The 53,166-nt window shown below is 36.2% G+C and carries 49 protein-coding genes and 2 riboswitches (1 of these 51 cut by a window edge); of the genes, 17 read left to right on the top strand and 32 right to left on the bottom strand.

Annotated features, from left to right (window positions below):
- Positions 1–145 precede the first annotated feature (145 nt).
- The 5 genes from C1726_RS22340 to C1726_RS22320 all read right to left on the bottom strand — a co-directional run bounded on the left by C1726_RS22340 (position 146) and on the right by C1726_RS22320 (position 4,577).
- On the bottom strand, positions 146–541 hold the full coding sequence (locus C1726_RS22340) for a hypothetical protein (protein ID WP_102275165.1): 396 nt from the start codon (positions 539–541) through the stop codon (positions 146–148).
- A 97-nt stretch (positions 542–638) separates the two neighbouring features.
- The gene (locus C1726_RS22335) at positions 639–1,145 is read right to left on the bottom strand and encodes a VOC family protein (RefSeq protein ID WP_102275164.1); all 507 of its coding nucleotides are present in this window, start codon (positions 1,143–1,145) and stop codon (positions 639–641) included.
- Between the two features lie 55 nt (positions 1,146–1,200).
- Complete coding sequence (locus C1726_RS22330) at positions 1,201–2,709, bottom strand: protein adenylyltransferase SelO (protein WP_407642059.1); 1,509 nt, start codon at positions 2,707–2,709, stop codon at positions 1,201–1,203.
- Between the two features lie 96 nt (positions 2,710–2,805).
- On the bottom strand, positions 2,806–3,579 hold the full coding sequence (locus C1726_RS22325) for an N-acetyltransferase (RefSeq protein ID WP_102275162.1): 774 nt from the start codon (positions 3,577–3,579) through the stop codon (positions 2,806–2,808).
- 200 nt (positions 3,580–3,779) lie between these two features.
- The gene (locus C1726_RS22320; protein WP_102275161.1) at positions 3,780–4,577 is read right to left on the bottom strand and encodes a class II aldolase/adducin family protein; all 798 of its coding nucleotides are present in this window, start codon (positions 4,575–4,577) and stop codon (positions 3,780–3,782) included.
- Between the two features lie 335 nt (positions 4,578–4,912).
- Here C1726_RS22320 and C1726_RS22315 point away from each other — a divergent pair, with 335 nt between their 5' ends.
- The gene (locus C1726_RS22315) at positions 4,913–5,674 is read left to right on the top strand and encodes a DeoR/GlpR family DNA-binding transcription regulator (RefSeq protein WP_102275160.1); all 762 of its coding nucleotides are present in this window, start codon (positions 4,913–4,915) and stop codon (positions 5,672–5,674) included.
- Between the two features lie 56 nt (positions 5,675–5,730).
- Here C1726_RS22315 and mtnA read toward each other — a convergent pair whose 3' ends face one another.
- From mtnA to C1726_RS22280, 7 genes are all read right to left on the bottom strand, one after another.
- Entirely contained in the window at positions 5,731–6,801 is a 1,071-nt protein-coding gene (gene mtnA, locus C1726_RS22310) for an S-methyl-5-thioribose-1-phosphate isomerase (protein WP_102275159.1), read from the bottom strand.
- Position 6,802: 1 nt separating this feature from the next.
- A complete protein-coding gene (gene mtnK / locus C1726_RS22305; RefSeq protein WP_102275158.1) occupies positions 6,803–8,041 on the bottom strand; it encodes an S-methyl-5-thioribose kinase in 1,239 nt (412 codons plus the stop codon).
- Positions 8,042–8,057: 16 nt separating this feature from the next.
- Entirely contained in the window at positions 8,058–9,059 is a 1,002-nt protein-coding gene (locus tag C1726_RS22300; RefSeq protein ID WP_102275157.1) for an ABC transporter permease, read from the bottom strand.
- A gap of 2 nt (positions 9,060–9,061) precedes the next feature.
- On the bottom strand, positions 9,062–10,564 hold the full coding sequence (locus C1726_RS22295; RefSeq protein WP_102275156.1) for a sugar ABC transporter ATP-binding protein: 1,503 nt from the start codon (positions 10,562–10,564) through the stop codon (positions 9,062–9,064).
- A 111-nt stretch (positions 10,565–10,675) separates the two neighbouring features.
- Positions 10,676–11,788: a sugar ABC transporter substrate-binding protein gene (locus C1726_RS22290; protein ID WP_102275155.1), complete on the bottom strand. Its 1,113-nt coding sequence runs from the start codon at positions 11,786–11,788 to the stop codon at positions 10,676–10,678.
- Positions 11,789–12,173: 385 nt separating this feature from the next.
- On the bottom strand, positions 12,174–13,301 hold the full coding sequence (locus C1726_RS22285) for a sugar ABC transporter substrate-binding protein (protein WP_102275154.1): 1,128 nt from the start codon (positions 13,299–13,301) through the stop codon (positions 12,174–12,176).
- Positions 13,302–13,336: 35 nt separating this feature from the next.
- Positions 13,337–15,043: a HAMP domain-containing methyl-accepting chemotaxis protein gene (locus C1726_RS22280; RefSeq protein ID WP_102275153.1), complete on the bottom strand. Its 1,707-nt coding sequence runs from the start codon at positions 15,041–15,043 to the stop codon at positions 13,337–13,339.
- Positions 15,044–15,288: 245 nt separating this feature from the next.
- Between C1726_RS22280 and C1726_RS22275 the strand changes: the two genes are divergently transcribed.
- The gene (locus C1726_RS22275) at positions 15,289–15,915 is read left to right on the top strand and encodes a TetR/AcrR family transcriptional regulator (RefSeq protein ID WP_102275152.1); all 627 of its coding nucleotides are present in this window, start codon (positions 15,289–15,291) and stop codon (positions 15,913–15,915) included.
- A 34-nt stretch (positions 15,916–15,949) separates the two neighbouring features.
- On the opposite strand, the gene C1726_RS22270 is transcribed toward C1726_RS22275, so the two are convergent.
- On the bottom strand, positions 15,950–16,402 hold the full coding sequence (locus C1726_RS22270; RefSeq protein WP_102275151.1) for a CoxG family protein: 453 nt from the start codon (positions 16,400–16,402) through the stop codon (positions 15,950–15,952).
- Between the two features lie 32 nt (positions 16,403–16,434).
- On the bottom strand, positions 16,435–18,063 hold the full coding sequence (locus tag C1726_RS22265; RefSeq protein WP_180968271.1) for an FAD-dependent oxidoreductase: 1,629 nt from the start codon (positions 18,061–18,063) through the stop codon (positions 16,435–16,437).
- A 292-nt stretch (positions 18,064–18,355) separates the two neighbouring features.
- Here C1726_RS22265 and C1726_RS22260 point away from each other — a divergent pair, with 292 nt between their 5' ends.
- The 6 genes from C1726_RS22260 (at position 18,356) to C1726_RS22240 (ending at position 21,912) form a co-directional block, all read left to right on the top strand.
- A complete protein-coding gene (locus C1726_RS22260; protein ID WP_102275149.1) occupies positions 18,356–18,985 on the top strand; it encodes a biotin transporter BioY in 630 nt (209 codons plus the stop codon).
- Positions 18,969–19,949, top strand: coding sequence for a biotin synthase BioB (gene bioB, locus C1726_RS22255; protein ID WP_102275148.1), 981 nt, complete (start codon positions 18,969–18,971; stop codon positions 19,947–19,949). Before C1726_RS22260 ends, bioB begins: the two co-directional genes overlap by 17 nt.
- Positions 19,950–20,201: 252 nt before the next feature.
- Entirely contained in the window at positions 20,202–20,690 is a 489-nt protein-coding gene (locus C1726_RS22250; protein WP_102275147.1) for a hypothetical protein, read from the top strand.
- A 114-nt stretch (positions 20,691–20,804) separates the two neighbouring features.
- Complete coding sequence (locus tag C1726_RS26350) at positions 20,805–20,945, top strand: hypothetical protein (RefSeq protein ID WP_180968270.1); 141 nt, start codon at positions 20,805–20,807, stop codon at positions 20,943–20,945.
- Positions 20,942–21,523, top strand: a complete 582-nt coding sequence (locus tag C1726_RS22245) for a toast rack family protein (protein WP_102275146.1) — start codon at positions 20,942–20,944, stop codon at positions 21,521–21,523. Before C1726_RS26350 ends, C1726_RS22245 begins: the two co-directional genes overlap by 4 nt.
- 86 nt (positions 21,524–21,609) lie before the next feature.
- On the top strand, positions 21,610–21,912 hold the full coding sequence (locus C1726_RS22240; RefSeq protein WP_102275145.1) for a DUF5634 family protein: 303 nt from the start codon (positions 21,610–21,612) through the stop codon (positions 21,910–21,912).
- 132 nt (positions 21,913–22,044) lie between these two features.
- On the opposite strand, the gene C1726_RS22235 is transcribed toward C1726_RS22240, so the two are convergent.
- Positions 22,045–22,386 carry a zinc ribbon domain-containing protein YjdM gene (locus C1726_RS22235; RefSeq protein ID WP_102275144.1) on the bottom strand — a complete coding sequence of 114 codons (342 nt, stop codon included), beginning with the start codon at positions 22,384–22,386 and terminating at the stop codon, positions 22,045–22,047.
- Between the two features lie 237 nt (positions 22,387–22,623).
- On the bottom strand, positions 22,624–22,845 hold the full coding sequence (locus C1726_RS22230) for a DUF2187 family protein (RefSeq protein WP_407642058.1): 222 nt from the start codon (positions 22,843–22,845) through the stop codon (positions 22,624–22,626).
- 159 nt (positions 22,846–23,004) lie between these two features.
- A riboswitch (cyclic di-GMP riboswitch) is annotated at positions 23,005–23,089 on the top strand.
- A 41-nt stretch (positions 23,090–23,130) separates the two neighbouring features.
- Here C1726_RS22230 and C1726_RS22225 point away from each other — a divergent pair.
- Positions 23,131–23,958, top strand: a complete 828-nt coding sequence (locus C1726_RS22225) for an endo alpha-1,4 polygalactosaminidase (RefSeq protein ID WP_102275143.1) — start codon at positions 23,131–23,133, stop codon at positions 23,956–23,958.
- 55 nt (positions 23,959–24,013) lie between these two features.
- On the opposite strand, the gene C1726_RS22220 is transcribed toward C1726_RS22225, so the two are convergent.
- From C1726_RS22220 to C1726_RS22180, 9 genes are all read right to left on the bottom strand, one after another.
- Positions 24,014–24,694, bottom strand: a complete 681-nt coding sequence (locus C1726_RS22220; protein WP_102275142.1) for a DUF4956 domain-containing protein — start codon at positions 24,692–24,694, stop codon at positions 24,014–24,016.
- Between the two features lie 20 nt (positions 24,695–24,714).
- A complete protein-coding gene (locus C1726_RS22215) occupies positions 24,715–25,413 on the bottom strand; it encodes a polyphosphate polymerase domain-containing protein (RefSeq protein WP_102275141.1) in 699 nt (232 codons plus the stop codon).
- 22 nt (positions 25,414–25,435) lie between these two features.
- A complete protein-coding gene (locus C1726_RS22210; protein WP_102275140.1) occupies positions 25,436–27,124 on the bottom strand; it encodes a CotH kinase family protein in 1,689 nt (562 codons plus the stop codon).
- A 35-nt stretch (positions 27,125–27,159) separates the two neighbouring features.
- Positions 27,160–28,560, bottom strand: a complete 1,401-nt coding sequence (gene pelG / locus C1726_RS22205; RefSeq protein ID WP_102275139.1) for an exopolysaccharide Pel transporter PelG — start codon at positions 28,558–28,560, stop codon at positions 27,160–27,162.
- Entirely contained in the window at positions 28,548–29,975 is a 1,428-nt protein-coding gene (gene pelF / locus C1726_RS22200) for a GT4 family glycosyltransferase PelF (RefSeq protein WP_102275138.1), read from the bottom strand. Before pelF ends, pelG begins: the two co-directional genes overlap by 13 nt.
- A gap of 1 nt (position 29,976) precedes the next feature.
- Positions 29,977–31,812, bottom strand: coding sequence for a DUF2194 domain-containing protein (locus C1726_RS22195; RefSeq protein ID WP_180968269.1), 1,836 nt, complete (start codon positions 31,810–31,812; stop codon positions 29,977–29,979).
- Complete coding sequence (locus C1726_RS22190; RefSeq protein WP_102275136.1) at positions 31,802–32,689, bottom strand: PLD nuclease N-terminal domain-containing protein; 888 nt, start codon at positions 32,687–32,689, stop codon at positions 31,802–31,804. Before C1726_RS22190 ends, C1726_RS22195 begins: the two co-directional genes overlap by 11 nt.
- Positions 32,682–34,871, bottom strand: a complete 2,190-nt coding sequence (locus C1726_RS22185; RefSeq protein ID WP_102275135.1) for an NAD-dependent epimerase/dehydratase family protein — start codon at positions 34,869–34,871, stop codon at positions 32,682–32,684. The genes C1726_RS22190 and C1726_RS22185 overlap by 8 nt, the downstream gene beginning before the upstream one ends.
- Positions 34,872–35,128: 257 nt before the next feature.
- Positions 35,129–36,130 (bottom strand): LLM class flavin-dependent oxidoreductase, encoded by a 1,002-nt coding sequence (locus C1726_RS22180; RefSeq protein WP_102275896.1) that lies wholly within the window; start codon positions 36,128–36,130, stop codon positions 35,129–35,131.
- 280 nt (positions 36,131–36,410) lie between these two features.
- On the opposite strand from C1726_RS22180, the gene C1726_RS22175 reads away from it, so the two are divergent.
- Entirely contained in the window at positions 36,411–37,181 is a 771-nt protein-coding gene (locus tag C1726_RS22175) for a S1C family serine protease (protein ID WP_102275134.1), read from the top strand.
- Positions 37,182–37,215: 34 nt separating this feature from the next.
- Here C1726_RS22175 and C1726_RS22170 read toward each other — a convergent pair whose 3' ends face one another.
- Entirely contained in the window at positions 37,216–38,322 is a 1,107-nt protein-coding gene (locus C1726_RS22170; protein WP_102275133.1) for an HD-GYP domain-containing protein, read from the bottom strand.
- A 241-nt stretch (positions 38,323–38,563) separates the two neighbouring features.
- Here C1726_RS22170 and hmpA point away from each other — a divergent pair, with 241 nt between their 5' ends.
- The 3 genes from hmpA (at position 38,564) to C1726_RS22155 (ending at position 42,539) form a co-directional block, all read left to right on the top strand.
- Positions 38,564–39,841, top strand: coding sequence for an NO-inducible flavohemoprotein (gene hmpA, locus C1726_RS22165; protein WP_102275132.1), 1,278 nt, complete (start codon positions 38,564–38,566; stop codon positions 39,839–39,841).
- A gap of 192 nt (positions 39,842–40,033) precedes the next feature.
- The gene (locus tag C1726_RS22160) at positions 40,034–42,061 is read left to right on the top strand and encodes a bifunctional diguanylate cyclase/phosphodiesterase (RefSeq protein ID WP_102275131.1); all 2,028 of its coding nucleotides are present in this window, start codon (positions 40,034–40,036) and stop codon (positions 42,059–42,061) included.
- A 253-nt stretch (positions 42,062–42,314) separates the two neighbouring features.
- A complete protein-coding gene (locus tag C1726_RS22155) occupies positions 42,315–42,539 on the top strand; it encodes a hypothetical protein (RefSeq protein WP_235822826.1) in 225 nt (74 codons plus the stop codon).
- A gap of 433 nt (positions 42,540–42,972) precedes the next feature.
- Here the strand turns inward: C1726_RS22155 and C1726_RS22145 are convergent, their stop codons facing one another.
- On the bottom strand, positions 42,973–43,926 hold the full coding sequence (locus C1726_RS22145; RefSeq protein ID WP_235822825.1) for a TRM11 family SAM-dependent methyltransferase: 954 nt from the start codon (positions 43,924–43,926) through the stop codon (positions 42,973–42,975).
- 234 nt (positions 43,927–44,160) lie between these two features.
- On the opposite strand from C1726_RS22145, the gene C1726_RS22140 reads away from it, so the two are divergent.
- Both C1726_RS22140 and rluF read left to right on the top strand, forming a co-directional pair.
- Positions 44,161–45,000 (top strand): formate/nitrite transporter family protein, encoded by an 840-nt coding sequence (locus C1726_RS22140; protein WP_102275129.1) that lies wholly within the window; start codon positions 44,161–44,163, stop codon positions 44,998–45,000.
- A gap of 130 nt (positions 45,001–45,130) precedes the next feature.
- The gene (rluF, locus tag C1726_RS22135) at positions 45,131–45,838 is read left to right on the top strand and encodes a 23S rRNA pseudouridine(2604) synthase RluF (protein WP_102275128.1); all 708 of its coding nucleotides are present in this window, start codon (positions 45,131–45,133) and stop codon (positions 45,836–45,838) included.
- 57 nt (positions 45,839–45,895) lie between these two features.
- On the opposite strand, the gene C1726_RS22130 is transcribed toward rluF, so the two are convergent.
- From C1726_RS22130 to C1726_RS22120, 3 genes are all read right to left on the bottom strand, one after another.
- Positions 45,896–46,714: a squalene/phytoene synthase family protein gene (locus C1726_RS22130; protein WP_235822823.1), complete on the bottom strand. Its 819-nt coding sequence runs from the start codon at positions 46,712–46,714 to the stop codon at positions 45,896–45,898.
- Positions 46,715–46,836: 122 nt separating this feature from the next.
- Entirely contained in the window at positions 46,837–47,541 is a 705-nt protein-coding gene (locus C1726_RS22125) for a TerC family protein (protein WP_407642079.1), read from the bottom strand.
- 322 nt (positions 47,542–47,863) lie between these two features.
- The gene (locus C1726_RS22120; protein ID WP_102275126.1) at positions 47,864–48,403 is read right to left on the bottom strand and encodes an NADPH-dependent FMN reductase; all 540 of its coding nucleotides are present in this window, start codon (positions 48,401–48,403) and stop codon (positions 47,864–47,866) included.
- A 189-nt stretch (positions 48,404–48,592) separates the two neighbouring features.
- Here C1726_RS22120 and C1726_RS22115 point away from each other — a divergent pair, with 189 nt between their 5' ends.
- Positions 48,593–48,802 (top strand): methionine aminopeptidase, encoded by a 210-nt coding sequence (locus C1726_RS22115; protein WP_075209163.1) that lies wholly within the window; start codon positions 48,593–48,595, stop codon positions 48,800–48,802.
- 32 nt (positions 48,803–48,834) lie between these two features.
- Here the strand turns inward: C1726_RS22115 and C1726_RS22110 are convergent, their stop codons facing one another.
- A complete protein-coding gene (locus C1726_RS22110; RefSeq protein WP_102275125.1) occupies positions 48,835–50,016 on the bottom strand; it encodes a sensor domain-containing diguanylate cyclase in 1,182 nt (393 codons plus the stop codon).
- 80 nt (positions 50,017–50,096) lie between these two features.
- A riboswitch (cyclic di-GMP riboswitch) is annotated at positions 50,097–50,181 on the bottom strand.
- A 222-nt stretch (positions 50,182–50,403) separates the two neighbouring features.
- A complete protein-coding gene (locus C1726_RS22105) occupies positions 50,404–51,765 on the bottom strand; it encodes an MATE family efflux transporter (protein WP_102275124.1) in 1,362 nt (453 codons plus the stop codon).
- Between the two features lie 242 nt (positions 51,766–52,007).
- On the opposite strand from C1726_RS22105, the gene C1726_RS22100 reads away from it, so the two are divergent.
- Positions 52,008–53,166, top strand: the 5' portion of a protein-coding gene (locus C1726_RS22100; protein ID WP_102275123.1) for a molybdopterin oxidoreductase family protein. 881 nt of this gene lie beyond the right edge of the window; 1,159 of the gene's 2,040 nt are visible here — the first part of the coding sequence; its start codon is at positions 52,008–52,010; the stop codon falls past the right edge of the window.

Below are 53,166 nucleotides of genomic sequence, written 5' to 3'. Positions count from 1 at the left end.
GGGGTCCATGAACTCCTCATGGCTACCATTTTTCGGCTTGCTTCATTTTTCGGGATCCATGAGCGCCTCATGGCTACCATTTTTCGATTTGCTTCGTTTTTTGGGGTCCATGAACACCCTCATGTCTACCATTTTTCGATTTGCTTCATTTTTCGGGATCCATGAGCGCCTCATGGCTACCATTTTTCGATTTGCTTCGTTTTTTGGGGTCCATGAACACCTCATGGCTACCATTTTTCGATTTGCCTCGTTTTTCGGGATCCATGAGCGCCTCATGGCTACCATTTTTCGATTTGCTTCGTTTTTTGGGGTCCATGAACACCCTCATGTCTACCATTTTTCGATTTGCCTCATTTTTCGGGATCCATGAACTCCTCATTGCTACCATTTTTCGATTTGCTTCGTTTTTCGGGATCCATGAACGCATCATGGCTACCATTTTTCGATTTGCCTCGTTTTTCGGGATCCATAAACGCCACATGGCTACCATTTTTCGGCTCGCTCCGTTTTTTGGTAGCCATGAACCCTTCATCTCTACCATTTTTTAAACTCACCATAACTTCCGGGCTTTACTAACGTGCTATCATTCCCATTAATATTCACTTCAAATTATAGATTTGTTTCTAAGCTATTCTCAATCATTCCTCTTCGTATGCCCGCATTAAAGCGTCCATATCAATTTTTTTCTCCGTTTGAAGGAGTGCTTTCATCACTCTGTCTGTTTTTCTAGGATTTGGATCACTTAACAAGATATTCAGGTTGGATGGAACGATTTGCCACGAGACACCATATTTATCTTTCAGCCAGCCGCATACTTGCGCTTTTTCGTCTCCGCCTTCAGAGAGCTTGCCCCAATAATAGTCAATTTCTGTTTGCGTTTCACAGTTAACAATAAAAGAGATTGCTTCATTGAATTTAAATTGCGGTCCGCCATTTAAGGCGACAAAGGTTTGCCCCTCTAATTCAAATTCTACTGTCATGGCGGTTCCCTCTGTTATTCCATCTATTTTATGCCTTTCTTTTCCATAACGGATGATTCTCCTTATTTTGGAATGATGAAATATAGTTGTGTAAAATTCTGCCGCTTCTTCAGCTTGTTTATCAAACCATAGATTCGCAGAGATTTTCTGGATTTTATTTTCCACAAGTCGCCCTCCATTTTAAAAACAATAATCATATTATCAATAAATAAGCAATTGATTAAGTTCCGCAAAAAGTACGGTATGGGCGATCAGACGGTACCGGCAGTGTGCAATACTCAGCTTGCTTTTCTGTGTGCGCATATGGGTTTGATACAACTTCAAGAAGCCTTTCCATGACACCAAAATCTCCCTCATTCACCGCAGCATCCAGAGCTTCCTCCACCCTGTGATTTCGCGGAATTACTGCTGGATTAGATTCCCGCATCAATTGTCCGGAGGCTTCTTTTGATTCCTGCTGCCTTTGCAGTCTTGCCTGCCATAACTCTGCCCATTGATTAAATTCATCCTTGCCAAAAAAAACTAAATCCTCTTTCCTATCAAATGTTAAGGAGCGGAATGTATTAGTAAAGTCTGCTTGATATTTCTCCATCATTTTAAGAAGGTCTTTAACAAGATCTTCATCTTGCTCTTCCACGTTAAAAATCCCTAGTTTTGTTCGCATCCCTGCTAGCCAGTTGGCTTGGTACAAATCAGTAAATTGTGCAATCGCATCTTGAGCCAATACAAGTGCCTTTTCCTCATTTTCATGCAATAGCGGCAATAAGGTTTCAGCAAAACGCGCAAGATTCCATGAAGCGATATACGGCTGGTTGCCATATGCATAGCGTCCTCTTGTATCGATTGAACTAAATACCGTTGCCGGATTATAAGTATCCATGAAAGCACATGGACCGTAATCAATTGTTTCCCCGCTAATGCTCATATTATCAGTGTTCATTACCCCATGAATAAAACCTACTAACTGCCACTTAGCAATTAGCTTCGCTTGCCGGTTGATCACTTCCAGAAGAAGTGATAGATAACGATTTTCACTTAAGCCGATTTCTGGAAAATGGCGATTAATTGTGTAATCTGCGAGAATCTTGAGATTTTCCTCCGTACTAAGTTTCGATGCGTATTGAAAAGTTCCAACCCGAATATGGCTATTTGCCACTCTCGTTAGAATTGCACCTGGCAAGTACGTTTCACGGATAATGGACTCACCTGTTGTTACTACTGCTAGACTGCGTGTAGTTGGAATTCCCAGCGCGTACATAGCCTCACTAATAATATATTCTCTAAGCATAGGACCTAGCGCAGCCCTTCCATCCCCGCCTCGGGAATATGGTGTTCTGCCTGAACCCTTGAGCTGAATATCGTACCGTACACCTTCAGGCGTAATCTGCTCTCCTATAAGTAAAGCTCGCCCATCCCCTAACATGGTAAAATGCCCAAATTGATGACCGGCATATGCTTGCGCAAGTGGTGAAGCATTGTCAGGAAACTGATTTCCGGCAAACACAGAAACATTTTTTTCTGATTGCAGTTCCTGTAAATCAAGTCCCAATGATGCTGCTAGTGAACCATTAAGAATAACGAGCTTTGGGTCACGAACAGGATTTGGACTCATCCTAGAGAAAAATGAATTGGGCAGCCTATTATAACTATTATCAAAATTCCAGCCAGCTTCTTCTAATTTGTATTGTTCTTCCATTAGAACGAACTCACATCCTCTTACAATTTTCATTTCTATTTATTATATCCTTCTATATAAAAGATGACCCTATCAATAGTATAAATAAAGGACTTCAATTGACTAAAAGCCCCAAACCCATTTCCTTTTCTATATTTGAATAGGATCTTCTTCTATAAGTTTTGTTAGTAATTTCTCAAATTTGTTTGCGCTGATTATTTCGTGTGTGATAAACTCCCCATTATAAAACAACCCAAATGTTGTCCATACGATTGGTGAGTTTTGCGCTTCATCTTTTGTAGTAATTTGAAAAGATTTATAAGATACATCTTTACTCTCCGCTACTTTTTTCAACTCATCTATGATGCCCACTGCAAATGGGCATTGAGCAGTGTAATAAATAGTTACCCCTTTATCATCTGATAATTTCTTTACTTGATTGTTAAAAGAAGGGATAACGCCATGCTCATTCCACTTCAGTGCCATTAATTGAAAATAAGGCGCCGCTTGGTCTACTGTCTCAAATCCCATATGTTCAAAGAACTGTTTATCACTTAAATACGGAAATTTTTTCTGGCCAACGATATGTACAATCCCATCCATTCCACGATTCATTGCATCTTCTTTACAATCACTTAATAATTGCTTTGCAAACCCGTTATTTTTATATCTGCCCGAAACCCACAAACAATTAATATACATATAATTTGGTGCTTTTATAGGGACCCAGGCCATTTCAGCTGGCAAATATTCTATAAATACTTTTGCACGTTCATCTAGCCGACTAAATACCAGCCCTTCATCCATACGTTCTCGGAGCCACTTTTTCTTTTCCCTCACCGCATTTTCATATTGTTTTGCCCCTAAAGCACAGCAGATGTGTTCAGATTCAATTGTATTTTTAGTTAATTGTACGATTCTCATGTTCTTCCCTCCTAAATCAAAAAAGATTCTCAAGTTATTATATTATCAAATAAAATTTCCTTAAAGAAAGTTACATTCGGATAACCGGAGACTACAATAAAAACAAACCTTAAATTAAAAAAAGACCTTCATGACTGAATATTAACATGAAGATCTCTTCTAACCTTTCCCATAGCTTTATCAAATGGATCGGTCGATATTTAGTTATTCTCTTTCATTAATTGATTCACTACTTCTTCTGTTACTTTTCGAACAATATGCTCAATCATTTCTTCTTTATTATTTAATATCTTGCTTCTTTGCGCATCAAGTGAACTTTGAGGTACCCCGCCAGTTTGTATGCCCATCGATTTCCGAATATTAATTAGATCCGATATTTGTGTGGGGTTTAGTTCATTCGCTTTATTGATGATGTTATTTGAATACATTAACATTAGTGCATAATGTTCAAGTGACTCCATTCTAAAATAAGCTTGAATAATATCTGAGCCCCAAGTTAGAGCCCCATGATTAGCTAACAGCACGGCATTATAATCCTTACAAAAAGGTGCAATCGAATCGGGAACCTCTTGAGTACCTGGTGTTGCATATGGTGCTACTGGAACCGTTCCTAGAAGAACGACAGCTTCCGGTGAAATTGGCTTATCGAGACTCACCCCTGCAATTGCAAAAGATGTTGCTACAGGCGGATGTGCATGAACGACTGCATTTACTTCAGGGTTTTCATTATAAACCCTTAAATGCATTTTTACTTCTGATGAAGGTTTCATCTCCCCAGAAATAACATTGCCTTCAAGGTCCATTTTCACCATCATATCAGGTGTCATAAATCCTTTACTTACTCCTGTAGGTGTAGCCCAAATGGTATTTGGACCCACTTTAATAGAAATATTCCCGTCATTGGCGGCTACAAAATTTTTATTATATACTCTTCTGCCAATTTCACAGATTAAATTTTTGGCTTCGTTATCCGTATAATATTGTTGTTTATTTCTCATAAGTGACAACTCCTTAATCATCCAAAATACACTCTATTCATTCCTGCGTTCTATATTTATATTACTTAGGCAGAAAGTAAAATGCACATTTTAACGATACTTTTACTGCTTATAATTTTCTTACTAATTTGTGGTTTTGTCAATTATTATTTTGGTTTTATAACCATTTCTTGTTGAATTGTACTGTTATTTAACAAGAAACCAAAATTAGTATGTGTTATATTCCCTTTAACTTAGTTAAAATCAAATCTTTTTATTTCTTGGATGTTACTTATTAAAACCCACACAACATGGTATAATTCTCTTAACAAACAATTAAAAATGAGGAGATTGACATGCTTCCTATCGCACGTAAGAAAAAAATCAAAGAAATAATACTAGAAAAAAAGAGTATAACCGTTGCCGATCTTACAAATCAATTTAATGTAACAGAGGAAACGATCCGCAGAGATTTAAAACAGCTAGAGGAAGAAGGAGTTTTAAATCGAACATATGGTGGAGCATATATTTCTGAAGGTGTTCAAAACGATGTAAATGTCAATTTACGAGAACATATTCACGTGGAAGGTAAAAAGAAAATTGCTGCAGAATGTATTGCCGCTATCAAAAACGGTGATTCCATTTTCTTGGATGCCTCCACAACCTCTTTAGTTATTGCCAGTATGCTTGAGGATAAGAAATTAACGGTTGTGACAAATTCGCTTAAAGTCATTAATTCTCTAGTAGAAAAACCAAATATTAATATTGTTGTAATCGGAGGGACATTGTCACCAACATCCCTATCAAATACAGGAAGAAGTGCTGAGTATACACTAAAGCATTATTTCTTTGATACCGCCTTCATTTCATGCCGCTCTGTCAGCATGCAGCATGGCATAACAGATTCGAATGAACAACAAGCAGGAATCCGAAAACTAGCTGCTGAACACGCAAATAATGTCTACCTAATTGCGGACTACACGAAATTTGATAAAACATCGTTTGCAAGAATTTGTGATTTTGACAAAATTAATCATGTTGTTGTGGACAAAACACTTTCTTCAGAATGGAAGCAATTCTTAAAAGAACAAAATGTGGCTCTTCATGAATGTGAATAGCTTAATAAAACTTGTCAGAAAAGAGCTGAAGTAGTAACCTCAGCTCTTTTCCTTTTTTATTTTGTACTTTTGAACATTTTTGGAAGGGTTTCATTAAATGGCGCATATGCAATGCCATTTTCGGTAATGATTCCTGTAATTAAAGAATGATCTGTCACATCAAAACAAGGATTATACGTCTTCACATCTTTTGGTGCCATTGGTTTTTCATACCATTTATCTGTAATTTCTTCTGAAGGTCTTAGTTCGATGTGAATATCGTCCCCTGTCTTACATGCTAAATCAACTGTAGACAGCGGTGCACAAACATAGAAAGGTATATTGTAGTGCTTTGCCAAAATCGCTACACCAGATGTCCCGATTTTATTCGCTGTATCACCATTTTCAGCTACCCGGTCACACCCGACAAGAACGGCCTGAATTTTCCCTTCCTTCATTACGATGGATGACATATTATCGCAGATTAATGTTACATCTACTCCAGCCTGCTGCAGTTCCCAAGCAGTTAATCGGGCACCTTGAAGCAACGGTCTTGTTTCATCTGCATAAACTTTAAAGTCATAGCCTTTTTCCTGCCCTAAATAAATCGGGGCCAGCGCAGTACCATATTTGGCAGTTGCAATTGTTCCAGCATTACAGTGAGTAAGAATTCCCCAGCCAGGCTCTAACAATGAAAGTGCATATTGTCCGATTGATTCACAAATTTTTTCATCTTCTGCTCTGATTAGTTCCGCTTCTTCCTTAAGAGCAGCCTTTACTTCAGAAACAGTTTTGCCTTCCTCTTTCTTAAATCTTTCATCCATTCGATTAAGTGCCCAGAAAAGGTTAACTGCAGTTGGTCTTGAGGAAGCTAAGTATTCTTTTACCTTTGTAAAATCACAATATAATTCTTCATATGTTTCAGCAGTTGATTTTTTCGTACCTAGATAGACACCATATCCTGCTGCAATTCCGATTGCAGGTGCTCCTCTTACTTTTAATTGATAGATCGCCTCCCATACATCTTCCATTTCTTTCAATTCAAGAAATACTGTTTCATTTGGCAATACTGTTTGGTCTAAAAGTATTAGTGTACTGTTTTCATCATCTAATTTGACTGATTGTATTACTTCAACTGGATTTCCCATCTTATTCTGCCTCCTTTAGAAGCTGTTCTTCTGCTGATTGGATGACATCTATAAAGTCAGCACCCGTTTTCATATTGTTTCTATTAAGTATAAAGGTTTTTCCGATAGTCAGACAAATTTTCTCTGCTCGCACACGAGCTTCTGCATTCGTAATGGAGGTAATGTCCTTTACATGAGCTAAACCTATTATTCTTCTAATCAGTTCATGTCCAGCAATAGCCGCAGTATCTCTTATAACCGTACCAAGATAATATTCCTTAAAACCTGCATATTTCGCAACTGGTTCTGTTGCTTGACCATCCCAAGTTTTTATAAATTTCTCATTGAATAAATCAATTATATCCTTGATCGTGTTCCCCAAATAATTTAGATAATCTTTTTGCTTCATTTCGTCATCAATTGTAAAACTTGCATTTGCATAGGCAAATATCAGATTGGCTACTACGTTACCGATATCATAGCCTGCCGGACCGTAAAAAGCGAACTCCGGATCAAAGACTTTAGTAGAATCTTCTTTAATAAAAATAGAACCAGTATGCAAATCTCCATGTACAAGTGATTGTGCATTTGACATAAATTCAAATTTTAGTTTAGCCGTCTCGAGCAGCAATGCCTTATCATTCCAAATTGCAGTTTGTACGAACTCTCTTGTTTCAGGAAAGACATCATTGCGAGGGCAATCATAAAATGGTTCTGTGTATACAAGGTCCTCAGAAATTTCGCAAAGCTCAGGATTGATAAAACTCTTCACTAATGCCTTCTTTTCCTTATGTTCCATTACAACATCAGAAGTTAATAATAAAGTATTTACTAGAAAAGTAGAAATATGGTCTGCAAAAAGCGGAAACTTTTTGTGTTCAATTAACGCCGCCCGCATCATTTCATGATCAGACAAATCTTCCATTGCACAGCAATTCATAATCGGATCATATTTATAAACTTCTGGCACATAGCCTGGAGCTAATTTATATTGCAATTGCAAGATTTCACTTTCAATTCTATTCCGATCTGGAGATAATTTAAATTCATCAGAAATACGAGCAACTGGACCAGCCTGTTTAATGATCACCGACTGGTTCGTTACTGAATCAACGACTTTAAATACATAGTTCAAGTTCCCGTCTCCGATTTCCTTACATTGAAGCTTTGCTTCTGGATTGAAGAGATCAAGGTTTGTTTTTGCATAATCAATCGCATCTTCTTCAGTCATCGTGAAATATTCCTTCGTAAAATCTTTCATTATAAATCCCTCCACCCTATTTTTGTCGATAGTAAGTTAATGCTAGTGCAAGCGCTAAGACTGTTCCCTTAACAATATCCATTGCATAGTAAGGTACGGACATCATGACCAAGCCATTAGATAAGATTCCGATCAATACTGCACCAATAAAAGTTCCAAAAGCATTCGGCTTTCCAGCCCCTAAAACCGATAGACCAATAAATGCTGCAGCTACAGCATCCATTAAGTATGGAGCACCAGAATTAATCTCTGCTGTCATTACACGAGAGGCAAGGACAATTCCTCCAATTGCTGCGAAGGTCGCGGAAAGCAAGTAAGCAAGCACCTTGTATTTATTAACAGGAATACCAGAAAGTCTGGCAGCTTCCTTATTTCCACCAATTACATACATATAACGGCCATGTTTTGTATAATTTAAGAAAATATGAACGAGAGCTACTACTACAACCATAATGATAATAATCCATGGCACTTGACCAATTTTTGCAAAAAACGGCGGAATTACACCTGTTGAGAAGCTTCCATCAGGCATAATCATGTTCTGTGAAACGGTTGCTCCTTTTGTATATGTGAGAGCAATCCCTTGAATAATAAACATAGTGGCAAGCGTCATAAGCATGTCTGGAATTTTCACTTTAACAATCATAAACGAGTTAAAGGCTCCAACTAGAAGCGCCGCTCCAATAGCTGCTAAAATAGCAATGAAAATATTCTGCGAAAACCACACAAACATAGAAACAACAACTGCGTTTGATAGAGAAACAGTTGATCCAACCGATAAGTCAAAACCATCTACCGAAAGTGAAATTGTAATTCCTATAGCTATAATGGTAACGATGGAAATAGACCTCAAAATATTAACAATATTTGACCCTTGAATAAAACTTGGATTAGCGATTGCAAAGATGGCAATCAAAACAAAAATTGTGATAATCGTTCCATATTTATATAAAAACTCAAATAGTTCAAACCCTTTTTTGGCGGGCTTTGTGTTTGGAACAGGATTTGCCGTGTTCATCCTTATTTACCCCCTGTTGAATAGAATAACAATTCTTCTTCATTTGTTGTTTTTGTTTCAAGTTCTTTCGCCACTTCTCCGTCATATACAACATACACGCGGTCTGTTATCCCGAGAATTTCTGAAAGCTCACAAGATGCATAGATGACTGACTTTCCACGCTTGGCTAAACCCGAAATCAGTTCGAAAATATCTTTTTTAGCACCAACGTCTACTCCCTTTGTAGGTTCATCAAAAATGTATACCTCAGCATCAGAAATCAGCCATTTTCCAATGGCAACTTTTTGCTGATTTCCACCGGAAAGATTTTGTACTTTGGCTTCTTCTGACGGCGTCTTTATCCCAAGATCTTTTATCATTTCAATTGAGATCTTCTTTTCTTCCTTTGTATTGACAAAGCTGAGAAACTTCGAAAATTTCCCTAGGCTTGCTGATGTTAGATTTGTAGAAACAGATTCTTGAACAAGAATCCCTTCTTTTCTTCGCTCCTCTGGTACGAGAGCAATCCCTTTTCTAACTGCATCACTAGGATCCTTAACCTTCACACTGGTTCCTCTAATTTTAATTTCACCTCTAGTTATCTTAGAAGCACCAAACAAAGCTTTGCATATCTCCGTTTTCCCAGCACCGACTAAACCGGCAATCCCAACGATTTCTCCTGCATTTACATGCATGCTAAAATTTTTCACTAAACCAATATCATGAAGTCCTTCAACAGAAAGGACAGTTTCTCCGATTTCAACTTGGTACTTCGGAAATTGTTCTTCAAGCTTTTCACCAAGCATATATTCCACGATTTTGTTTTGAGATGTGTCAGCAATATTTTCTTTTATGACAAACTCCCCATTTTTCATAACGGTGATCTCTTGGCAAATTTCGAACAGCTCAGGCAAACGATGAGAAATAAAGATAATGCCCACATCTTCTTTTACTAGCTCACGGACAATTCTAAAAAGTTCTGTTGTTTCAGAATGACTAAGCGGCGCAGTCGGTTCATCCAAAATTAAAAATTTACATTGCTTTGAAATGGATCTTGCAATTAGTACCATTTGTTTTTGAGCTAATGTTAATTCACTAACTAGCGTTCTCGAATTTATATTCACATTCATTCGATTTAGTATTTCTGTTGCTCTTTTGTGAATTTGGCCCCATTTGACAAACTGTTTTTTCCCCATATCGTTAACGGTTTCATTTAACATAATATTTTCTCCAACCGTTAAATAAGGAATTAGCGCAGTATCTACCTCTTGATAAACAATCTGTATTCCACTATCCTGAGCGTCTTTCGGAGTACGTATATCAACTTTCTTTCCGCCTATATATATTTCACCTGTATAATGCCCATAGGCACCGGAAAGAACTTTCATTAATGTTGATTTACCCGCACCATTTGCACCGATCAAAGCATGAGTCATACCCGTTTTAGTAGAAAAATAGACTTCATTAAGTGCTTTAACACCAGGGAACTCTATGGATATATTTTTCATTTCTAATAATGTTGACATGCCCATAAGCCTCCTTCTATTTCAATCAATTATACGCAGCAATTTAAGGCCTATAATGGATTTGAAACCTTATACCAGTTTTTATTCTCTGATATAAGGTTTCAAATTTAATTATTTATAGTATTCTTTTAAAGTCTTCATCCAATCTTCTTCAAATGCAGCAGATACTCCCCAGCCATCCACAACCTCAGCAAGGTTTACCATATTAACAGGAGCGTTTGATTTTTGCAGTGCTTCTTGTGAAATTAAAGAAGCCTCTAAATCGAATGTTGCAGGCGTTTCCTCACCAGCAATTTTCTTCGCAAGAATTCTCATATTAACAGAACCAATTAGTTTTGGATCAACAGCTGCTGTATATTTCCAAGGGCTTTTTTCTTCTTGCATAATTTGAAGGTCTGCATTTGATACGTCTATTCCATACAGCGCAATCTCATCTCTTCCTGCTTCTTTGATTGCCCGTGCAGCACCAATCGCGAAAGCATCCCAAGTAGCAAAAATTGCATCAATCTCGCCTTTTTTATGTTTATTTAACATTGCTGCCACAGCATTTTGTGTCTGTACAGATGTATCTGCTGCTGCTACACCAAATCTCTCAATCTCTTTAATGCCTGGGTTACTTTTCAAAGTTTCTTGATAGACGGCATTTCGTCTTACCATTGGCGGGAAACCGTCTACCCATAAATAAACAATATTCGCTTTCCCATTTGTATCTTTAATTAATTGCTCTAATGATAACTCAGCCAATGCTTCATCATCTTGTGATGTAAGTGTTACTCCATTTACTGTTGCAATATCGCCATTAGAATCAAACGTTACTACACTCTTGCCAGCTTCTACAATTTTCTTTACGTCTTCTACTGTAGCAACATCATCTCCATGAGAGATAATAAACCCATCAAAGTCCTCTTGTAATGCTTGAGCAATTGCATCATGGAACTTAGCAGTGTCACCGTTAGCAGTGAACACATCTACTTTAAATCCGAGTGCTTCACCTTCTTCTTTTGCACCAGCTAAAAATTGAGCAGTATGATCATCTCCACCAATTTTTCTTACAACTTTAATCTTCACTTCTTTGCCATCCTTGTACCGTTCAGGAACATTATCAAGTGAAACATTCTTGTTCCCTTCTTTTGGCTTAGAACTTTCCTCACCTGAAGCACAGCCTGTTAACAGAAGTGAAATAGCTACTAATAGGACTAATGCACTTTTTAAAAAGTTTTTCATTCTTTAATTCTCCTTCTTTGATAGTATGTCCACCCTACCTATTTTTCATTAGAATAATAGACGGACAGAATTTGTACAGCGCTTTCATTTCTAAATTAACTAAATTTTATCATGTGAACAAATCTTATACAATATTTATTTTGAATTACTCGTATATTTTTTGGTTTTATACATGATTGTTTCTTTTAAAAAGCGAAATAACTTCTTTAGTTTTATTTGTTTTTCCTGAATTAACAAAATAATACGATAAAACAATCTATTTTTAGGAGGAAATTGGTAAACCAATCAACAAAAACGCACTAAATCCAAAATTTTCAATTCTATATTAAAAAAGATCCCGATATTCTTATGTAGAATATCGGGATCTAAATAAAAAATGATCATATTACTCATTCATCTGTTTTAACGTTTTCATCCAATCCTCTTCTAATTCAGTAGACAATCCCCAGCCAGGCAATACTTCACCTAGCGTATCCATAGTCACATTTTTCTTAGTAACCTGAAGTTCCTCCTGCGCAATCAAATAGGCTTCAAGATTATAATTTTTTGGTGTTTCTTCACCAGCAATTTTTTTTACAACCAGTCTCATGTTTAATGCACCAATTAATTTCGGATCTACTGCTGCTGTATATTTCCATGGACTTTCATTTTCTTTCATTAATTGTAAATCTGTATTTGACACGTCTATTCCATAAATCTTCACTTCATCTCTGCCTGCCTCTTTAATTGCATCTACTGCACCAATTGCAAATGCATCCCATGTTGCAAAAATAGCATCCAGCTCACCTTTCGGGTGTTTCTTAAGCATTTCAGCCACAGCTGCCTTCGTTTCCCCAGATGTATCTGCAGAAGCAACTCCAAATCTCTCAATTTCTTTAATCCCCGGATTGTTTTTCAGCTTCTCCGTATAAACAGCATTCCGTCTGACCATTGGCGGGAATCCATCCACCCATAAATAAGCGATGTTCGCTTGTCCTTCATAATCTTCAATTAATTGCTCGATTGCAAATGTTGCTAATACCTCATCATTTTGAGATGTTAGCGTAACACCATCTAATTTTTCTAATTCAACATTTGAATCAAATGTAACAACACTCTTGCCTTTTTCTACTAGTCTTTTTACACTTTCTATTGTTTCTGGATCATCTCCGTGGGAAATAATGAACCCATCATATCCCTCTTCTAAAGATTTTTTGATTTCATTGTGAAACTTTTGGCTATCCCCATCTGCCGAAAAGACATCCACCTTCAACCCCAGTGCTTCGCCCTCCTCTTTGGCTCCTGCAAGAAATTGCTTTGTATGGTCGTCCCCGCCTATTTTACGGATAACTTTAATTTTAACGTCTTCTGGATTTTTAAACCTGTCTGGCACTGTTGCAAGTGATGCTTCGCTGTCGGTTTTATTATTTTCTTTTAACAAACCTTCTTTGTCACTTTTGCTTGAGCATCCTGCTATAAGCATGATTAATGCAAAAAAACAAATGGGCAGTAACCTAATTTTGCTTTTCTTCATCTACTATTCTCCTTATTAACCAAAGATTCATTGCTTTATTGGATTTTAAAATGCTGAACTAAGCCCTCTAATTGAGCTGAAAGTGCTTTAAGTGATTCAGAGCTATGAGCGATCGTTTCCATAGAAGCTACCTGTTGTTCTGCAGATGCTGAAGCTTGCTGAACTCCCGCAGCAGATTGCTCAGTTACTGCTGAAATTTCTTCACTAAACGCACTTAATTGTTCACTTCCTAATTGAATTTGATCTAAGTTGGCTGATACTTGGTCAATTTTTTCAACCATCATTAGAACTAAATCGGAAATAGAATGAAAGGTTTCACCTGTAGTTCTTATTTGTTGATTGCCAATTTCTGATTGAATTACACCATTTTGAAGTGTTTCTACTACAAGCTTTGAATCATTTTGGATATCTTGTGTAATATGTGTGATGTCCTGTACAGAGTTCGAAACTTGTTCAGCTAGTTTTCTAACTTCATCAGCAACAACCGCAAAGCCCTTACCAGATTCCCCCGCTCTTGCAGCTTCAATTGCTGCATTTAGTGCAAGAAGATTTGTTTGTGCAGCAACATCCTGAATCACATGAACTAATTGGTAAATATTATCATTTTTCTGATCTAAATTTACAACCTTTTCCATCGATTCGGTTACAATCTGACTGATTTTCTCAATTTGATGAACAGACTCATTCATTAGTATTGTTCCCTCTTGTGCTTTTTCCAGGACTTCATTTGAAGCAATTTTTAAGTTTTTTCCAGCCAGATCCGCTTGTTTAATCTGAACATTCACATCCTCAACTGCCCTAGCTGATTCAGACGCAGAGTTTGCCTGTTCCTCGGCTCCATATGCTAATTCATGCATTGTCGTCGCAATTTGCTGGCTGCCTAGCTTCACTTCCTCTGACGACACAGTTAGCTCTACACTCTGTTTATTTACAAATCCAGAAACATTGACAACTTCAGTAACGATCTTATGTAAACTGTTTTTCATTTCATTTACTGATTTTGCCAAAACACCAATTTCATCCTTGCTATTCATTTCAATAGATGGAATAGATAAGTTTCCTTTTGATATTTCATCGATTCTATTCGTAACTAATCTTAAAGGCTTTGCTATCATTCTAGTAATAAATAGAGCAGCCCCAATTCCCAATATCAAAGAGATGATGATACAAGTTATAATCGTAATAACCGTTTGGTTAAATACATTTTTAGATTCCATCCCAGCTTGCTCAGCACCCATTTTATTAACGGTAACGAGATGATCCATGTTTTGCTTCATTGAATCGAAGGCTTTCGCACTTTTTTTAAAATATAAGTAGGCAAATTCAGACTTCCCCTTATCACTAAGCTTAAGTGTCTCCTCGTTTACCTTTAAGAAGAATGCCCACTTATAGGTCAATTTATCGAAGTTTTCTTTTGTATCTTTTGTGTTTATAAGCTTTTTATAGGAAGCCATTGTTTTCTCTGCTTCATCTATGAAATTCGTTCTTTCCTTTTTAAGCATTTCTTTTTCTTGCTCATCATCAGACTGGATATATCTTAATGAAAGTGTAATAACATGCTCAGTTTGGAATCCTATCGAGTTAATTAGCTCAACAGAAGGCATCCACTCATCAACAATGGAAGATGTCTTATCTTGCATATGAAACATTCTGTTTATCGCTATAACAGCAAATATAACGAGTAGAATAAGTACAACACCAAACCCAGTCATTATTTTTTTTCCAACACTAAAATGTTGCATACATACGTCTCCTCCCACATAAAACCACACGAATACAATTGAAGTTGTTATTTAATACCTACAAATATAACATAATTTAGTTAAAAACACATATTTTTTTATCTTAATATTGTTTCTTTTTACTTAGATTGTCTACGCCTCATTCTACCTAGCATGAATAAAGTTTGTTGAATTCAAAAAAATATATTATTTTTTCAAGTTTCTTCATGTAAAAACTAGTATAATATTGCCAAGTAGGTGATAAATTGAATAAGAAAATCGAAAGACGGAAAAATATGATATCTGCAGCAAAAAGGTTATTTACTGAACACGGATTTGAAAACACGACCATGCAAAATATAGCTGATGAAGCCCATGTAGGAGTTGCTACTCTATTTCGTTATTTCCCAAAAAAAGACGATATAATAATTGAAGTAGTGAAAGCAGCCATCGAACAGCAATTCCCTCGTTTCCAACAGATTAAGGAATCAAATAAAAGAGGCATCGAGAAAATCGATGATGTATTAACTGCTTATATAGGCTTTATTTCTGAAGAAAATCGTGAATCCGCTATGCTTCTAGAAGCCTTTGAATTATACATTGCTTTTATACCGATTGAAAAAAATCTACTAGCAGAGGTTGAAAAGGCATATGAAAAAATAGGCAGAATCATATCAGCCATTGTTAGAGAAGGAAAAAGTGATGGAAGCATCAAACTTACATTAAGTCATGAAATACTTTCCAGTACCATTTTAAATATGTTTGGAACAGCAGTAAAAAAGTATTCCTTGTATACTTTGCTTCCCGATGTTATTGTCCCAGTTCCTAAAAAGGAAGAGCTAATCATGGTGAAAAATGTACTGTTGTCCTACTTGCAGCAGCCAGCAAAGTAAAAAGCGATCTCGATTATTTGAGATCGCTTTTGTTTTATTTTACTAGATTAATTTCTAATAGTTTGGCTACTATAGCATCAGTAAGTTCTTGTGCTGTTTGCGGCACAAACTTTGTTAAAATTTGATTGATCATTGCACCCATCATTCCACCAGCAGTAATATCAAGATGTCCTGACATTTTTGTAGTGTTTTCATCAATCACTTCAGCACGAAAATAGCCTCCACCCTTAAAGTTATCAGACAAGCCTTTTAAGTCAAATAGAACTTCTGAAGGCTCATTCCATTCTTTAATATCAATTTGCAGCTTTACAGTTTTTTTCATAAATCCTAAGTCACCCTTAAATGCCCATGTTGATTGGTTTTCACTCAAGATTTCGTGTTCAATGTATCCTGGAACGAGCGGCGCCCAGTTGTTCATATCTTGAACAAAATTCCAAATTGTTTGTATGTTTAATGGGACTTCTACTGTATGTGTTCCTTGCGGCATCTTTCGCACCTACCTATATTTATTATTTGTTATTATGAATTTACAGCATGCTGTCCTGCTAAGAAGCCAAAAACCATAGCTGGTCCAATGGTTCCGCCTGCACTTGGATAAATGGGGCCAAGCGGATTACCGGATGCATTTCCAGCAGCATATAACCCTTTAATTGGTTCACCATTATATTTAACTACTTGACCATTTTCATTAATTTTTGGTCCACCATTGGTACCTAATGCGCCTAAATAGATTGGTAATGCATAAAATGGTCCTTTTTCAATCTTACCTAAATTGTTTGCAGGACTGCCGCCTCCGATTGTTAAAGCTTCAAATTGAATCGTTCCGCGATGGAAATCCGGATCGGCACCTTGCTCGCAATATTCATTCCATTTACGAATCTCATCTTCTAAACCATCTGGGTCGACACCAATTTTTTCAGCTAATTCGCGTATGGAGTCAGCTTGATCTACCCATTCAGGTGCCGGATCCCCTGGTGTCATCGTAACGATAAGCTGGCTATCTTTAAGCTGCTGGTCGAAAACCATCCAAACAGGTGCTTCGTTCGGAAATTCAATTTTTACCGGATCAAAATGAAAGAATGATCTTGGCATATCGTTATATGTAGTTCCTTCATGAACAAAACGGCGTCCGTACTTATTGACAACAATTGAGTTTGGACCGTTGCGTCCTCCGCCAAGCTGCGCCATTACATGATCTTCATACTCGAACGTCGGATCTACCATAGCTGGATACCACCAAGCCTCACTCATGTTTTCAAGTGCAGCGCCAGCCTTCATTGACATCAGGAGTGCATCACCTTCGTTGCCCGGCGGTGTTACTGGATGGGTAAACTCTGCTTTTAAGAATGCTTTGACTAATTGTTTATTCCATTCAAATCCACCTGAAGCGAGAATAACCCCTTTTCTTGCAGCGAAACGCAAGACCTCTCCTTCTTTTGTTTCAGCTATCATTCCAATTACTTGTCCATCCTCGTTCATGATTAATTCTTTTCCCGCCGTGTTTATTAAAGTTTCTACTCCCCGGTCTAAACACGCTTTAAATAAAGAGGCAATTAGTGAACGTCCCATCGTAACAATATTATTTTGCATACGTTCAGCTACTAATTGGAAGTCAATTCCTCCTACAGCTCCTCCTTCTTCTAGTGTAAGAGGAGGAAAGATTGGATTTTGACGAACCAATTCACCCCATTCACCAATCTCATTTAGATCAAATGGTGCTGGATCTAATGAACGTGTGCCATGCTTTAAAGCTTCATCCATACGTGCATAATATTCAGGATAAGATTGTGGAGATACAAATTTTACTGGTGTATGATCATATAAAAATTTGATCACTTCATGTCCTTTATCCACGAAAGTTTCAATCATATAATCATCTGCTCTACCAAGAGCCAGACGTTTAATGAAGTTTATTGCATCCTCACGATTATCTTCAAAACCCGCTTCCTTCATGTAATGATTAAGCGGGATCCAAGGAACCCCACCTGAGAAAGCTGTTGTCCCGCCTATTTGATGAGTTTTTTCTAACACAAGGACTTTTGCACCATTTTCTGATGCAGCAACTGCCGCAGTTAATGCAGCGCCACCTGTACCTAAAACAATTACATCTACTTCTTTATCCCAATGAACTGGAATGGAACTAGGCATTAAATCAACCCCTTTATTTTTTGATAGCGTTACTATCATTATTTTAATTATCCGAAATTCAAAATACTTTTTCAAGTTAAAAATATTATTTTCTTATATTTTTTTAGAAATCTTTTAATTTACCTGTTTTGTCGATATTTAGGAATTTATATAAAATATGCACTACTTTATGGATTTGTAATACTAGTAGGTTTATCATCACAAAATATGTTAACTATATTTATAAATAGGTTGACAAATAAACTGTAAATCTATTACTCTTTTTCTATATTCTTTGTATGGAGGTGGTTTTATGAAAAAAAGTTTAAGTCCTTTTGAAATAACACTTGCAGGAATGTTTGTAGCACTGATGTGCATTGGAGCAAATATTACTACCATTGTTCCATTTATGGTCGTTGGCGGGGTGCCTATTACACTGCAGACGTTCTTTGCCATATTAGCTGGAGCCATTCTTGGAAGCCGTTTAGGTGCCATATCTATGATTGTATATGCATGTATCGGATTAGCTGGTGCCCCGGTTTTTGCTAAATTCGGCGGCGGAATTGGTCATTTTCTAAGCCCAACTTTTGGATTTATTATTTCATTTATTTTCACTGCTTATCTAACTGGAAAAGTCATTGAACGGAATAAAAGTGTCTCTATCTACATAACAGCTGCTTTAGTTGGGATGACAGTTAACTATTTATTTGGTACCAATTGGATGTTTTTCGCTTATAAGCTATGGGCTGCTGCTCCAGATGGCTTTACCTATAAAATGGCTTGGCTGTGGATGATTCCGCCATTGCCAAAGGATATCATTTTAGCTGTGTGTGCTGGTTTAATGGCGCATCGTTTGGAAAAACGTGTGATATCCCGGAGTCAATTCAGAAAGCTGCAGCGTACGAATTTGAATGGAGGAGTAAAAAATGAAAAATTGGGTTGATCTTGCAGGAGAAGTGCTGCAAGGACATGAGTTAACGGATGATGAAGCATTGGAGATTTTAGTATGCCCCGATGAGGAGCTTTTATCTCTCCTTCAAGGTGCATATAAGATACGAAATCACTATTACGGTAATAAGGTAAAACTCAATATGATTATTAATACAAAATCTGGACTTTGCCCGGAAAATTGCGGCTATTGCTCACAATCAAGTGTCTCAAACGCGCCAATTGAAAAGTATCGAATGATAGATAAAGTATCCATTATCAAAGGCGCCAGTCAAGCTCATGAATTAAATGTTGGTACCTATTGCATTGTTGCTAGTGGAAGAGGTCCTTCTAACAAAGAAATCGATGAAGTGGTTTCGGCAGTCAAAGAAATAAAAGCGCAATATCAAATGAAGGTTTGTGCATGCTTAGGTTTACTTAAACCAGAGCAAGCAGCGAAATTAAAAGAAGCTGGAGTTGATCGTTATAATCATAATATTAATACCTCTGCAAACCATCATGAGAATATTACTACCTCCCATACGTATCAAGATCGTGTGAATACTCTTGAATTAATTAAGCATGCTGGGATATCTCCTTGCTCTGGTGTTATCATTGGTATGAAGGAAACGAAGGATGATGTTATAGCAATGGCAAGAAGCTTAAAAGTTTTGGATGCTGACTCCATACCAGTAAACTTCCTTCATGCAATTGATGGAACACCTCTTGAAGGAACAAACGAATTAAATCCAAGATACTGTTTGAAAGTTCTTTGCTTAATGCGCTTCATCAATCCAACCAAAGAAATACGAATTTCAGGCGGCCGGGAAGTCAACCTGCGCAGCCTGCAGCCCCTAGGGCTTTATCCTGCAAATTCAATTTTTGTTGGTGATTATCTTACAACAGCTGGTCAAGAAGAAACTGCCGATCATCAAATGCTGACAGATCTAGGCTTTGAAATAGATTATTGTCCTGCATAAAATGAAAGACCGACAGAGTAGTTTATCCATAGCTTCACTTCGTGTGTTAACGTTCAAAAATTATATAAATAAAAAAGCAAATGCTAAACCAAATTGGTTTTTCATTTGCTTTTTTCTGTCTAACATTTCTTAATTTCATTCTACCTTTGAACTTTTCAATTAGCATATTTAATTAACAATTGACAAATACTAGTAATATACATTGAATTTATATGTGCAAATTTATCTAAAGAAAGATAAAGGAGACACAATATGGAAACTTTGATCCAAAACTTAGATCTAACAGCTAAAGGCATTTGGTTCCCAATCGCTTTGGGAATCATTTCATTACTATACATACTGTTCATGCCAAAACATATAAGCTGGAAAGTAATATATCTTACTTTTGGTATAGGAGGATTCATGGCAACCTTATTAGATGTGATTGTCATGTCAGGCTGGCTAGATGTATTTGACTTGGGTCAGTCAAAAATACCGGGACTGGGCGATTTAATTAGTTACAGCTTGATTGCTCCTTGTTTTGCAGTAATATTTCTAAATTATTTTAATCCAGAAAAAAAATGGAAATATGTTGTACTTTTTACGTTATTATCTTTTTTATCTGAATGGATGCTTGTTAAAGTTGGATACATGAAATTAAAGGGATGGAATACTTGGTGGTCTCTCCCTGTTTACTTTTTTATCTTTGGATTTTGGTTACCTTGGCACTTAAGGGTAATAAAAATGGCGTCAGAAAATTAAGTTTCCTGCATCTAAGCCTTAAGCCTTAGTGGAAAATCATTCCAGAGTCTTTTCAGCCTATCTTCTATTTCATTTACAATTTAAGTAAGGAATGTTTATAGAGGAGGACTTAAAATGAAAAGCTTTTTATTCTCTGGATCAATACTTGTTAGTTCATTCATACTAGCTGGCTGCAGCACAAATGTGTTTACAAAAGAGGATCAAACCAAAGTCCTTATTGAAAAGGACAAGGCTGAACAATTAAATGTTCTTTGAACATTGGAGCTGGAAAATTAGATATTTCCGAAGGTGCAAAAGAATGGCTCGAAGGAGATCTTGAATATACTTCCGATAATTTGAAACCTAATGTTTCCTACAAACAATCCGGCAAAAAAGCAGAAATCGTAATTGAACATACAAATAAGAAATTTTCCGATCTAAAAGGAGAAAATATGAAGAGCAGCTGGGATCTTCAGCTTACAAACAAAGTTCCAATTGATTTAAAGGTGAATACTGGAGCATCTGAAACACACCTTGATCTGCAGGGATTACAATTAAGTGGTTTGAATGTGAATGTGGGTGTAGGAGATACAACCATTGATCTGTCAGGTGATTGGAAGAAGGGTTTCGATGTTCAATTATCAATGGGTGTTGGAAAATCCACCATTATTTTACCTAAAGATGCCGGCGTTCAAATTAAATCTTCCAAGGGAATTGGGCAGTCTGAATTTAGAGGTTTTATTTCAATGGGCGATGGTGTCTATGTGAACGAGGCTTTTGAAAATGCAAAGGTGAAAATCAATGTCAGCGCAGAATTAGGAATTGGAAAAGCAGATTTTATTATTGAAGACTAATTAGTTCATCCTGAATCGTATGTTTATAAATAGAAAATAAAGCCATATTAAAGATAGAATTTATTGTTTAGAAAGGAGTCAAATTGATGGAATCTCTCCCTCGTGAACAGCTTATTGCTAATCTGCAAAAGTCGTTTCAGATGTATATAAATCAATATGGAATGGATGATATCGGAGTTTTTGAAGAAGAAGGACAGGATGATCTTTACTATTTAGGCTACACAATTAAAAAAGATGGTAAAACCTATCATATTCATAGCCCGTATAGAAAAGACACCTTCGGTGGTCTTTCACTCATTAAAAACGAGTGGACAATCGAATCGGATGAACCTCAAAAAACGGATCTTAATGGGTTCCACAGTTTAGATAGTGCTTTTCGATATATATAATTTGAAACTTAATCGTGGGGGAACCCCCCCCCACTTATTGTAGTTGAAAAGCTATCAATTAAAATGTTGAGCATTCTTGTTCAAATAATGCTATTCTATCTGCAATTTTCATCTCACATAGCTATACTGTATTTATAGCTTTTTAACAAATTCTGATTTTAACTTCATCGCACCAAATCCATCAATTTTGCAGTCAATATTATGATCCCCATCGACTAAACGAATATTTTTTACCTTTGTACCTATTTTTAAAATGGATGAGCTCCCTTTTACTTTCAGGTCTTTAATAATAGTTACTGAATCGCCATCATTTAAGACATTTCCATTAACATCTTTAATTATTTTGTTTTCTTCCATTTGAACATTCTCAGTGTTTAAGCTCCACTCATGAGCACACTCGGGACAAATGAAAAGACTTCCATCCTCATATGTATATTCAGAATGACATTTTGGACAATTTGGCAAACCTTGCATGAACATTTTCCCCTATTCGTAATTATTTTTCTAATTTCTTATGGCATTGCAAGTACAGAAAATCTTTATTATTGAATAGATCATCCGCACTCTCTCTTATCTTACAGTAAAACTTGATACAAAAATAGATAGATTAAGGGGGTTATCGGGAAACATGAACAAGAAACAATTTTATATCAATTTTCTGCGCAGCAAAAACAATGTTAATATCTTCAACATTACTTTTGCTGCGTCTAACTAAATCAATTTATAATTCTTGTGATTGACAACCGTTTTTATCGGTTCGTCCGTTTTTGTATTTACTCCGATTTCTACAATAACTGAGTTATCCCGAAGGACAATTACTCTTCCTTTTTTCCCTTTTGCCTCCCCTTTAATAATTTGTATCATATCACCCATATTTGGTTTTTTCATGCTCTTCACTTTGCTGTCCTGTTTTTTATTCATTTCTTCTGCCATTTCGCATCCCCTTTTTATCTTTTGAGTAAGTGAAGCAAATTCCTTCTTTTTTAGTATGACCAAATTTTTTCTCCATACAACTTTATACTAAATTGCTTATTACCAATTTTGAATAAGGTGTAAAAAGTCACTTTAATGAAAAAGACTTTTGTACTATAATAAAAGCAATAGCAAATCAATTGAAAAATTGAGACGCAAAACCACAGGTCTAAGGTAATCATACTATGATGGCTGGGTTGCCGTATTTACTCTTACTTAAGATAAATCGTAAAGGAGCTTCACCCTATGTTCAAGAAAACCTTTCTCACACTTCAGTTTATTTTTCCACTGCTTTTAACTCAATGCTTTCCTGCAATGGGGCAAGCACAAAACCCATTATTGGACGTTAATAATTATCAAATTTATTATGGTCATGTAAATGAGGTAAAAGCTAAACAACTTGGCAAAAATGATATGGTCGTTATTGAGCCTCACGAAACAACAAAAGAGCATGTTGCTGATTTGAATAAAAGCGGCACAATTACACTCGGTTATATAAGCATAATGGAATTGCAGGACTGGGATGAGGAATTTGTAGCCAAGGTTCAGGAAGACGACTATTTAAGGGTTAACGGAGAAAAGGTATATGTAGAGGATTGGGATACCTATTTAATGGACATCACCAATAAACAATATCAGCAGTTATTACTTGAAGAAATTGAAGAAGAAATTATTCAAAAGCAGTTTGACGGGATCATATTAGACACTGTTGGTGATATTGATGATTTTTACAGCGATAACGAGGAATTGGCTGCCGATCTCCGTAATGGGTATGTCGAGCTTCTTCAATCCATTAAAAGTAAACATAATGAATTGCTATTACTGCAAAATTGGGGATTCGAAACCTTGAAGACTGCTTCAAAGGATTATGTGGATGCAATTATGTGGGAAGACTTTAATAAAGAACGATTAACGAATAGCAGATGGGGACAAAATTGGATTAAATATTTTCAAACACTGCAAAAGGAAGAAAATATTGCAGTATTTACTGTATCCCCTAATAAAAGCAGCGCAAATTACAGTAAAAAGCATGGTTTTGTTTCATACGAAAACAAAAACAGTATTTATAATTAGCATATCGAAAAAGGTCAGCCTCATTAAGTCGAGGCTGACCTTTAAATATATGAGATTATGATGCATAATCACCGCTATATTGAACAAGTGATACATCTTTAACCCCTTCAAGATTTGATAGTTTATGAACAAATGCGGTGTTATCCACTTTTAACTTAATTTTTAATGTTAGCTCTGTCCAATTATTACGAACAATTTTTGACTTTAAATCATAATTAAACTTAACGAGATGAACTTTAATCTCTTCATATGCCTTCTCATCATAATGAATAACTAATAAATAGGTTTCGTCCTTCCATTTCTTCTTTGAAAGAATATAGACGGCAATAGCGATAAAGACAGAACCAAAAATCGCAACTGGATACACATTGGCCCCTATAGCAATTCCTGCTGTAATCGCCCAGAATAAAAACACGATATCAAGCGGGTCCTTCAGCGCTGTCCGAAAACGGACAATACTAAGTGCACCGACCATCCCTAACGATAGAACAATGTTCGTGCTAATCGTCATAATGACTAGAGAAGTAATCATCGTCATTAAAACAAGTGTTACATTGAAATTATGACTATAGACAACACTTCGAAACGTCTTCTTATACACATAATAAATAAATAGTCCTACTATGAATGAAGCAAGTGTTCCAAAGAAAATTTCTAGTATTGATACACTTGTAAATGTATCTGAATTTAATATGCTTTTTTTTACAATGTCATCAAAATTAATCCGATCACTCATATATGTGTCCTCTCTCTACTCTATTGCTTATAATAGTTCATGCCTGCTTCACGGCAAATAACATACTTAGAAATGGCAGATCGCTGATGGCTATCAAGCTGAAGAATATCACGAATATAGTCAGGCAAATAGGCATTAAATTTTACTTCCATAATCATTAAAGGTTCTTTTAGCGCTTCAATTGTAACGATATCCTTTTCAAAGATATCGATCGAATTAATACCCGCACTTAAATACTTATCAAAGGTGATTCGTACATCTTCAATATCTGCCTTATAAGCCTCTCTCACATAGTCAACAATGATTTTGGGAGACATGTGCTGCGTTCTCATAAATAAATAAAAATCCCTTGCAACGCTTGTTTTTTTATCAAGCAAAAAATCAAAATCCCATGTTAATAACTTCTCATATTCATCTCTTGAAATAGATATGGATTCTTTGTTGATCATCTCTCCATACCGATTCTTTTTTTCAAGCTTGATGATGCGATCACTTTGATTATATATTCGGATCCTAAACTTTTTCCTCTTATAAATGCCGTAATTTTTCTCAAACAAATCACTATCATACACATTGTCAAAATAAAGGCTGCGAATGTGATATCCCTCTTCATTCACCATATTCTCGTCCTTTTTTAGTACGATCTGTAATTTTTTTCTTAAAATTTCATACTCTCTGACATTAAGATAAAACTTCAATTCATGTCGTAACTTTTTCATTCGCCGCTTCCCTTTTTCTTCATTAATTAACGACTATTTTTTTAACCCCGAAATGCATTGTTCCATTATCATCTTCGTATTGATCAAAAGCCATTTGCATATGTCCCTTAGTATCTTTTGCAATTACCCTCCAATAATAAACTCCCTTTGGCAATTGATAAGTGAATTCTGTATCTATCATATCTTTTTGTTCATGGACGATATGTGAGAATGACCGATCTGTGCTAATTTGCAATGTATAAAATAGATCATCACCCTGGATATCGTAGGACGTATCCCATGTAAATACATGCTGCTTCTTTTCATTTTCATGTTCATCTAAGAAAAATGGCATCGGCTTCTCAAGGTTTTTGTAGTAAATTTCCTTATTAAGCAATGATTCATTTACAATGCCATAATATACATCGTCATAATCTGCAATTTCTACATCTAAATAGTCTTTATCAGGGGACTTTTTCACAAATTGACTAACTGTTGGATAGTATTCATCTAATAATTTCTTTGTGTTCACCGGATTTATGATGGCTGTTAGTTCTTCGATTTTCTTTGATAGTGCTTCAACATTTTTTGGATCCTTAAAGAAGCGTTTATGAAGAACAGAACCCCAGTAATTAGATAAGCCAGCTTGCCAATCTGCTAATTCTGAATGCTTTTCTGCAGTTGGCGATGACCTCCAAGCGCCATCATAATCCCAAGGGAGGAAATACCACTTTTCAGAATTAGATGGACAATACAAATAGAAATTTTGAGTTGTTACATCACTATTTCCCATAAGAATATTTGCAGCTACCCAAGTCAAGTAATTATTTTTATCAAAATGCTGCTCAACTACTTCGTTAATATTTAACTTTTGGTTGTTTACGTCATCTAACATAGAAAGTAATTTGCGGTGATCATTACTCCCTTTATTTTCTACTATTTTTTCAAATTCATCTTTATTAAATGATGCATCCGTCTCTAGCTTCAATTGGTCAGGATAGCGATAAAACTCAAAATTTGTTGCTTTATAGAGATTCCCATTTGAATCTAGTCCATGCGCCGCGAGGAATCGTTCATTCGCCTGTTCAATCTGAGTATATAACCCATAATCTACAAATTCTCCATTGGAGTCTTTGTTCGTAAGGTCCTTTACATACAAATGAACAAACTGTGTCCTCATGCTAGTCAAACCAGGAATTTTCGTAAAATAATCAAATGATAGCTTATTGCGGACTCTAGTCGCATCATATGGATGCTTATTTAAATTTAATGTTTTTTGCCCTTTCCAAAGACCGGCACGATCAAATAATTTTATCTTAAAGGATTTTTGGGCAGCGACACGTGTTGATTTCCCCCGTAACTGTATCGTTGCATTCATTTCAGTTTCATCGAAGCCAAAAAGACCTTCCTTTATTCCCTTTTCCGTACCCTCTTGAATCATAATATCTAGTTTAGGAGAAGATGCATCACTATTATGAATGCTATACCAATTATTCAGTTCATAAAAGGATGTTTGGTTCCTATTTGCAACCGTTATATAAAAAGTCACAACAGAATCCTTTTTATCGAATTCATATAATCTCGGATCCTCGCCAAACACTTTGGCACTGCTATCCTTTTGAATAGACTGAACCTCATTTTTCACTTCTTTATTTATAGTATGATCGTTTGTACATCCTGAAATTATTAACATGAAAATCATAAGATACAACCATATCGCATATTTTTTCATCTTGTATTCCCCCACCTCACAACTCCTTGTGGCTATTAATATGGTTTCATTTCTTTTTTCGGTAACAACGGCTGCGAGCAAAACGTGTAGTAGTCTATTTTATTTAAAAAACTGGTTAATTTCCATAATCCAAATACTAAGCTAATAAATGCAGCAATAAATACAGAAAAGCCATAATTTCCATTATGAAGGAAAATATAAGTGACAAGTATGCTCCCTATTGTATATATCATTGTTGTCCAGCTTGCCCCTTTTTGATCATCATAGTAAAGAAGTAAAAGAACAACGGTATACATAATGATAAAAAACAGAAAGCCTAGAATGAAAATGATAAAGATTTGAATTTGCTCATAGGTCAGCCCTAATAGCGGAAGAAACTTTAACCCTAACGCAATGGAGCATACTGCAACAAATAACTGAATTTCTGCTATAAAAGAAAGTTCTAGCGATAAAACCTTAAACATATCCTTTTTTGCAGATAGAATATCTTTTAAAGGAAATGAATTTAAAATTCGATTATAGTAGATTTGATATGCTGTATAAAAGTTTGTTTCTACTGAAACTACAAATAACACCATAGCTGGCAGCACACTTAAATAAGCAAAAAACACAGGTACATCATAAAAAGGAGCAATCACAAAGGTATCAGCCACAATATGCTGATGCTTCCCTTGCCAAACAATGAGACTATGTCCATACAATCCTAGCGTATATAAAAATCCGCATATAAATAACAATGGATATTTTCTCATATATGATAAAAAAAGAAAGTACTTGAAATTATTCACCTTGAAGAATTCACGAATATACTGTGTAAACTTGATCAGCATGAAAAAAAAGCCAACATCCAAACAAATCATCATTGCAACTGCGCTGTATATATGAAAAAACTTAATACAAATAAACACAGCTAAACCTGAAAGGCATACTCCTACTAAGAAGCTTTTTACAATTTTCATATAATCCTTCAATGCAGATACATACATGCATTGTATCCAGATAATAATTAATTCAACAAAAAGAATATAAGAAACGATTTTAAATGTAAGATCCAATGGTGAAAAGGAAAAAAACAGGAGTGCAACGATGGCTCCAATTGATACGCAAATAGCAATAACCCCATACATGGATGCTAATATATTTTCATATTTTTTTATAAATAGCTGATCTGCTACATACCTTGATACAATAAGATTAAAACCCCCGGTAATTATTTGCGAAAAAATTAAAGCATATTGGGTTGCTGCCATAAATAATTCTCTTTCCACATGTGGCGTATCTACAGATATAAGCAGCTGCTGGGCAACAGTCATCAGTAAAATACATAAAGCTAACGGTCCGACTGTCACGATTGCAGAATAGCTATATGCACGAACATTTGCTAAAAATCCATGTTCATTAAACATTTTTTTTAATTGAAACCCTATTCCTGCCATATACTTTCCACCAAATCTTTGTAAAGTTGTTTATATTGATCAATAAAACTCATTTTCGTATAAAAATGTCTGACCCGTTCCCGTCCTATAGCTCCCATGCTTTCCCTTTTGTGATCATCCTTACACAATTGAATAATCGCCTTTGCCATTTCAACGTATTGCATAACCGGGACGATGATACCCGCTTGTCCTAAATCATCTCGCTCACCCAGCAATATCCCTTTGCAATTCCCTACATCTGTTGCAACGAAGGGCTTGCCGCATGCCATTCCTTCTAATAGCACAAGCGGCTGCCCTTCACTTATACTTGATAAGACAAGCACATCCATTTTGTGAATATATTCATGTACGTTAACCTCACCAGTAAAAATCACATCATCAAGCTGCAAATTTTCTACTAATTGAAGACACTCGTGATAGTATTCCTCATCTTCCTCAGTTGGTCCCATTATGTAGAATGCTGAATTTGGCAGTTCCTGTTTAACGATTGCAAAGCTTTGAAGCATTGTTTTAATATCCTTAATTGGCACAACACGTACAATCGCACCAATGTTCAACTTATCCTGATTCAATGTATCTTTCGAAGTCAGCAGAAGATAATCTTCGTCATTTACCCCGTTTGGAATGATGGATATTTTGCTAGAAGGACACCCTAACTCTTCTTGTATCTCCATATTTTTTTGAAATAAAGTGATGACTTTATCTGCAGTATCATACGCACAAGTTGACATATTGTAGAAATATTGAATCCATAAATCTTTAAAATATCCTTTTACCCATTGGGCTTTTATAATCTCTTCCTCCCTTTCTCTCGTATAGATTCCATGTTCTGTCAAAAGAAAGGGTTTGTGATACATAAACTTTCCTAAGCTACCAAGAACACCTGCATAGCCTGTTGACACACTATGATACAAATCTGCTTGTGGAAGAGGATGTTTTATACATATAAACAAGGGCAATACCATGGAACGCATCGACCAAAACATATCTGTAAATGGGAGCTGATCATACTTTTCTAAGCATATTTCATGAACGATATCAAAAAAGTCTTTACTCTTTAAAAAATTGACCGCTGAATCAATGCGATCGCTTGAAAACATCGATAATAAAGTTTCCCAATCAGGCTGTCTGCTATCTAATAAAGATTTAAGTGCCTTTTTCTCTTTATATGATAATTTATAGTCACGTCCCCATTTGTCTGCTTCCTCAGTAAAATCATCTAAAAAGACTTCCTCCACATGGCTGACATTTGAGGGGAGCTGATACTTAAATTTTCCCTTTGCCTTTTTTTCTGCGCCAATCGAATAAATAATAAATTCATGCTCTGGCATATTGGTTAACACAGTTTGTATCCAGCTAGAAACGCCGCCGGTTATATATGGATAGGAACCTTCTGCAATGATGCAAATTTTCATTTTAATCAACCAGCCTTAACTTAATTGTTGCTTTTTTCGCCTTTACAAGGTAAACATCCTCATCAACCTTCTGTACTTCACAATTTTCCAGCTTACCAATTTTCTTTTTCGTTCGGAGGATAAAATTTAATTCGCCAGAAAATTTATCCATATGAACAATGATTCGATCTTTTTTCTCCTCAATATATACATCCGTCCGTAAAAAATGGGTTAGTTGCATGCCCGCATTTCTTGCCGTTGAGCTCTTTAACCAAGGATAATTCGAATGAATGTCACTCATGAAGCGATTATATTCCTTCCCTAGATCACTCCATTTTTTCTTTGCCGAACGACTATCATCCAAAATATCATCCGGATGGATAAAATGTGAAAAGACACCGATTGATGTAACTGCATTTGCCATCGTCCATCTCTTTTTCTTCGTATACTCATACCCTGAGGTGATACGCGGAAAATGAATATAAGTTTCTCCCTTATCAAATTCATGGACAGTTGAATATTCCATACTATCAGGAATATATAAGGATGACAGAATATTTATCGATGGAATGGCGTTGCTTAAAGCTGCTTCTCCGACTTGATCAATCCGATTAGAAGGTGGTACATAAGTCTTTATATCGTAATTAGGAAATAATTCCTTCACATAGTTTTCTACAATGTTCAAGGAAGATTCCATGTCTGCTTGATTTCCCCAAGCATGATACCCTAAGTCTTCAACAGCATTTTGATTCACAGTTAATGATTGATGATTATACCCATGAATGCCAACCTCCCCTCCCATTTTCAACAGCTCCCGTCCGAATTGCACAAAGGTATTCCGATCATGCTCATCTATTCTAAAAGGAGGAGTAACTTCATCGTTATATGTTTGAATGACAAGGCCTGTGTATTTCACATCATATTTCGCAGCAACTTTTTGCATCTCAGGCCACCAAATATCCTGATAAAAGCTTGGCGTATCCCGACGATATTCTTCATATATCATTTTGTTTTTCCCTTCAGGAATAGGTGCAGGGAAATCATCAATATATACGACCTTCATATCTATGATTGGATAGATAAAATCCTCATTCATCAAACTGAAGGCACCTGTTATTAACCCTCTATTTTCCCTTGTTTCAAGCATCGTCCCATTAAACACCATAAACTTCCCTTTTTTGTATGTTGTATCCCACAACAGCGGCACGTGATCCATTGATTCTGCATAGATTGTACAGTGATCATCTATACTGACTGATAATGATGAGTTCTCTGGTATCTCCCCATTTTTCATAGTGAGCTTCTCCTGCTTAATTAAAACATTTGAAGTAAGTCTAATTCCATTTGGAGTGACAAATTCCCCTACTTCATAAATGCCTAATTTACGATATAAATTTTGCAATGAACTTTTGATTTCAGGACGTATGGCAAAAAAAACGTTCCCGCCATCAGCCGTGTACTCTTCAAGAGATTGAAGATTTGGCATTGCGCTTATTTCTTCAAAAGTGATCACAACATTCTTATAGTGATTAAATGAAGCTGGTATATTCGAAAGAGTGACAGCAGTTGTCTTTTTCTTCATGTAGGCAAGAGTTTGTGAAATATTATCCTTTAATCGGATACTAGATGAATCCTCTTCATTAAATAGGATTAAATATTCATCTTCTGTTAAATCTTTCAATGTTTCTTCAGATAGCCTTGTGATGTTATGTTCATCGTCCTTCATGCTGATGATTGCCTGATTCGGCAAATACTTAAGAATATAGGTTGAATTGAATACACCTAGCAGCAGTCCAATAATTAATACAAATAGAATAACAAGGTAAATCGTTTTCCCTAATTTAAATTTATGATCCATTTGTCTCACCATGCAGCCAAAACCTTATTTTGCTTAACCCCTGAGGAGTTAGTCTTACAGATGATTGTCTAAGCAATAGTAAGACTTCCTGAAATTTGATTTGATTTTTCATAGAATAATAGAGTTTCATAGCCATAAAATAGGATTCCTCTTCATTTGAGCATTGATCTAAAAAGATACGGCAGTATTTTTCAGCTGTTTTAAGTTCTCCCAAATCAAGGTCACAATTTATTTTTTCTATATAATATTTTTTTTCATTTGGATCGATTTCAATCATTCTTTCAAGAATTTGTGTGTATTGATATCGATAGCGTTTTTCGGTTCTATCGTCCAAAAATCCTGTATTTAAATAATTCTTTATCACCTGTCCAAATGAAATCAATAGCTTCAGGTCATTAGGATACTCTTCTAATTGAAATTCCATTTGCGCAATGGCATTTAATAGCTTTCCCTTTATATCCTGAATAGCTGCAGCTGCATAATGTGATGTTTCAGAATCGTCATTTTGGAGCGCTGTCTGCAGAATTTCAATATGGTTAAACGTGTCGTTTTTTAATAAATTCATTAGCATTCTACGCTTTGTCTGATTATCATTTAATAGTAATGCATCCTTCATCGGAACAATACTAGTCTCTTTTTCAACATCAATTTTTTGTAAAATGTCTGACTGTTCTTTTTCCCTTTTTATCATCCCCTCTGGAATGGAATACTCATCACTTTTTAATTGATGGAACATAAAATACAAAAAGATCATGCCAAAAAAGGGACAAAACAAAAGGATCATCATCTTAACAGAGACTTGCCTCCTGTTTTTACGAAACTGAAAAATCATATAAATAATCGCAAATAGGTAATACACAAATAATGCTTTAAACATAGACTTCTTCCTCTTTAACATGCTGCTGATTAATATACATTTGAATGCGATTAATTACAGTTTTGGCTTTATCTTTATCCGTATTTGAAAGAAGGATTGCATAGGAGCCATCTTCATTCACCCCAATACAATCTGTATCTCTTAATGAGGAAGAAATTTGATTTACAACAGATGCCATATTTTCTATAGGAACAATCCGCAACAAATAATAAGGAATATTAAGCTGTTCATGTGCCTTTTTCTTACTTTCTACTGCCCTATTAAAATATTCTGGTTTTAATATGGCCGTCCCCTCAATATACCTTTCATGATGTGTTGCATTTACATACTCATAGGCACGAGTGACAGAAGCTGTAATTAAACTCGTTACAACATGAAATAAGTTCTCGTGATATAAAGTTAAATGATCAAAGTTCATTTCATTTGTACAAATGACAGCAACCGCATAATCATCCTTCCATATTGGTGCAATCATCATTGGGTATTTAGGATCTAATTCTCGATTAATAAAAACCTTATTTTCTTCAATTGCCCTTGCAAATGGACTATTTGGGGCAACCTCTATTGATGCTGGAAAGGAGGAATTGCCGACATTGGATTTTGAAACAAGCCGTAAATATCGATTCCCTTTACCAACTAAGTAGATAGACGCTTCCTTCGTTTTCATAATTTGCTCTAACACACTGATTACACCATTAAACACATCATCAGGCTCAAGGCTATCAATTTTCTTAATAATCGAATACACTTCACCAACACTATCCTTAGAATATAAAATTTGCGTTTGTAATTCTTCCTTCACTTTTCTAGTTTCCGTATAAATATCATCAAGTAATTGATATTTTTCTTTAAATAGCTGCAATTCGCTTTTTGCTGTTTCTTCTTTTATATGTTTCTTATCAATGACATAGCCAACAAGAAGAGCAACAAATAAATACACTGCGAATTGGATTAAAGTTGTATGATCTGTAAATAATGAAACGATTTCTCTTCCGTTCAATAATCCTTGCCAGCTATATAGAATAACTGAAAACCCACACCCAATTAAAGCCTGAACTTTCCCAAATATCATTCCGACAGAAAGGATATACAAAAGTAATAAATCAATATTGAATAGAAAATCTCCAACTTTCACATGGAGAGAAGCTATGATTAGAAATAAGATAATATTTTCAATGAAAGGAAAATACGCATCTTTATTTTGAATAAATTTGGAAGACACTTGCGCATTTCTTATATCAGTATTTTCTTTCTCTTTTATACTGCTGGTGATTTCAGCGGCAAACCAGTCAAAAGTTCGCTTTAGTCCTTCTTCCAAAGAATACTTTGGGCTCCAATCTACTTCTTGTTTTATCTTCAAATTATCTAATCTAGAATTCTTTATGTCACCGCTTCTTGCTGGCTTGTAAACAATTTCGGGTAAATCTGCCAACTCTCCATAATATTGAACGAGTTGATTTATGCTCGTTTCCGTGTTTGTTGATAAATTCATTAATCCAGAAACGTCACTCATAACGGAACGGTAGATAGCTTCAGCTACATCCTCGACATAAATGAAATCTCTTGTTTGTGTACCATCACCATAAACCATTAATTCCTCACGATTCAATATTTTGTTAGCAAATATAGATATTACTCCGCCTTCTCCTTCGTTTCCCTGTTTTGGACCATACACATTTGAAAACCGGAAGCAAGTAGTATCTAACTGGTACATTTCATTCCACTTTCGGCAGTAGTACTCACCTAGCTTTTTATTGATCCCATATGGCGAGAATGGTTCACATGCTGATTCTTCATTTAAAGGTATTTCTTCATTATTACCATAAACAGCAGCAGAGGATGCAAATACGAACTTTGAAACTTTGTATTTCCCTGCAAGCTGCAAAATATTAATAAGCCCCAATACATTTACCTTAGAATCTGATGCTGGACTCTGAATAGATTTTTCAACATCAACCTGCGCAGCTAAATGTATCACAACATCAAATTTATTGGTCCTAAACACTTCTTCACATTGTTCATCTTCAATATTAAGAAGATAGGATCGGTGACGGAATTGAACATTGCTCTTTTTTCCCGTAGAAAGATTATCAAGAATATGTACTTCATGCCCTTCCCGATAAAATTTCTCAGAAACAAAAGAACCTATAAAACCGTATCCTCCTGTTATTAACACTTTCATAGAATACCCCTTTTAGACTGATTCCTTATTCCTATACAATGACTAACAAAAAAGGACCTTCATGTGCTATTAAGTTATTTTACAATACAGCAGTTATTTAATACTATATTCCTTATTTACACTATAGTAATTTCATAATTAGCCCAAAATATAGTTTAATACCCACTTCTGAACAATTTCTGAACAATTTCCCTTTTCAACTCCACCAAAAAAGACGAAAGTCCTAATCGACCTCGTCTTTTTACTACTTTATCATTTTATTTCCCGTCTGTGACTTCCTTTAAGATTTCATAGGAACGCTTTTGTTTAACCGGATCAAAAATATATGATACAGCCATGATTTCATCCACGTTGTATTGTTCTTGAAAACTCGTAAGCTGTTCTCGAATGGACTGCTTGCTTCCTAACAAAGTCACACTAGACATAGCTGAAGCCATGTCTTTTTCAGGCTGACTCCAAATCCGATCCATGTTATCAACTGGCGGGCTTAATGGAGTTCTAGAACCACGTACAACATTCAAGAAGAATTGCTGCATCGTCGTTGATTCAAATTTTGCCTCCTCATCACTCTCCGCTGCAATCACATTTAAGCATACCATCATATATGGTGAAGCTAAGTATTCGGATGGCTGAAACCGTTCTCGATAAATTGAGATTGCTTCCCTCATATATCTTGGAGCAAAATGGGAAGCAAAGACATATGGCAAGCCTAATTTAGCTGCTAAATAAGCAGAATCCGTTGATGAGCCAAGAATGTAGATTGGGATATTCGTTTCAACCCCTGGATAAGCTCTTACATAGCCCTGCTCCTTCTCAGATCCAAAATAAGTAAGCAATGCCTTCACATCTTCTGGGAATGTGTAAACAGAATCATTTTTGGAGCGTCTGAGTGCACTTGCTGTCATCATATCCGTACCTGGCGCACGGCCTAAACCTAAGTCCAGCCGATTCGGGTAAATGGTTGCCATCGTGCCGAATTGTTCTGCGACAACTAAAGGAGAATGGTTGGGCAGCATAATCCCACCAGAACCGATACGTATTTGCTTTGTGTGTTCTAAAACATGTTTTATTAAAATGGATGTTGCTGAGCTTACTAGCGTTGGGGAATTATGATGTTCCGCAACCCAATAGCGAGTATAGCCCATATCTTCCGTTGCTTGTGCTAGATCAACTAATGCATCAATCGCTTCCTTCGCACCCTGCCCTTGGCGGATGGGTGCAAGATTTAAGACTGATACTGGAATTTGTATATTTGTCATTTCCAATTACACTTCCTTATTGAAGATTCATTCCTATAGTAACAATTGGGATGATGGAAGCAAACTTATTTGCTTACTTCTTTTATTTAGCTATTCCTTTGCAGGATTGAATCGTTTATTTTTCTATTCCTATTAAAAACGTATCGATACTATTTTCTGAAAATGTTTTTTCATAAATTCAACAAATGGCGATGCTTTTTTATTCGCAAAATTGTGATAGCAAATGTATAGTAGATTTAAACTATTGAAATTTTAAAAACATAATAAGAGGGTTTTAAGGATGAATCATTATGATAAGGAAGAAAAGGAAGAGCAATTCGAAGAACCTTCAATAGAAGAGTTTTTACCAAATGAAGAGGATAAGCGGCTAAGCGATAAGCAGAGAAGACGAAATATAATAGTAAGGAGGATTATTGCAAGCGGGGTGGCTATTGCATTACTCGTAAGCTTGCTTCAAATTTGGCCACAAGTCTTCAATCTATCTTCGATTAAATTTTTGCACAAATCAGCTGAGTTATCGAAACAAGAGGAAATCCAAAAATATAAAGAAGCCGTTGTTACCGTTCAAGACCAGCATTCAAAGGGAACTGGATTTAATATCTCTAAAAATGGACTAATTATTACGAATTATCATGTGGTCGAAGACATGAATCCCATCACGGTTACTTTCCCTAGCGGAGATATCTTTCAAGCAGATATTTTACAATCTAATCCCGACCTTGATTTGGCTATTTTACATATTAAAGCAGAAAACTTGCCCGCACTTTCCTTAAGTGATTCCGGTACTTGGGGCGTTTCTGATCAAATCTATGTAATTGGAAACCCTCTTTTACATAATCAAATTGCTATAGACGGAGAAATACTAAAAGGATCAAACAAAAATGGGGTTATGCTATTATCTGCACCGATATATAAAGGGAATAGCGGAAGTCCAGTGATTGGGCAAGACGGAACTGTCATTGGCGTGGTCTTTGCATTATCCACGAAGGATCAAACAGGGCTTGCCATTCCGATAGAAAAAGTGCTAAAGAATTTACCTGAAGGATATTAGAAGGGATTAAAGGGGTAGCCCTTTGTCCCTCCATTTATAGCAAAGCGTCTGCCTTAACAATTTCCACCGTTAAATGCTCCTTCAAAGATAAATCCATTTCATATGGGGTTATTTCCTGACCTTCATCATCTGTTAAAATCCTTATTTCTGGTCTGCCAACCGCGTTGAAATTGTAATTAGATACGATGCCAGTTCTTCCATCATTTAATGTAACAGTAAGTCCAGGAGGATAGATGGCAATACAGTTTTTAAACAATTGAATTTGGCTGCTTTCAAATTGTGTTCCACTGCCGCTATAAAGAATTTCAAGCGCTTGATGAGGGAGCATTGCCGAACGATATTCCCTATGACTAGTAACCGCATCAAATACATCTGCTACACTCAATATTTTTGCGTATTTATGAATCTCGTTATTCTGTAAACCTCTTGGATAACCCCTTCCATCAATTCTTTCATGATGCTGAAGTGCGCAATGTGCAACAGTTAAGGGAATTTCATGAATTTTTTTGATGTGTTCGAATCCTAATTCACAATGTGATTTCATCTGCTCAAATTCTTCTTCTGTTAACTTTCCAGTTTTATTTAAAATTTCCTTAGGAATATAAATTTTTCCTAGATCATGCAACATCGCACCTAATCCTATTTCTTCAATATTCTTAAGCGGCAGTCCATTTTCAATAGCCAGCTGGCATGCATAGATCGATACGTTTAAGCTATGTGTATATACATGGTTCTCATACACTTTTGTTGTTGCCAATAAATTAAGAGCCGTTCTGTTTTGTGTTAAACTGCTGAGAATATCCTTAAAAATCTTTTGCATGCTTCGAACCGCCCTGCCAGACTTAGCCATTTGCTCTAATTTAGATTTATGAGGATTTAATCCTGCAATATCATCCAATCCTTCTGTTATGACGTTCATTGCTTCAACACGCAATTCCTCGGGAATAGAATCCACAATTTCAATTCCTTCAGACATCTCGTCCTCAACATATACTGTAAATACATTGAAATTCATTAATTTTCTAATTAAACTATCTGTTAAATATGTTCCTTTTTTCAAAAGAACTCTGCCATTCTCTTGATAAATTGACTTACCTAATCTTGTCCCCGTTTTACATCCATCCAATTTAATTAAACGCATGATACTTTCTCCAGTTTTCCCTATAAATATATATTTAAATGACCAATTTCCTATTAATTATTGTTCTCTAGCCCTTATAGGTACATGATACTATACCATTCGAAATATTTGTATAAAAATACACATACATTTTAATTTTTCTTTCCCTTAACACTTCAATAATTTCCCAATAAAACAATCGGATGCTTCATTTGCTGGTGGTTAAAATAACAAGGGTTAAAAATTTTGGGAGGATGTGCAAATGACCAATTTATTAAAGGAAAAAAATGAGTGGAGAGAAGTATTAAAAATTGTTAAGCAATTAGATCCGAAAAAACTAGAAATTGTGAAATCTACCTTGCCAATTCTTAAAGAACATGGAGAGACAATTACGAAACACTTTTATCAGCGTATGTTCAAAAGTCATCCTGAATTGCTTAATATTTTTAATCAGACACATCAAAAAACTGGGCATCAGCCAAAGGCACTAGCAGATGCAGTTTATGCGGCGGCTGCCAATATTGAAGATATGAGCAAAATCATGCCGGCACTTGAGAGAATTGGAGAAAAGCATCGGAGTTTGCAAATTAAGCCTGAACACTACCCGATTGTTGGCGAGAACCTCCTTGGTGCGATTAAAGAAATATTAGGCGAAGGAGCAACAGAAGAAGTACTCGATGCATGGGCAGATGCCTATGAAATCATTTCAGATGTCTTTATTCGCATGGAAAATAAAATGTATCAAACAACTGAGGCACAGCCTGGAGGATGGGGCGGTTTCAGGGATTTTGTCATTGATAAAAAAGTAGAAGAAAGCGAAATCATCACCTCCTTTTATTTAAAGCCAAAGGATGGACAAAAGATCGCGAACTTTATTCCTGGACAATATATCACAATCAAGGCTGAAATTCCCGGTGAAATCAATACCCATTTACGGCAATATAGCTTGTCAGATCGGACAGGGACAGATTATTACCGCATTAGTGTAAAGCGAGAAGATAAGAAAGAAAATGATATTCCAGCTGGGATTGTCTCCTCCTTCCTCCATCACCAATTGAATGCAGGCGATATTTTACCGATCACAGCACCCGCAGGAGATTTTTATTTAAACACTGAAAGCCCTTTACCAGTTGTTTTATTAAGTGGCGGTGTGGGAATCACCCCTACGATCTCCATGTTAAATACTTTAATAAATGAACAGCCGGATAAAGAGGTATACTTTATTCACGCAGCCAGGAACAGTCGAGTACATGCATTCAAAGAGCATGTACAAGCGCTAGCAAAAGAAAATAAGCAAGTAAAATCTTATTTTGTTTATGATCATCCATCAGAAGAAGACCTGAAGTCAGGAACGATTGCTAAAGAAGGCTATGTAACACTTGAATGGCTGCAGGAAATTCTTCCAACAAATGAAGCCGAATACTATTTCTGTGGACCAGAGGCTTTTATGCGTATAGTCAACCGCTCATTAAGACAGTGGGGAGTACCCGCTGACAGAATTCATTATGAGTTCTTTGGTTCCTTTGGGAACTTAGGGTAGTTAAAAGCAGTGGAATGTTCCATATTTTCCTAGCAGGCGAATTGCCTGCTTTTTCTATTTGTGTCTCACAAATAATTTGAAAATAATGATTAATAGTATTTCTATTGACCTTATAGTGTTATCCTTCTAAAATCATGAGTAGTCTAATAGTCATATTTTCCATATTACATAGTTTTAGAAAGAGGGTTTATCGTGTTTTCACCACCTCCCATCGATAACGGCATTGAGGTCAGCGGGGAATACTCACTTCCAATTGTTATCTTATCTATCATCATCGCAAGTCTTGCATCATTTACAGCCATTTCAATGAATGAACGAATCCAAAAAAACAGCTTTTTCCACCGGAATATTTGGCTAATATTAGCATCCATTGCGATGGGGTTTGGCATATGGTCCATGCACTTTGTAGGTATGAGTGCACTTTCACTCCCTTTTAAGATGCATTATGATTATCTGCTTACATGCTTATCCATTATCCCTTCTATTATTGCTTCTTTTTTGGCTTTTTACATCGTAAATCAAAAAAAACGATCATTTGCATCTTACTTATTATCAGGAATTTTCATGGGAATTGGCATTGCCACCATGCACTATACCGGAATGGCATCTATGGTAATGGAAGCCTATTATGTATATAATCCATGGATGTTTGCTACTTCAATTATTATTGCTATCATCGTGTCATTTATTGCTATTTATATATTTTCCCGTCAGCAAAAATACGCGAAAAACAATTATATAAAAGCGATAACATCGATCATGATGGGACTTGCTGTTCCAAGCATGCATTATATCGGTATGGCCGGGACGACCTTTTATCTGCCCCGGCATCAAGCGATGACAGCAGAGCTTCATATGAATATGACTTTATTAATTACAGGGGTCACAATCGGCATTACCTTATTATTAGCTCTTTTGCAATTATCAAGCTTAGTTGATCGCTATGTAGATTACCGGGTAAGTCATATTGATATCTTAACTAAACTGCCAAACAGACGAAGTTTTGAGAAGGCTTTAAACGACGATGGTTCCTATCGAAGTATAGCCGTGTGGAATCTCCATAATCTTGAAAAAGTGAATAATGATCATGGCTATCATTTTGGTGACGAAGTGATTCAATATGCTGCAAATGTGTTGCGTCAATTAAACCTTCCATTAAGCGACCTTTATCGAATCGACGGAAATCGATTGGCACTGCTTTTACAGGGAAATGACCGACTCATCGAGCTTCAGCAGGCCATGAAAATCATCTCTGCAAAATGGGTCCAACCGATTTTGATCCAGGAAAAGAAAATTCTATTACAAGGTGTCTGTGCTATTTCAACTATAGATGATCAGCAAAGCCCCAAAAGGCTGTATTCTGACATTCTTGCAGTATTGTCCAGCCCGAGCATTCAATATCAGAATGAGGTAATCCGTTTCGATCCTCTTATTCATACATATTCGTTCGAACAAGAGATCTTAAATAGTATTGATCAAGCAATGAAAAATGATGATCTCTTTCTAGTTTATCAGCCAAAAGTTAATGCTGGCACACAAAAAATTGTTGGACTGGAAGCGCTAATCAGATGGAATCATCCTGAACATGGTTTTCTCTCCCCAAGCGTTTTTATTCCAATTTTAGAACAAAGCCACCGGATAAGTGACGTGACAAACTGGGTCATTTTTAAAGTTTGTCATCAAATTAAAATTTGGGAGGAGCAGAAATTACCACTTTACCAAATAGCGATTAATATTCCTGGAGAGTATGTTACTTCTCCGAGACTATTAAAAACATTAAAAAAAGCATTAAATAAATACAGTGTTAATCCTAGTCATTTGGAGCTAGAAATAACAGAAACGAGCGTCATGGAATCAGCAGAATCTTCTATGAGAGCAATAAATACCTTTAGAGAAGCTGGTTTTTCTGTTGCACTCGATGATTTCGGTACTGGCATTTCCTCGCTCTCTAATTTAAGACAAATGCCTATTTCAACCTTAAAGATAGATAAATCCTTTGTGGATGAAGTGCCTCAATCTGAAAAAGATTCAGCCATCTTAGAAGCGATTATCGCACTTGGCCATTCACTAAATTTAAATGTCGTTATCGAGGGGGTAGAAACTAAAAATCAAGTAGATTTTTTATCCTCTTCAGAATCCCTGCTTTTGCTGCAAGGCTATTATTTTGCTAAACCAATGATTCCTGAAGAATTGTTGGAATGGATTAAAGGCAATAGCTAATGGATGGATATAAGAATAAAATACGGGTATACTAGGTCTGGGATTATTTAGTAATATCTGGCTCCAGCGCCTAGCCCCTCGAGATCATAAGTCAATCCTGCCAGAAAGGTAAAGAACACCTTTTCGAGAGGATTGACTTATGATTGTCGGGGCTGAACACTAAGGAAAGCCCCTTTGAGTAATCCACGCAGGAACAATCTGCCTTTTGATTGTTCCGAAGGCGCTTCCGCATTTAATATAAGGAGGTGTTTAAGTGTTAGATCTAACAAATAATATGGAGTTCGAAATGAAAAGCTGCTTCACTCCTAACATTAGCAATTCTCATTCATTAAAGGTTCTGGACGTTACTCCATCAAGTGTCATTATCCAAATGAACGATCCTGATTGCAGAGGAGTCTTTCCAATAGATAGCTTTCAATATTGGATTAAAAAAGGCTCACTCATACAAATCAGTGATATAGAGAAGAAAACATCGTGAAAAGCATCCTTCTACTGAGGATGTTTTTTTGTTCTTGTAAACATGGATGAATATACTTAAAATTAAGTTAAAAAAATTGGATGTGGGACAAGATTTAAAAAAGACGCTGCGGATCAATAGAAGTAGAGGTTATGAAATATTTAGAAGCAAGATCAACGTTATCTGCAACGGAGATGAAAAATTATTCGGTGCTCCATATAAGGTTATGAAGGGGAAAAGTGTTTGACAAGTGGACAGAAACGCTTTCATTCGATTGTTTCAACTGACTAACGCATTCACACTCCATGCATACCACCTGATTCTTGTTCAAAACTTTTTTATAATATTTGCGGTCACATGCAAAGTGTGCATGTGACCGTCTTTGACTTTTTCTGCTGTAACGAGCACGTTTGATAACATACGTTTCTTCCCGGTTAAGCCATCTAGTACTCTATTACTCACAAACCAGAACTTGCCTAGAAAATTTCCCTTTACTCGCTACACAGCGGTCTTTTATATCATATCCTGCTTCCATGATCATATCATCAATTGTCTCAATCGTAATAATTACCGACTTCCTGGCAATGCGGCGTGCATGGTTCAGAATATTAAACTGTTCTTCTCGTGTTGCATGGGTATACAAATTGTAGGGCAAATCAATAATGGCAACATCGTATTGTTCAGTTACATCTGATATGGGACCAAGCCCGACTTCCCCTTCATAGCCAAAAAAAGCAATATTCTCCCTTGATCCTGATGTAACAAGCGGATTAATATCACGTCCTACGATATCAATGCCCATGGAAAGGGCCTCTACTAAAACCGTTCCAATTCCACAGCAAGGATCTATGGCTTTCACTCCATCAGGTTTAGGTACGGCAATATTCGCCACTGCTCTTGCAACCCGGGTACTTAAAGCAGTAGAAAAAGTTTGTGGCTTCTTCATGTGCTGCAGCCAAAGCGCTTCATTTTTCTTTAAGTTTCCAAAGTACCATCTGCCACCCATAGTTACGATTCCAAACAAATGATCGGGATGTCGAACATCTGCTTCACCCTTGATTTCCCAGCCAATTTCTCGTTCGATCAAACGCTGCTCTTCATATTCAATTTTTTCACTGGCTTCTAAATCATTTATTTTTATAAAGATAACTTTGAAGGTTGACTCCCCCATATTGATATTTCCAGCTTGTTCTACTATTTCCTGCAAGCTGTCTCCTTCATAGATCACTTCAATCCGCTCTTTAATAAACGGACTGCGGCTTGGATCGATTTCTGACGTACTTTTTAAAATATTTGATTCAGTCTGTTCTCCAAAAAGGGAGCGCATTTCCAAAAGAGATAGCGATTGTTCTTCCTTTTGGCATGCAAATGTATAGATAAATTCGGTTCCTTCTCTTTTTATAAACAATTAATTACCATCCTTTTTAACTACTAAATTCTATCTCCTATCAAACCATATCTGTATTGTGGTAGAAAAGCAATCAAAACTACTCCATATATATCACAATTACTACTGTACATAAGGTTATCACTATATAAAATATTAAATGTAATTTTTTGTAAATAAATCTTGATATACTGAATTCCTCCTCATTACAATAAATAAAGCCTTATTAATTTTTATGATATTGGAGGAATGAGCTTGGATTACATTAAACCAGCACAGCTAGTAGAGGATGTTGCACAGGCAGGTGCTTATAAATCTAAACTGGGCATTAGAGACATTTTAATTAAAGGGATTCTATCCGGTGCCTTTTTAGGCTTTGCCACTACACTTGCATATACAGCTGCAATAGAGACAAATTTAAGTATTGTAGGAGCACTTGTTTTTCCAGTTGGTTTTGTACTTATTTTATTATTGGGGTTAGAACTGGTGACAGGAAACTTTGCCATGCTCCCGCTTGCTAGATTAAGAAGGCAAACGAACATTACAAACATTGGCTATAACTTCTTTTGGGCTTTTACCGGAAACCTTTTAGGCAGCCTTTTGTATGGTCTTTTATTTTATATATCTGCAACGAAGCTTGGGCATGTAACAGATGGACCAATGATTGACAAGATTATTAGCGTGGCAGAGGCAAAAACACTAACTTATAAAAACCTCGGCGGAGAAGGAATAATCGTTGCCTTGACCAAGGCTGTATTATGTAATTGGATGGTGACATTAGGAGCATTCATGGCATTCGTTTCTAGCTCTACGATTGGAAAAATTGCTGCAATGTGGCTTCCTGTCTTTTTATTTTTTGCCCATGGTTTTGAACACGCCGTTGTTAACATGTTTGTCATTCCAACAGCGATCCTCATGGGCGCAGACCTCTCACTAGGAGACTGGTGGCTGTGGAATCAAATTCCGGTTACAATCGGTAACTTTATTGGCGGGTTTATCTTTACCGGATTAGCCCTCCATTTAGTGAATCAAAAGAAAAAAGCAAATGCAGATTTGAATAGCCAGCCAACACCTCTTAGGGTTAAAGGATTGTAGAAACTGCTTTCATAACTTTTCTGGACATGATACACTTGAATCCTTCTGATTAATTTGCTATTAAATCTTGAAATGATCAAATTTCTCATGGTATTCTTGAAAAAAATTAACTTCTTAAGGATTGGTAATCATGCGTATTAATAAATATATTAGTGAATCTGGTTATGCCTCAAGGCGAGGAGCAGACAAATTAATAAGTGAAGGAAGAGTCACAATCAATGGAAAAGTTGCAAAAGTTGGCAGTCAAGTTGAACCTGGTGATGATGTTCTCGTAAGCGGGCACCCGATCCGAATGGCAAGAAACTATGTGTATATAGCCTTAAATAAGCCTGTTGGAATTACGAGCACTACAGAAAAAAATGTTAAAGGAAATATCATTGACTTAGTTAATCATCCACTAAGAATTTTTAATATAGGAAGACTCGATAAGGACTCTGATGGTCTTATTCTTTTAACTAATGACGGAGATATCGTTAATGAAATACTTCGTTCAGAGAATAAACACGAAAAGGAATATATTGTTTCAGTAGATAAGCCGATTACTCCAGAATTCTTGAAGAAAATGTCTGAGGGTGTGAAAATACTCGGAACAAAAACACTTCCTTGCGAAGTAAGACAGTTATCAAAATATGATTTTCAAATCATATTGACCCAAGGGCTAAATCGCCAAATTCGCCGTATGTGCGCTGAATTAGGATACGATGTGTATCGTTTGCAGCGAACACGTATTATGAATATTCATTTAGGCAGCCTGCCTGTTGGACAATGGCGCGATTTAACCAAAAAAGAACGCACTGCCTTATTTAATGAACTGAACTACCAGCCAAAAGAATGGTAAAAATAGAAAAAGCGCATGGCTCCGTGTATTTTTGACAAAGGAGACCAAGCGCTTTTCTTATTTTCCAACTACCCGGCTTACTAGCTCGGTTACCTCAGATCTGCTCATTTTTTCCTTTCCAGCTGTTAAAGCATCTAGCGTACCATGTGCTAGCGCTAATGGAATTTTGCAAAAATGGAGAATCGTATCTGTTTTAATATCCTTCACATATTCATCAGCTAATGCAAGATTCCTGCGCGCATATGTTAACATATCTTCAAATTCCCATCCGACAGGAAAAAAGTTTACTCCTCTGCTTGCATCTTCCGTGTGATTCCGTAGTATATTCACCGACTGCAATCCGCGTCCAAACGCAATTGCAAGATCCTTGTCCGTATCTGTCTGATCATACCACTTCCAAATATCTGTCAGCATGACACCTACTAATCCAGCAACATAAAAAGTATATTCATCTAGATCGTTCTCATCTTTGATATCCCAATCTTTTCTAGCCCATTTTGCCATTCCTTCCGCCATAATAGATGTAGCATCGAGGATTTTCTCTTTAATCATTTGCGGGCACACTTTAATCCAATCACCAAGCCGAATGGTGACTTCTGGCAAGACTGAAAGATATGGTCGAAAGATGTCCATTAACTCATTGTCATTAAAAGGCTTTCGCAAAATTTTGCTTACAGCTAGCAACAGATCGCTTTTAGTCGTTGATTCAAGCTCAGTATGATCTTCAATCTCATCAATTGCTCTCATGCATAAGTAGGCAGAGGATACCGCTTCTTTTAAACCCGGTGTTAAAAGACTAATGGGAATAAAAAAAGTCCGACTCGTCTCCTTTAACATCTCTATCGCATCACTATGTAAATTAGTCTTTTCACTCACCGTATGCTGCCTCCCTTTTTCTTATATGTTGATTGTAATATTCCTTTGTTTCGAGTGCAAATATAAGAAGCTATTCACAAAGAGTGAACAGCTTTTATACACGTCTTCTAATTATTTAATCATTAAGCTATTTTATCTTGACCATTATGATTCTTTTTAAAGTAGTGGACTGCAAAGGTTACAATGAAAGCTAAAATGATAATACCGAAAAAGATGAGATGGTCAATTTCAATTCCAAATACACTTAAGAACATTTTAATCGCGATAATGGCAATTAATATGAAGGCTGTGTTTTCAAGCTCGGGAATCTTTTCAATAAGGACAAGAAACCCCTTCGCAACAGTCCGCATCATTAATATTCCAAGCATTCCGCCAATGAGCAATATCCAAACCTTCTCTGATACTGCAAAAGCAGCTAAAATACTGTCGACGGAAAACGCTAAATCCATAATCTCAACGGAAATAACTGTTGCCCAAAAAACGCCAAAGGTTCGGGTGAGCCAGCTGTCTTTTTTCATTCCTTCAGCTTCGTCGTCTCCTTCACCAAGCCAGAAATGTTTTATAACAAGCCAAGCTAAATATCCTGCTCCAATCACCTTGATCCACCAAAACTTAATTAATAGCATGCCAAGACCTATGAATAAGAAACGAAAGAAATATGCGCCAAACAATCCATATGTTAACGCCTTCTTTTGTTGTTGTTTAGGCAGATGCTTCACCATTACAGCCAGTACTAATGCGTTATCGGCAGACAGCAGCCCTTCTAAAATGACTAGTGTGCCGATATACCCCCACGATACTGGATCTGTTAACACCTCTCCCCACATTCTCCAATCGAAAAATGAGGCATATGTGTCTAACAGCTGATTCAGGATTTCCACTTTAAAGACCCCTTTAAAAATAAAATGTTTGCATTTATAAATCACTAAAAAAAGATAGCTAAAGCTATCAATTAGTGTCATGCACTCCACAGATTTTATACATTTAAATAGTCCTATATTAAATTGAGGGCTAATTTCATTATAATTATACTAAAATACCAATTAAATAGCCACTGATTTAGCCTAAGTATACGATGTCAACCAAAAAGAAAGCAACTGAAGGCGAAGCCATCCAGTTGCTTTCTTATCCATTTAGTAATGGTTTTTATCATTTATTTGATAAACCTTTGTGCATCACAACTAATTCTTCTGCAAGTGCATCAATTCGTGCTAAAACATCCTCATCCGCAATTTCATTTTCTGCATTGAAATGTTCTCCATTAGCATACACATAGCTCGGAGCAACAAATGAGCGCAAATACCCTGCGATTGGCTTCATCTGATTTTCAACGACAAGATAATGCTGGTAGGTCCCTCCATTCGCTACAAACCCCATTACTTTATGACGAAAAGCAGCTGGATGAACAATATCAAATACATTCTTTAAAGGTGCAGGAAAAGATCCGTTAAAAATAGGAAATCCGATTAAATAAAAGTCTGCCTCTGAAACCGCTTGAATTAATTTCTTCGTGTCATCGTTATACAGATCAGGATTTCTGCCATCACAAAATTCCATTTGAAAGTCTCGTAAGTCAAGAAGTTCAATTTCTATTTCAGGGTATTTTTCCTTTACCTTTTTTAGAACGGTGTCCACTAAAATAGCTGTCTTTGCCCCTAAAATAGTGCCTGATATTCCGAGTAATTTCATTCGATGTTTCTCCTTCCAATGATGTTCCTATCATTCATACCTGTTTATGATTATTGTAAACATGCAAACGATAGTTACTTTTCTTGCTTTTATCATACACTTTTTCCTGATAAATGAGAATTAAAACACACCAAGTATAAAATCTTTCACTTTAATAAAAACTAAGAAAAAACACTTGAGGTGAAAAAAATGGGATTGCTGAATTCATTTAATGAGTGGAGAGCTAATCGGCACGAAAAGCATCTATCGAATATGAAGGATGAGAACAAATGTCCAGAATGCTACGGACGTGGGTTTTCCATTTATCCTGGCAATGAATATGCCTATCATGCAAATTTATATGATTGTCCTGGCTGTAACGGGGGCGGCACATATTCAGACTGGGAAGAATACCAATAAAAAAAGCGGAAGTGCCGGCACTTCCGCTTTTTTTAAGCAGTAACCATTTGATTCCCGCCTTGTTTTTTAGCTCGATATTGGGCTTGATCAGCCGATTTCTTTAATGTATCAACACTCGAACCGTGTTCTGGAAAAACGGCAACACCAGTACTAATAGACACAGTTATTTTATTTTCTCCTAATTTGATTGGGTGCTTAACTAAATAGTCAAATAAATTTTCATGGATCGTTTCAACTATGTTATCTATATTAGAATTTATGATAATCATAAATTCATCTCCTGCGTACCGATAGCCCACGATCTCTTCATTACAAATGCTTTTAATTCCATCACCTAATACTTTTAAATATAAATCTCCGATATCATGGCCAAAATTATCATTTACTTTCTTTAATCGGTCTGAGTCAATCATCATTAAGGTTATTTTTTTGTCATCTTTCCCGATTAAATTAGAAAGATCATTGTGGAATGCCCGATGATTCTTTAAACCAGTTAATTCATCTGTCTGTGACATTAAATAGATTTTTTCATATAGCCTTGCCGTCTCAATAGAATGGATAACTTGATTTCCAATAATCTGCAATAATTCTTCATGCTCTTTTCGATAAGCAAAATCAGAAACACTTTGTGCAGAAATAACCGCTTTCACTTGGTCATCAATAATAACTGGTACAAAAATGCCGGATTTTGTATCTGTTACACCAAAGGTCGAATCAGTCTGATCATGACTAACTTTTCTCGGGTGAACAATTTCTTTCGTTCTAATCGCCCTTGATGTAAAATTATTTCCCATTTTGATGTATTCTTGAGGAAAAAATATTCCATTTTCTACCATGAAAATAAAATGGATGAGTGGATTCCCTTCTGTGTATAGAGCAATAAAGAAAGAATCAGTCGGCATAACTTGAGAGACCATTTCATATGCCTTTTTGAGAAGGATTTCTTCGTTTAATGTCTTGCTGCAAACTTGGGCAAAATCGTGCAAAATTTTATAATGCTCGTTTAGCCAGCTCATGTTTTCCATTTGAACGTTCACTTTTTGTAATTGGGATAACATAGACTCAACCGCTGCTTTATCTCCATTATCACCAATTGTACATACTATTTCCGAATAGACATCTCTTGTAATAATATTTTTTTCAGAGCCTATTTTCTTAAGCAGGTTTGTAACAATACCAAGGACCTTATGAATTCCATCCATTTGCTTACTCATATCATACACTTCCAACGTATTATTTTTCACAAAAAATAGATTAATCGCATACCGATTAACCTAACTCATTTATAGTTATATTCGGTAGCTGGCTGGCATGATCGAATGACTTTAGCCCCTTTAGCTTTGCGTCCCCATTTTTCAATGGATTTGCCTTTTCTCCTATTAAGTTAGAATTCTGAAAAATCACAAAATAGTTATATTTATACTATATAGTTCTTTTTTACCATAGTCAATTTATTTTCATATAAATCATGCAAAAAATGATTGATCATTCATTCTTAGGATGAACTTAACGATTATATTTTATCATAAAGTCGCATGGTTTTAATACTGTAATGCTTAAAAGGGAAGTATAAATTCCTTTACAATCCCCTTTTAAACAATTTAGCCTGCATGTTCGATAATAAACTTCTTCTTCTGAATATAGATCAGCCTTAGTGACAGACATACCCCTGCTGCAAGCAAGCCAATCGTTAACCCAATCCAATATCCTGTTGCTCCCAGATTTGTTTGACGTGCAAGAAAGTAGCCAACTGGTAAACAGATTAACCAGTATGCAATTAATGTAATAACAAACGATATATTTACATCCTTATATCCCCTTAAAGCTGCTTGAGCAGTCGCTTGAATGGCATCAGATATTTGGAAAAATAGCGCATAAATTAGGAAATGGGCGGTGAGTGAGATTACTGCCGCTTCATTTGAATAGAATCCCGCAACCTGATAACGAAATAAAACGACTAGTAAGCCTGTTACTAACGCAATAATAATTGATAAATAAATGCCTAGCCAGCTATATGCCCTTGCATCCTTATAGCGCCCTGCACCTACTTCAAATCCTACAAGAACAGTTTGAGCCATTGATATGCTCATCGGTATCATATATAAAAAAGAAACGATATTAAGAGCTGATTGATAGGCTGCGATTGTCGTCACGTTAAATTTACTTAATAGGATCGTTACAACCGCAAACATGCTTGTTTCAAAGAATATAGACAGCCCCATTGGCACACCAATTTTCAAAATTTCTTTACATTTTTCAAGTGAGAACCCTTTTAAATTTGCGAATACGTTAAAGGATGAGAATGGATTTTGCGTTTTAATGACGAATATAATCATACCTAAAATACACCAGTAGGTAACCGCAGTTGCATAGCCTCCCCCTGCTCCACCAAGTTCTGGAAAACCGAAACGCCCGAAAATCAGCACAAAGTTGAAAAATAAATTTATCGGCAAAGCCAAGAGTAATATAATCATAACTACACGCGTCTTTCCTAATGCATAAATAAAGGATCTTAAAACATTGAAAGCAAATAATGGAATAATTCCATAGCTTAGCCCGATTAAATAGTTACGAGCTGTATTTTGCACATCACTTGGGAGATTCATTTTCATTAATAAAGGGTCTAACAGAAAAAAGCCTAAAATAATGACTGAAGCGGCAATTATAATCGCTAAATATAATCCATTTTTAACGATTGATGTTACTTCCCCTGTTTTCTTTTCACCGTAGCTTTGTGCCACAATGGGTGATACCGCAAGTAGAATTCCGCTCAATCCGGTAAATACTGGATTCCAAATGGAAGACCCAATTGCAACTCCTGCAAGATCTGATGAATGATATTTTCCTGACATAATGGTGTTGAAAAATACCATTGAAAACATCCCAAGCTGTGTGATTAAAATAGGAATCAATAAAATGAATATTTGCTTAATCTTATCTTGTATGGTAAATGTCTGGTTCATTAATAAAAACTCCTTGAATATAATATTATCCCATAATAGCAGACTCATATATGCACTTAAATAGAATTCACTTAATTTTTATAACAATCTTTTATTGCTAGACTTATTAATCTATTTTATGATTATAGCAACTAATATTTCGATAATAAAAACATTTTAGATCTAATTATTTAAAGTACGTTTGCACTACTGATTCATTTAAGCAGACTGACACTCAAATATGCTTATAAAGGAGATTACCAATGACTGCTTTTGTTAACCAGCTTAATGGAATTTTCCCATCTGTATGCCCGCTTGATTGCCCTGATCAATGCGGATTGCTTCTCCATAAGGAAGATGGGAAAATTATTAAAATAGAAGGGGACCCTAATCATCCGGTAACCCAAGGGAATATCTGCAATAAGGTACGAAATATGAAGGAAAGAATATACGATAAAAATCGTCTAAAATATCCAATGAAACGAATAGGAGCAAAAGGCGAAGGGAAATTTGAACAAATTAGCTGGGAAGAAGCAATTAATACGATTACTTCCCACTGGAAGAAGCTAATCCAAACAGATGGACCGGAGAGTATTCTTCCCTATAGTTTCTATGGAAACATGGGAAATCTCACTGCAGAAGGGATGGATCGCCGATTCTTCCACCGTTTAGGAGCCTCACAGTTAAATCGTACCATCTGCCAGTCTGCTGGCACGACAGGCTATAAATATACGATGGGTGGAAATATAGGTATTGATCCTGAAGATACGATTCATTCAAAGCTAATCATCTTTTGGGGAATTAATGCAGTTAGTACGAACATGCATCAAATCACACTTGCACAAAAAGCTCGAAAAAATGGCGCAAAAATAATTGTTATTGATGTTCATAAAAATCAAACGGGAAGAATGGCAGACTGGTTTATTCCGATTTTACCAGGAACAGATGGCGCGCTTGCACTGGGATTGATGCATATTTTATTTGCAGATAACATGGTTGATGAAGGTTTTTTACAAAAATATACAGTAGGACATAATGAATTACGTGAACATGTGATGCAATATGACCCTAAATCCGTGTCAGAAATTACAGGAATACCTGTAGAAGACATATATAAGCTGGCAAGAATGTATGGGGAAACCACCCCATCTTATATTAGAATTGGAAACGGACTTCAGCACCATGATAATGGCGGGATGTCTACGAGGACAATCGCTTGTCTCCCAGCCTTAACTGGTCAATGGCTTGTAAAAGGCGGCGGTGCCATCAAATCAAATTCTGGCTTTTTAGCTTATAATGAAGATAGTCTCCAAAGACCTGATCTTTTGGAAAACAAACAAACTCGTGTGATTAATATGAATGAAATTGGCAGAACGCTGCTGGAATTAGAATCGCCAATCAAATCTATGTATGTTTATAGCT

Source organism: Cytobacillus massiliigabonensis, assembly GCF_900199725.1.
GTDB lineage: Bacteria > Bacillota > Bacilli > Bacillales > Cytobacillaceae > Cytobacillus > Cytobacillus massiliigabonensis.
The sequence above is the reverse complement of the archived record's forward strand: the minus strand, read 5'-3'. Positions and strand labels throughout refer to the sequence as shown.

What these genes read in the sequence shown, in the direction of transcription:
- C1726_RS22340 (WP_102275165.1), bottom strand. Translation starts at nt 541, where the DNA reads ATGGTAGAGATGAAGGGTTCATGGCTACCAAAAAACGGAGCGAGCCGA.
- C1726_RS22330 (WP_407642059.1), bottom strand. Translation starts at nt 2,709, where the DNA reads ATGAAAATTGTAAGAGGATGTGAGTTCGTTCTAATGGAAGAACAATAC.
- C1726_RS22325 (WP_102275162.1), bottom strand. Translation starts at nt 3,579, where the DNA reads ATGAGAATCGTACAATTAACTAAAAATACAATTGAATCTGAACACATC.
- C1726_RS22320 (WP_102275161.1), bottom strand. Translation starts at nt 4,577, where the DNA reads ATGAGAAATAAACAACAATATTATACGGATAACGAAGCCAAAAATTTA.
- C1726_RS22315 (WP_102275160.1), top strand. Translation starts at nt 4,913, where the DNA reads ATGCTTCCTATCGCACGTAAGAAAAAAATCAAAGAAATAATACTAGAA.
- mtnA (WP_102275159.1), bottom strand. Translation starts at nt 6,801, where the DNA reads ATGGGAAATCCAGTTGAAGTAATACAATCAGTCAAATTAGATGATGAA.
- mtnK (WP_102275158.1), bottom strand. Translation starts at nt 8,041, where the DNA reads ATGAAAGATTTTACGAAGGAATATTTCACGATGACTGAAGAAGATGCG.
- C1726_RS22300 (WP_102275157.1), bottom strand. Translation starts at nt 9,059, where the DNA reads ATGAACACGGCAAATCCTGTTCCAAACACAAAGCCCGCCAAAAAAGGG.
- C1726_RS22295 (WP_102275156.1), bottom strand. Translation starts at nt 10,564, where the DNA reads ATGTCAACATTATTAGAAATGAAAAATATATCCATAGAGTTCCCTGGT.
- C1726_RS22290 (WP_102275155.1), bottom strand. Translation starts at nt 11,788, where the DNA reads ATGAAAAACTTTTTAAAAAGTGCATTAGTCCTATTAGTAGCTATTTCA.
- C1726_RS22285 (WP_102275154.1), bottom strand. Translation starts at nt 13,301, where the DNA reads ATGAAGAAAAGCAAAATTAGGTTACTGCCCATTTGTTTTTTTGCATTA.
- C1726_RS22280 (WP_102275153.1), bottom strand. Translation starts at nt 15,043, where the DNA reads ATGCAACATTTTAGTGTTGGAAAAAAAATAATGACTGGGTTTGGTGTT.
- C1726_RS22270 (WP_102275151.1), bottom strand. Translation starts at nt 16,402, where the DNA reads ATGCCGCAAGGAACACATACAGTAGAAGTCCCATTAAACATACAAACA.
- C1726_RS22265 (WP_180968271.1), bottom strand. Translation starts at nt 18,063, where the DNA reads ATGCCTAGTTCCATTCCAGTTCATTGGGATAAAGAAGTAGATGTAATT.
- C1726_RS22260 (WP_102275149.1), top strand. Translation starts at nt 18,356, where the DNA reads ATGAAAAAAAGTTTAAGTCCTTTTGAAATAACACTTGCAGGAATGTTT.
- bioB (WP_102275148.1), top strand. Translation starts at nt 18,969, where the DNA reads ATGAAAAATTGGGTTGATCTTGCAGGAGAAGTGCTGCAAGGACATGAG.
- C1726_RS22250 (WP_102275147.1), top strand. Translation starts at nt 20,202, where the DNA reads ATGGAAACTTTGATCCAAAACTTAGATCTAACAGCTAAAGGCATTTGG.
- C1726_RS26350 (WP_180968270.1), top strand. Translation starts at nt 20,805, where the DNA reads ATGAAAAGCTTTTTATTCTCTGGATCAATACTTGTTAGTTCATTCATA.
- C1726_RS22240 (WP_102275145.1), top strand. Translation starts at nt 21,610, where the DNA reads ATGGAATCTCTCCCTCGTGAACAGCTTATTGCTAATCTGCAAAAGTCG.
- C1726_RS22235 (WP_102275144.1), bottom strand. Translation starts at nt 22,386, where the DNA reads ATGCAAGGTTTGCCAAATTGTCCAAAATGTCATTCTGAATATACATAT.
- C1726_RS22230 (WP_407642058.1), bottom strand. Translation starts at nt 22,845, where the DNA reads ATGGCAGAAGAAATGAATAAAAAACAGGACAGCAAAGTGAAGAGCATG.
- C1726_RS22225 (WP_102275143.1), top strand. Translation starts at nt 23,131, where the DNA reads ATGTTCAAGAAAACCTTTCTCACACTTCAGTTTATTTTTCCACTGCTT.
- C1726_RS22220 (WP_102275142.1), bottom strand. Translation starts at nt 24,694, where the DNA reads ATGAGTGATCGGATTAATTTTGATGACATTGTAAAAAAAAGCATATTA.
- C1726_RS22215 (WP_102275141.1), bottom strand. Translation starts at nt 25,413, where the DNA reads ATGAAAAAGTTACGACATGAATTGAAGTTTTATCTTAATGTCAGAGAG.
- C1726_RS22210 (WP_102275140.1), bottom strand. Translation starts at nt 27,124, where the DNA reads ATGAAAAAATATGCGATATGGTTGTATCTTATGATTTTCATGTTAATA.
- pelG (WP_102275139.1), bottom strand. Translation starts at nt 28,560, where the DNA reads ATGGCAGGAATAGGGTTTCAATTAAAAAAAATGTTTAATGAACATGGA.
- pelF (WP_102275138.1), bottom strand. Translation starts at nt 29,975, where the DNA reads ATGAAAATTTGCATCATTGCAGAAGGTTCCTATCCATATATAACCGGC.
- C1726_RS22195 (WP_180968269.1), bottom strand. Translation starts at nt 31,812, where the DNA reads ATGGATCATAAATTTAAATTAGGGAAAACGATTTACCTTGTTATTCTA.
- C1726_RS22190 (WP_102275136.1), bottom strand. Translation starts at nt 32,689, where the DNA reads ATGTTTAAAGCATTATTTGTGTATTACCTATTTGCGATTATTTATATG.
- C1726_RS22185 (WP_102275135.1), bottom strand. Translation starts at nt 34,871, where the DNA reads ATGAAAGTGTTAATAACAGGAGGATACGGTTTTATAGGTTCTTTTGTT.
- C1726_RS22180 (WP_102275896.1), bottom strand. Translation starts at nt 36,130, where the DNA reads ATGACAAATATACAAATTCCAGTATCAGTCTTAAATCTTGCACCCATC.
- C1726_RS22175 (WP_102275134.1), top strand. Translation starts at nt 36,411, where the DNA reads ATGAATCATTATGATAAGGAAGAAAAGGAAGAGCAATTCGAAGAACCT.
- C1726_RS22170 (WP_102275133.1), bottom strand. Translation starts at nt 38,322, where the DNA reads ATGCGTTTAATTAAATTGGATGGATGTAAAACGGGGACAAGATTAGGT.
- hmpA (WP_102275132.1), top strand. Translation starts at nt 38,564, where the DNA reads ATGACCAATTTATTAAAGGAAAAAAATGAGTGGAGAGAAGTATTAAAA.
- rluF (WP_102275128.1), top strand. Translation starts at nt 45,131, where the DNA reads ATGCGTATTAATAAATATATTAGTGAATCTGGTTATGCCTCAAGGCGA.
- C1726_RS22125 (WP_407642079.1), bottom strand. Translation starts at nt 47,541, where the DNA reads ATGTGGGGAGAGGTGTTAACAGATCCAGTATCGTGGGGGTATATCGGC.
- C1726_RS22120 (WP_102275126.1), bottom strand. Translation starts at nt 48,403, where the DNA reads ATGAAATTACTCGGAATATCAGGCACTATTTTAGGGGCAAAGACAGCT.
- C1726_RS22115 (WP_075209163.1), top strand. Translation starts at nt 48,593, where the DNA reads ATGGGATTGCTGAATTCATTTAATGAGTGGAGAGCTAATCGGCACGAA.
- C1726_RS22110 (WP_102275125.1), bottom strand. Translation starts at nt 50,016, where the DNA reads ATGAGTAAGCAAATGGATGGAATTCATAAGGTCCTTGGTATTGTTACA.
- C1726_RS22105 (WP_102275124.1), bottom strand. Translation starts at nt 51,765, where the DNA reads ATGAACCAGACATTTACCATACAAGATAAGATTAAGCAAATATTCATT.